Source organism: Gluconobacter sp. OJA (genome assembly GCF_039638325.1).
GTDB lineage: Bacteria > Pseudomonadota > Alphaproteobacteria > Acetobacterales > Acetobacteraceae > Gluconobacter > Gluconobacter cerinus.
The window spans coordinates 398,351-456,021 of sequence record NZ_JBDIWI010000002.1 but is presented as its reverse complement, the minus strand read 5'-3'; the positions used below and the strand labels follow the sequence as shown (position 1 = coordinate 456,021).

Here is a 57,671-nt window from a genome sequence, read left to right as displayed (position 1 = left end):
TGCTGGCCGCTGGAGAGGTTGTGTTTTCCAGTTCCGCCCGGCGTGACGGTGCACCGGGTGTGCCCGCCCGCTGGATGGTGCGAATGGAAGCATTCCTGGGCGGGCGAGGGCAGAAGCTGCCTGTGCATCCCGCGCTTGAATGGCAAAAGGCTATGGATCAGCCGCTGGATGGTGCGGAAACCGTAGCCCCCCCTGAGCCAAGGCCACCTGTGGCACTCCGTCCGCGTCGTCTGAGCATCACGGAGATCGAAACATGGATGCAGGACCCGTATGCCATTTACGCCAAGCATGTTCTGAAGCTGAAGGCGTTCAAGCCGCTTGAAGAAGGCGCTGAACATGCTGATTTCGGCATGATCGTGCATGAGGCCATGGATCGCGTTCTCAAGGACTATCCGGATCGTTGGCCGCAGAACGTAGCCTCATCCCTGAAGCGCGCGTTTGCAGAAGAGCTGGCCAAGGCCAATATGCGACCTGCGCTGGTCAGTTGGTGGAGCCCAAGGCTGGAGCGCATCGCGGACTGGGTGGCCGTACAGGAGCGGACCCGTCGAGAACAGGAACACGCCGTCGCGCGGCATATGGAAGTGTCTGCGTCGTTCAAGATCGAAGCTGCACGTGCACCGTTCGAACTGCGCGGTAGGGCGGACCGCATTGATGTTGATGAAGACGGCAAGGCGACGATCTTCGATTACAAGACCGGCTCTCCGCCCACCGGCAAAGCCGTGGAAGGTGGATGGTCCGTTCAGCTTGTTCTGGAAGGGGCATTGCTGGCCAAGGGCGCTTTCGAAGGCGTTCCGGCTGCCGAAACGAAACAGCTTCTGTACTGGCATCTGACCGGCGGCGATGATCCGGGGAAAGAGAGCGAAGTCCCGAGCCGGAAATCCAGCCTTGATGCGGCTGCCCTGATTGGTGAGGCCATGGAAAAATTACGCGGCCTCATTGATGAGTATGACCAGCCTGATCAACCCTATCGCTCCCAGCCCTGGGCCGGGCATGTGCCACGCTACACGGATTACGCGCAGTTGGCACGGGTGGATGAATGGCGCGCGGCCTATGCTGAAGGAGACGATTCATGAGCGAGACGCGCAACCGCGCTGACGTCATTGCGGAAGCTGATCGCACCCAGCTTGCCGCGTCTGATCCGATGGCGTCCGTCTTCGTGTCCGCGTCTGCCGGATCGGGCAAGACCAAGCTGCTGATTGACCGCCTTCTTCGTCTGATGCTGCCCCTTGAAGTAGAAGCAGATGATGGGTCGATTGTGTTGGTCGAAGGGGCAAATCCGTCCCGCATCCTGTGCTTGACCTACACCAAAGCCGCCGCCGCCGAGATGGCCAATCGTCTCCAGTCCCGGCTTGGTGAATGGGTGTCGCTCCCGGATGAGCGTCTGGGCCGGGAACTTGAGAAATTACGTGTTCCCAACACGGACGAGACGCGTCGTGCGGCCCGGGCGCTGTTCCTGAAGGTTCTGGACCTGCCGGGCGGTCTGCGGATCGAGACGATCCATGCGTTCTGTCAGTCTCTTCTGCGTCGTTTCCCGCTTGAAGCCTCCGTCGATCCGCATTTCACCCTGATGGAAGACACAGATACGACGCTGGCGTTGCGTGAGGCCATGGAAGATGAACTCGCCAAGGCTCCGAAAATCGTGGCTGAAGTGGCGGGGACCATCGGGATTGATCGGTTCTTCCAGCGGATCCGCGCTCTGAACATGCAAGAAAGTCGCGTCCGTCCCCTGCTGGATCGTTGGCAGATGCTGCCGGATGCTGTGCTGAGCGCCTATCGGGGAGCCCTGAAAGCCGGGCAGGAGGCTGCGTCTGATCTGGAAGGGTTGATCTGTAAGCCTCGCAAGGAAGCGGAATTGCGGGCCGGACTTCAGGCGGCGCTCGGCGTTGTCACGGCCGCTGCGAAGCCCACTGTGGAGCAGATGCTTCTGTGGCTTGGGACTCAGTTGGAAGACCGTTCGGCCCCCGTCTGGAGCAAATGTCTGCTGACGGACAAGGGCACCGTGCGGCAGATGAACCGCATCGTCAGCAAGAAAGCACAGGACGCCGTTCCTGAGATCGTGCCGCTCTTGGAAGAGGAAGGCCAGCGCCTGCTGGACCTGACCGAGAGCATTAAGCGTGCCGTGCTTCTTTCCCTGAACCGTGCGCTTCTGTCCCTTGCCGCGCCGATGCTGTCCAGCTTCCGAGAGGGCAAGGCCGCGCGTGGACTGGTGGATTACAACGACCTTATTCAGGAAACGCGGAACCTGCTGGAAGATCCAGGTGCGGCCTGGGTGCTCTACAAGCTGGATGGCGGTATCGACCATCTGCTGCTGGATGAGGTGCAGGACAATTCCGGGCTTCAGTGGGAAATCGCCGGGGCTCTGACATCCGAGTTCTTTTCCGGTGAGGGTGCATGGGAACAGGGGCCGAGACCCCGCACCGTGTTCGCGGTCGGCGACTACAAACAGTCCATTTATGGTTTTCAGGGCGCTGACCCTGAACAGTTTCATAGCTGGAGAGCCGAGTTTGCACGCCGCGTTCAGAATGCGGGTCTGCCGTGGCGTGATCCGGATCTGAACGTCTCGTTCCGCTCCGTCACGCCCGTTCTGTCTTTTGTGGACGCGGTCTTTTCTCAGCTGAATGCCGCACATGGCCTGCTGGAGCAGGGGCAGGAGACGCTTCTTCCCCATGTATCCGCACGTCCGGGGCAGGGTGGGCGCGTTGAACTCTGGCCGCTCGTCCCTGTGCTGGAAGGCGAGGATGATGATGAAGGTCTGACGCCCTGGCAGGCTCCGAAAGCCAATACCGGCCAGCGCAGTGCGCCGCAGCGTCTGGCGGAGGCGCTTGCCGGGTGGATTGATCAACAGATTGGTCGTTCGCCGCAACCGGGACAGGCGCCTTTGAAAGCGGGCGATGTTCTGATTCTCGTGCCGCGCCGTTCGTCCTTCCTGCGGTCTTTGATCCGGGCACTAAAATCGCGAAATGTGCCGGTGGCGACACTGGTCCGTGTTGGTCTGACGCAGCAGGTGGCCGTTCGCGATCTCATGACGCTCTGTGCTGCACTGCTTCTGCCACAGGACGACCTGACGCTGGCGGCAGTGCTGACCTCCCCACTCGGTGGGCTGAGTGATGACTCCCTGATGGCGCTGGCGACAAAAGACGGTCGCGCTCACGCCCTTGGCCCGAAAGGCCAGCCGCTCTGGACTGTCTTGAGGGAACGTCATCGGGAGCGTGCGGAGTGGCAGGCGGCATGGACGATGCTGTCCGCGCTTTATGCACGGGTGGATTATGCCACGCCGTACCGCCTGCTGGCCGAAGCCCTTGGCCCACATGGTGGGCGCACAAGACTGCTGCGTCGTCTCGGGCCTGAAGCGGCTGAACCGGTGGACGAACTGCTGACCGCTGCCCTGCGCTACGAAGGACTGCACCCCCCTTCACTTCAGGGGTTTCTGCATTGGCTGGAAGCCAGCGAGATCACCAGTAAGCGCGAAGCGGAAAGCGAGACCGGGGCTGTCCGCGTCATGACTGTGCATGGATCGAAGGGATTGCAGGCCCGTTTGGTCGTGATGCCGGATACGTTGTCCCGTGCGCCAGCCAGTGGAGACTTCCTATGGGAAGAAGCCGCCGGGCTGGACCTTCCGATCTGGGTGCCAAAGAAAGATGCCGGAACGGATGTCACGACCGCCTTGTCTGCCCGGGATGCAGAGAAGGCGCGGGCGGAAAACAACCGTCTGCTCTACGTAGCTCTGACGCGCGCCAGTGACTGGCTGGTGATCTGCGGAGCCTCCACGAAACGTCAGCCGGAAGACACGAGCTGGTATCGTCAGTGTCAGGCCGGGTTCGAAACGCTCGCCAATGCGCGATCCGAACCGCTGGGACTGGGGTGGGACGGAGACCGTCTGGTTCTGGAAGAAGAGCGGAGCGTGGCTCCTGCGCCCGATGCCGCGCCGCAAATCATCGCGCCCATGCTGGACTTGCCGGTCTGGCTAGGTCGTGCGCCCGACTGGCGCGCGGATGTTGCACCGATGGAAGACGCCTTGACCCGGCCTCTGGCGCCGAGCCGGCCGGATGGCGCGGAGTTTGGCGAAGTGCCCGCAGCCCGCTCCCCACTGGAACTTCTGGCGGGGAGGCCAAAGCCCGTCCGGGAACAGGCCATGCGGCGCGGCACGATGATCCATCGCCTGCTTCAGCTTTTGCCGGAAGCGCCTTCCGAAGACCGGCTTGCGCTCGCAACCCGCTGGCTCTCCAGACCTGCGCTCGGGCTGACAGAGAACGAGGTCGAGCGTCTGACGGATCAGGTCATGGGCGTCCTGCATCATCCGAATCTCGCACCTCTGTTTCAGGCAGGTAGCAGGGCAGAGCAGCCAATATCGGGCATCAGTGAGGCGCGCGTGGTTCTGGGGCAGGTGGATCGTCTGTGGATCGGCGACGGAGAAATCTGGATCTGCGATTACAAAACGAACCGTACTCCCCCGATTCGCGTTGAGCGCACACCCGTGGCCTATGTGCGACAGATGGCGGCCTATCGGGCTGTTCTCCAGCAACTGCACCCCGATTTTGCCATTCACTGCTCGCTGGTCTGGACGGAGGGGCCCTCTGTGATGGTCCTTCCAGATGAGCTTCTGGATCGTGTACTGGAGGGGTCTTGATTTAATGGGCAGGCTCTTGCAGTCCTGACCAGAGAAGCCGATATCGGTTTACAGAAACACGTTTCATCACAAGGAACACGTCCATGAGCGCAAATACGGTTGCCGTTACGGATAGCAGCTTTGAAACAGACGTCCTGAAGTCTGACGGCCCTGTTCTGGTCGATTTCTGGGCAGAATGGTGCGGTCCGTGCAAGATGATTGCCCCAGCGCTCGAGGAAATTGGCGCTGAGTATCAGGGCCGCCTGAAGGTCGCTAAGGTCAACATCGACTCCAACCCGGAAGCCCCGACGCAATACGGCGTCCGCAGCATCCCGACGCTGATCGTCTTCAAGGACGGCAAGCCGGTTGCACAGCAGATGGGTGCGATGCCAAAGAGCCAGCTCAAGGCCTGGATCGAGAAGTCCATCTGACCTGACAGCGATGCGCTGTTTATTGTCCCTCATTCAGGGACAGTGGGGGCGTGGTCAGAGGCGATTCCTTTGTGTAGGATCGGGCCATGCGTCCGAAAGCCTCTGATTTCCCACCCCCCGTCATCGTAACCTCCAGTGAGGAGGTTGCACGGCTCTGCAACAAGCTGAAGCAGGAGCCGTTCGTTACCATCGATACGGAATTCGTTCGGGAAAAGACCTACTGGCCCGAGCTCTGCCTCGTGCAGCTTGCTGGTGCCGAAGACGTCGCCGTTATCGATACGTTGGCACCGGGTATTGACCTGGCTCCGCTAGGCGAACTCCTGGATGAGCCCGGATGCATCAAGGTTTTCCATGCCGCACGGCAGGACCTTGAAATCTTCCTTCATATTTTCGATCGGCTCCCGCAGTCCCTGTTCGATACACAGGTTGCAGCGATGGTGGCCGGGTTTGGCGATCAGGTCGGCTATGACAGCCTCGTAGGGGCCATCACCGGCAATGCGATCGACAAGGCGCATCGTTTCAGTGACTGGTCAGCCCGTCCTCTGACGAAGGCCCAGATTGCTTACGCTGCAGCAGATGTGACGCATCTTCGCACGGTCTATCTTGCGCTTCGCAAGCAGCTTGAAGATGAAGGTCGCCTGCGCTGGGCTGATGCTGAACAGGCTGTTCTCACGTCCGAAGAGACATTCCGCCCTGATCCGCGCCGTCTTTGGGAAAAGCTGAAAGCCCGCACGAATAATCGCAGAATGCTTGGTATCCTGCGCGAGATAGCAGCATGGCGTGAAAAAGAGGCGCAGAACGCCGATATTCCCCGGCAGCGGGTTATTCGGGATGAAAGTCTGCTCGAAATTGCTGCGATCAAGCCGGAAAACGTTGAGACGCTAGCGCGTGTCCGGGGTGTAACGCGCGGCTTTGCTGAAGGACGTATGGGGCAGGGGCTTCTGGAAGTCGTTCGTGTCGGTGAAAACCTTCCGGAGTCCGAACTGCCCAAGCCACCGTCCAAGTCTGATCGTGGACGGCCATCAGCGGCACTGGTTGCGCTTCTTCGGGTGCTTCAGACAGCCAAGTGTGAAATGCACAAGGTCGCGCCGCGTCTGGTGGCGTCTTCCGAAGATCTGGACCGGATTGCGCTTGGTGAGACAGATGTCGGTGCTCTCAAGGGCTGGCGTCGTGAAGTTTTTGGGCTGGATGCGCTGGCGCTCGTACGTGGCGAGATCGCACTGGCTGTCGTAAAGGGATGTGTTGAGCTTCAGCGGGTTGCACCAGACGGTGAACTTGCGGACGCGTGACAAGCACCTTCGACGCGGGCATGACTTTCTGGTAAGGAACGTCACCCAAAAGATTCCGGTCCTGTAAAAAGGGTCGGCGGGTAACAGGATAGTGGGCCAAGACAGGCCCGGATGCGCGACAGAGGAACGATATATGGACTGGACGGACGAGACGATCGCCAGACTTCGCGAGTTGTGGAGTCAGGGACTTTCGACCGCCGAAATCGGCCGCCAGCTTTCCATCACGAAGAATGCTGTTGTTGGCAAGGCGCATCGCCTTGGCCTGCCGCCCCGCCCGTCACCCATCCGGAACCGCAAGGTCAAGGATGGCGAAACGCCGTCAACGGAAGTGCCACGGCGCAAGCCCCCCACCCGGAAGGCTGCGGCACCTGCCGAAGCAACTGCTGACCTTTTGGGGGACAAGGTAGATGCCAAGGCCACCCCAGCCAAGGTGGATGCGCCCAAGGCTGCTCCTGCAAAGGCAGCAGAAACTGTGGCGGCCCGTCCTGTGGTTGCTCCAGTTGCACGCGCAGCTGCGGTTCCACCCCTGAAGGCTGAAGCGCCCGCCAAGCCGCCTGCTCCGGAACCTCGTGTGGCTCCGCCGGTCCGTCCGGCTCCGCCGCCGCGTTTTACGGCCAGCATTGATCGTCCGACGCGTCGTGGGCCGTCCTGCTGTTGGCCGATCGGTGATCCGGGCACCCCGGGGTTCCATTTCTGTGGCGCAACCCCTCTGCCGGGTAAGCCCTACTGTGCGGAACATGCGGCCATCGCCTACGTCAAAATCCGCGATCGTCGCGATTAAAAAAAGCCGTCCAAATGGACGGCTTTTTTATTGGCTATTTCTGGCCATCCGTCTGTTCAGGGATGGTTCGCCAGATCTCCCATTGGCAGGGAGGGAAGTTGCCTGTCATGGCCGAGGCCGGGCGTCGAAGGTGCGGTGCCCGTGAGGTTCTCGAACTGCTCCGGATGCTGTGATGCCGTGACATCCCCAACAGCCTTCGGGTGATGCAGATTATCATACTGGAGCGGCGCGATAGACAGCGTCTGGTCCATGGTTGGCAGGGCCTTCACGGACCACCCGCCACCCAGACTGCGGATCAGGTCCACATCTGCCGTATAAAGGCGCGTGGCGACCTCCACCTGATGGATGCGGCTTTCCAGTGTGTTTTCCTGACTGAAAATCGCTTCCAGGTATGTGCCAACCCCACCTTGATAAAGGGTCATGGTCATATTCTGGGTGTCGAGATTGGCTTTGACGGCCTGCTCCAGGGCAGTGTTTTCTTTGGAGAGGCGTTCAGTCCGGGATAAGCCATCTTCGACTTCGCGGAAGGCATCAAGAACCTTCATGCGGTATTCGTCGCGCGTTTCCCGGTATGCTGACCACGTTCTCTGGAGTTCCGCCCGACGCAGGCCACCATCAAAGAGCGGCATGTCGAGGCTGGCGCCATACGTCCAGAGTGAATTGGCCAGGTTGGCCAGATCGAAGCCATTGGATGCGAAGCCGCCGCCGAGCTTCAAAGCGATATGTGGGTAGAATGCCGCACGGGCAATGCCGATTTCCCGGTTGGCCTGCGCCATTTCGCGTTCAGCTGACGCAATGTCGGGCCGACGTTGCAGCAGTTCGGAAGGCACGGTGGTTGGGATGCTCGGCTGGATGAAGCTGAACGTCTGAACCTGCGGAATATGGAACGCCGATGGAGACGAGTTGGTCAGAACGGCAATGGCATGCTCCGTGACCTGACGGGCAGCCTGAATATCCAGCTGAGCAGCCTGCGTGGTGTAGAGCTGTGCCTGAGCACGGGCGAGATCCAGACGTGGGGCTGCCTGGTTCTGAACCTGATTTTCCGTGATGGTGACAGCCCGCTTATAGAAGGCGATGGACTGTGAGTAGATCGCATCCTGTGCGTCATAGCCGCGCAATTCGATATAATCGCGTGCCAGTTCAGCCTGGGTGCTCAGGCGTGCCATGGCGAAGTCTGCCGCGCGTTGCTGGGCAAACTGCTTCTGGGACCGAACGCGGTTCCGGATGGACGACCAGAAATCCGGCTCCCAGGACACGAGCCCGCCGTAATCCTCTTCTGTTTGCGTGAGGGTGGCACCATTGCGGAACAGACGGTCAGCAGACTGTTTATTGTCTGACGCACCGGCTTCCAGGCTGGCATGGGGGAGCAGTTCGGACCGCGCCGCGGCTACGAGGGACCGTGCCTGAATGAAGCGTTCTGCGGCTGCCTGAATGTCCCCGTTGTCTGCGGTTGCGCGCTCTTCCAGCTCGTTCAGGAGTGGATCATGCAGCATGATCCACCAGTTTTCCGGAAGGAGCGTATCAGCAGGCGTGGCGACAGCGAACGGTGCCTGACCCTGCCAACTCGCCGGGACAACGAAGCTGGGGGCCTTGTAGGTCGGGGCGAGATCGCAGGCTGACAGCCCCAGAAGAGAGAGGGCTGAACCGCAGGCGAGTGAAAAACGGCGAAGGATGGGGCTGATCATTGGTCTTTCCCATAGCCTGACTGGTTATAGCCGCGCTGACCTTCCACGACATTGACCTTGTCGCCTTCCAGCACATCGGCTGGCGGGTTGGAGATGATGCGGTCTGTCGGGGAAATGCCATTCTGGATTTCGGTCGACGTATCGGCCATGCGACCAACGGTGACGTTCCGATAATGGACGCGGCTGTTTTCATCGACGACGGCGACCTGCATGCCTTTTTCCTCGAAGACGAGAGCACTGGTCGGGATTTCGTAGAGATGTGCGTCTTCGTTGTGGGATTTCAGGGCTGCAGAGGCGAAGGTGCCCGGCCACAGGACTTCATCCTTGTTCTCAAGCGTAAACTCGGCCACGGCCGTACGGGTCGTCGGATCGAAGCCGCGTGATGTCGTCAGGTAATGAGCTTCAAACGTGCGGCCACGATACTGGGGCACACTGATGGTTGCGGTCAGATCCGGCTGCAGAACATAGGAGAATGTTTCTGGCACGGACACGAACAGACGCAGCTTTTGTACATCGGCAACCGTGAAGAGTTCGGATGCGCCACCCGTTGAGTTCAGGCCGCCGCCGCCATTGTTGACGTAATCACCGACGTTGATGTTACGGGCCGTCACGACGCCATCAAACGGTGCAACGATGGTCTTGAACTTCTCAAGAGCTTCGAAGTGATCGACGTTCCGTTGTGCTGCATCCACTTCTGCATGGGCAGACTGTTCGTTTGCGTTGGACACCGAGACGGACTGCCCTGAAACGGACTGAGACCGCCCCATGGCGCGCCAGCGCTCGGCCGTCACGGTGGCGAGGTGGTACTTCGCCATCACAGAGTCCAGATCTGCCTTGGCCTGCGCATACTGTGCATCAAGAGCAGGGGCATTGATCTCGGCCAGAGCGTCGCCGGCCTTCACGTGTGCACCGTAGTCCTTGTACCACATCTTCACGTAGCCAGAGACCTGCGGGTAGATCGGCGCCTGATACCAGGCATCAATCGTGCCGGGGAGCGTCAGGGCGACCTTTTCAGGTGACTGTTTGGGCGTGACGACCGCAACGTTCTGGATCGCGCCAGCTTCAGTGTCAGCCTTCAGTTCTGTTGCCGCATGGGTTTTTTCGACAATGATGAAGCCCACGTAAAGCGCGAGAACGCAGCTTCCCGCAATGGCGAAGATTTTCGGAGAGCTGGCCATTAGACAGTTTCCTTCTGACGCGAAGAACGATTGTGGAGGATGGCGTAAACGCAGGGGACAAAGAGCAGCGTAGAAATCGTTGCGACCAGCAGACCGCCGATGACGGCCTTGCCCAATGGCGCGTTCGTGGAGTTCGAAATGGCCATCGGGATCATGCCGACAATCATGGCGAGTGCCGTCATGAGAACCGGGCGGATACGGCCGAAGCCGGCTTCCAGTGCTGCTTTGAGGGCATCACCATGGATTTCCAGGCGTTCACGGGCAAACGAAACCACGAGGATGGAGTTGGCCGTGGCCGTTCCCATGCACATGATAGCGCCCGTGAGAGCCGGAACGGACAGACGCGTATTTGTCAGGAACAGAGCCCAGGCAATACCGCCCAGAGCACCCGGCAGAGCCGTGATGATAATGAACGGGTCAAGCCAGGACTGGAAGTTCACAACGATCAGCAGATAGATCAGCACCACGGAAACGCAGAGCCCGAAGACAAGCTGTGAGTAGGCCCCATGCATGGTGGTGGCTTGTCCGTGGACGTCGATTTCAGCCGAGCGCGGGACGTTATGTGCGTCGGCCGCCAGTACCTTTTTCACGCCGTCCAGAACGGAACCCATGTCCGTGCCCTCGACGTTTACGTAAATGTCCATCTCGGACATCGAGTTGTAGTGAGACACTTCGCCCGGTGTTCCGGCTGCGATCACGTTGGCAACGGCACCCAGAAGCTGCGGGTCGATGTTCTCTGTGTTGCCTTCCCCCTTGTCCACCGGAATGGTCAGCAGATCGCTCAGATGCGTCATCTGATCCTGTGAGGTGTAAAGGTTCAGCGGGAAGGTGACGTTGTCTTCCGGGTCAAGCCAGAACTGCGGGTCCACAACGGCTGAGCCCGACAGCGTGTACAGTTCGTTCTGGGCAATATCGGCTTCCGTCACGCCTGTTGCCTGACCAAAGGTCCGATCACCGTTAACCATCAGCGTCGGCGTGGACATGGTCTGCTGGATCGTGACGTCTGCAGCACCTGGAACCTGACGGATCTTGCCGATGATGTGACGGGCATAATCGTAGTTCAGCAGGGCATCCGGACCGGAAATCTGAACGTCAATCGGAGCAGAAGACCCGAAGTTCAGGATTTTCTGGGTCAGATCAGCAGGCTGGAATGTGAAGACCGTGCCGGGGAAACGCTGTGACAGATCCTTGCGGAGCAGCTTGCGATAGTCCCAGACAGGGGAGGCGTCATTTTTCAGGGCAATCGTCAGGTCGCAGTCCTGCGTTCCGACGCTTGGTGTGGGCATGAATGCCTGATTGTGAGGGCCTTCTGGCAGGCCGCAATCAGAAATGATGCTTTCAACCTTGCCTGCCAGATCCTGATGAATGCGATCATCCACGAGGGCAGCGATACGGCCAGCAACCTCGATACGCGTTCCCAAAGGTGCGCGCATATGCATCTGGAGAGTGCCGGACTTCACTTCAGGGAAGAAGTCTCGCCCTGCGAAGGCATAGAGTCCGGTTGAGGCGATGGAGATCAGCATGAAGATGCCGACGAAAGCGCCACGGCGGCTGATGCAGCGCTCCAGCAGGCTGCCATAGCCATCACGGAACCGATTGAAGCGGGTTTCGAATCCGGCCTGGAACCGGCCAAAGAAGCCTTTGGGTCCAGGGTGGCTATGATCGGTTTCACCATGCGCGCCATGATGAACCTGTCCTGCCAGAAGATACTTGGCCATGGTGGGCACGAGTGTCCGGGACAGGATAAAGGACGCGATCATGGCGAAGATGATGGCTTCTGCCATCGGCATGAAGAGGTAACCTGATACGCCATCCAGTTCGAAGAGTGGCAGCCAGACAATGCAAATGCAGGTGGTGGAAACGAAGGTCGGGATGACGATCTGGTTCGCGGCATCAATGATGGCGAGTTCCAGATCCTTGCCCATTTCAAGGTGGGTATCGATGTTCTCGATCATGACGGTGGCGTCATCGACGAGAATACCGACAGCCAGTGCAAGGCCGCCCAGTGTCATCACGTTGATGGACTGACCCGCCCAGCCCAGCCCGATGAGCGCACACAGAATGGCCAGCGGAATGGATGTGGCGATGATGACTGTGGAGCGCCAGGAGCCAAGGAACAGCAGAACCACGATACCTGTCAGGAACGCGGCTGTGATCATTTCCTGAACGACGTCCTTGATCTGGTCTTTCACCATCACGGAGGCGTCTTCAAGGATCGAGACATGCACATCAGGTGGCAGAATTCGACGCAGACGCGGAAGAAGCGCCTTGGTCGCAGCCACAACATCCAGAGTGGAGGCGGTACCGCCCTTCTGGGTAATGACTTCTACAGCCTGACGTCCCTTCACCAGCACCAGGTTTGTCTGAGGATGGCCACCGCGATAGACGTCCGCGACGTCCCTCACATAGATGACCGCATTGCCAACCCGTTTGACGGGGATATTGGCGATGTCTTCCATGCTCTGCGGGGCTGCGTTGGTCTGCACCATCCAGTCGGTCGCATCGATCTTCTGATCACCGGCCGGCAGAACAATGTTCTGCTTGCGCAGGGCAGCCTGTACGTCCGCCGCAGCAAGATGATGGGCCCGAAGCTCTGCTTGGTTCATGGAAACCATGACAAAGCTGTCCATGCCGCCATTCGGGTGAGCCACGACGGCACCCGGAACGGTTGCGAGCAGCGGACGAACTGTAATTACGCCGAGTTTGAATAGATCGGACGGTGTTTGTTTGTCAGATGTGATCTGCAGGGCAATGACGGGAACCTGAGACGGGTTCAGGGCCATGATCATTGGTGCAGGCACCATGGGCGGAAGGCCCAGGAGCACTGTCTGCGAAATTGCCGTCACTTCTGCTTCGGCTTCCCCGATGGGCGTGCCGGGCTGGAAGTAAATATCTACAATCGACCGGCCATAGTAGGAGTTGGACTCCATATGCTCGATGTTCTGAACTGTTGTCGTAACAGCCAGTTCGAAGTTGTAGGTAATACGGCCAGCAAATTCCTGTGGCAGAAGACCTGGATAGGTCCAGACCGCTGCGACGACCGGAATCTTGATATTGGGGAATACGTCCGTTGGCGTCCTGAGGATCGAGAGGATGCCAAGCATCACAATCAGAATCGACAGGACGACGAACGTTAAGGGTCGTCTTAGCGCGGTGACAACAATGGCATTCATTGGTTGGCGCGTCCTGATGCGGTTTAGGTAGATGCGCCGATATACACATTATGTTGTAAAGTTAGATTTAAACTCCCATTTAATACAGAGATTTAATTAAATGCAGATTTAATCTGTTGTTTGATGCCGTAAATTCTATACGGCGTGTAATGAATATATATTTATTAAAAGCAAATTTATTATAGGAAAAATGGATTTGTATCGGAAGTTTTCTTTTCTGGTCATTATGTATACGAAAAAGCCCGCTCCCCAGTCATGGGAAGCGGGCTTTTCAATATATTCAGAGAAAGATGGAGGCTGGATCAGCCTTCAGCTTTTTCCTCAGCAGCTTCCGGAGCAGCCTTCGCAGGTTCCACGATCGGGGAACGTGGGGCGACGCCATCCGTGATCATTTCGAGCTGACCGGTGATCTGGCCACCATCTTCAACCTGCAGACGACGGCACTTTGCCTTGCCGATCAGACGACCGCTGCCGCGGATCGTAAGGCTGCCGTTGACAGTCAGGGTGCCGTCAATCGTGCCGGCAACTTCTGCATCTTCAACTTCGATCGCACCGCGGAAGACACCGCCCTGTGCAACAACGACTTCCGCCGCCTGAATCATGCTGGACTCGACAGTCCCTTCAACGACCAGACGCTCGGCATCCTGAACCGAACCCTGAACGCTGATACCACGGCCGACGACCAGCGTGCGACGCTCCGGACCCGTCTGGCGCGGTGCTCCCGGTACGCCTGCTGCACCCGGACGGGGCGCAGTTGCCGGCGTTGCGCCCGGCAGGTTGTTCGGGGATGGCGGCGCCGGGAAAGGGGTACGACCCATAGATGCGGGGTCCTTCTGCTGGTTGGGCTGAGGGCTGGCTGTTCCGGATCCGGACGCAGGAGTGGTCTGGCTGGAAGCATCCGGCCGGTTGGGAAAGATGGGCTGCCCGGCGAGCTTGCTTGTCTCGGCAGGCTTTGCGTCTTCTTCCGGTTTGCGTCTTCTGAACAAGGAAACCCCGCTACGGATCTGGAAAGAACAAGGACTATGTCTCGGCCGCTCGACACCGGACCTGCTGGTGCAGGGTTCGTCAGGAACGGCCTCTGACAAGGCTTACACGGTCACGCCCCGAACGGACAACCCGCGCTTGCGTGCAAATGTCATAATCTGACATGCGCAGAACAGGAGAGTGCATTCGTCCCGGGTGTTGGCGTGTTCCCAGAGGGCACCTATGATCGTGTTGATTTAATGGCGCAGATGGCGTCTTGAACGATTTTTTGCCTTTTTGTGAACTCTGGAGCCTTAATGTCAGCCCCCAAACACGATCTCCTCTGCATCGGCAACGCGATTGTCGATGTTCTTGCCTCTGTTGACCCCGCTGTCATTGCCGATCTTGGTGCAACTCCAGGCAGCATGACGCTCATTGACGCGGCAACCGCGCAGGACATTGAAAACCGTATTGCTGTTGAACGTGTTGCCGGTGGCGGTTCTGGTGCCAATACGGCGGTGGTTGCGGCTCGTATGGGCGCAAAAGTCTCTTATCTCGGCAAGGTCGCTGAAGACCAGGCCGGGACGCACTTTACACAGGATATCCGCGATCAGGGCCTGACTTTCCCGTCCCAGCCACTCGCTGCGTCTGAAAAAATTCCGACCGCGCGCTGCATCGTGCTCGTGACGCCCGATGGACAACGCACCATGTTCACCTATCTCGGAGCCTGTACGGAATTTACACCGGCAGACGTTCATGAAGAGACTGTTACGGATGCTGCCATCACGTACATGGAAGGCTATCTTTACGATAAGCCCCATGCTCAGGCGGCTTTCGAACATGCTGCTACGCTGGCCCGCAAGGCTGGCCGTCAGGTTGCTCTGACGCTGTCAGACACGTTCTGCGTTGGCCGTCATCACGCGGCATTCCGTGGGCTCGTTGCCGGTCACGTCGATATTCTCTTTGCCAACGAAGCCGAGCTTCTGGCGCTGTACGAAACGACTGATTTCGAAGACGCTCTGCGTCAGGTTGCTGCAGAAACTCAGCTGGCTATCGTCACGCGGAGTGAAAAGGGCGCTGTCGTTATCAGCAAGGGCGAGCGTCACGATGTTCCGACTACGCCAGTCAAGGTTGTGGATACGACCGGCGCTGGTGATGCATTTGCGGCCGGATTCCTTGCTGGCCTGAGCAAGCAGCATGACCTTGTGACGTGCGCGAAGCTCGGCAATCAGGCTGCGGGTGCCATCATCACGCGCTTTGGTGCGCGGCCGCAGGAAGATTTTACTCTGCGCGCCTGACGGCAATACGTGATCCGGGGAAGTTATTTCCCGGATCATCCCATAGCCCTACGCTTCAAAGATGTTTCTGGGCCAATCCTGACTGGCCGACTTCCTGAAGATAGGTCCAGAGTGCATCCAGATCGCTTTCCGAGATGGCACTTTCCGGAAAAGACTCCATGTGTTCGCTTGGCCACTTCCTGACCTGCTTCGGGTTGCGGATGATGGCCCGGAAGCCTTTTGGGGTTATGTACTCTGTTACCGGGATGGGCCGCCCGAGATCCGGTCCCATGCTTCCCTCGCCAACGCCCATGAGCTGATGGCAGGGCAAACAGTTTTCCGCAAAAATGACCTGTCCTTTTGCGGCGGGTTCACTCGTGCCAGACGGCAGCTCATTACTTGAGGATGGGGTTATGGCAGCGAGCTGGTCGACCCATTGTTCCTGCTTGATGATGCCAACTTCCTCCCCGGTCCACACAAGGGCAAATGGTCCAAGGTCATGGCCGTGAGGACGGCGTTTAGGCCATTCCTTGTCTTCAATGGCGATCCACGCAGTGACGTGATGTTTGCGTGCCTGTTCAAAGACACTCCTGGGAATTTCCGCCGTAAAAAGATCTGTGGCCTGAAAAGCCAGCGCATCATCCTGATGGATCAGCGCTGAAAGCGGGATCGCGGGAACGTCTGGTCCTAGAGGCTGCTTGATATGGGACAGATCGAGCCTCTGGGTTTCCGGGCGGTGCAGAAGCTCTTCAACGCTGAATTTATGAACGGTATCGCCGTCTTTGACGCTCAGAACTGTGGATGGATTAGCCCAGGCTGGTGAGGCTACAAGCCCGACGAGAAAAAACAGTCGTTTGAAAACATGCCGTCCGTTCATTCTTGCGTTTACCCCTCTAAATCCTTGTTAATTCAAAAGTCTTACAGTTCCCTGATATCATAATGATCTCGGAACGGAGTGAGTAAACAGCAAAAAAACGAGCGGTCCGACGCCTTAAAGATCCGACCAGCCAATCTGCCTCACGTTTTCACGTGTGAAAGCATCTCGCACACCGGGATCGAGAAGCGCCGCGAGTTCGCCCTCCTGATCGTAGGTGGGCATGAAGCGATGCATCATGGCGTTTTGAGCCGTGGCAGGGTGGAAATAAATTTCACTGACGCCTTGGGGAAGCTTCGGAATGAGGGCTTGAATGCGGTCAGGGGTCATATGGCCAGACCAGCGCAGCCCGAAGCACCAGTCATTGGTCTTGAGGCCCGCTTTGTGGATCTGATGGCGAAGGACTCCAATCCAGCGACGCAAGGCGCGATCACCGATGCTATCTTTTGCGTCCACAGGCTCAGGTGGCTCAAACGGAGAGCGCACAGCTTTCAGGCCATGCTCCAGCCCCGATTCAATCAGGAAGCGCCCGACAGTGGGGTGGAGATGCATATGCTTGTGGGCATTCGCGTGATCCAGCGGAAGGCCTGTACGGGCAAAGACGCGGTACTGCGCTTCAATTTCACGACGGATGGCGCTTCGGGCATGGGGACTGAAGAAATATTCGACACCCAGCCGAAGCTGGTTGCGGCCAAACCAGCCCTGTTCATCCGTAATGGCCGGAAGGTCGAGTACGGATTTCCCTTCGATCGCGACGACGTGCAAGCCGACTTTTAGGTCAGGCATGGTTTTCGCTCGACGGACAGCGTCCGCTGCGGCATCTCCGGCGACCATCAGGCTTGCCGTTGAAAGGACGCCCTTGCGATGGGCAGTCTCAATAGCTTCGTTGACTTCCAAGCTCATGCCGAAATCATCGGCGGAAACAATGGCGCGACGGGTCATGATGAAGCTCCGGAACAGGGGGCGAAGGTCATGAAAAAAGGGGCATGGCCGTCAAGCCATGCCCCTTTTCGAGAAAACGAGGCCGTCAGGGACGGTCTCAGGCCGCGTGACGGTCCTTGAGGAACTGGAAGAATTCCACACCTTCGCGCAGACGACGCTTCATCATCTGTGGGCTGCGGATCATCTCGTTCAGGATGGAAGCAATCTTGGAACCGCGGAAATAGAACTTCCGATAGAATTCCTCGACGCTCTCGAAAATTTCCGTATGCGACAGGTGCGGGTAATGCAGGGGAGCAATCTGCACACCGTTCTCGTCAATCAGCTCGGCCGCATCGACGTTCAGCCAGCCATTCTCGGTTGCCTGCTTGTGGAGTGCCGTACCCGGATAAGGAGCGGCCAGGGAAACCTGCAACGTGTGCGGGTTGATTTCCTTGGCGAAAGCGATGGTCTCCTGAATGGTTTCCTTCGTCTCGCCCGGCAGGCCGACAATGAACGTGCCGTGGATCTTGATGCCCAGCTTGTGGCAGTTCTTCGTGAATTCCTTGGCGACTTCGACGCGCATACCCTTCTTGATGTTGTGAAGGATCTGCTGGTTGCCGCTCTCATAGCCCACGAGAAGCAGACGCAGGCCGTTCTCCTTCATGATCTTCAGCGTGTCGTAAGGAACGTTCGCCTTGGCATTGCAGGACCACGTAACGCCCAGCTTGCCCATTTCACGGGCAATCGCTTCGGCGCGCGGCAGATCGTCCGTGAAGGTGTCATCATCGAACATGAATTCCTGTACTTCCGGGAAGTACTGCTTGGCAAGACGGATCTCGGCAGCAACATGCTCCGGGCTACGCGTGCGGTAGCGATGGCCGCCCACCGTCTGCGGCCACAGGCAGAACGTGCAGCGGGATTTGCAGCCACGGCCCGTGTAGATGGAAATGTATGGGTGCTTCAGGTAGCCGATGAAGTAGTCATTGATGTTGAGATCACGCTTGTAGACTTCTGTCACGAACGGAAGGCTGTCCATGTCCTCGATCATCGCGCGTTCTTTGTTCGCGATGATCTCGCCGTCAGCGTTACGCCAGGTGATGCCGTCCACTTCTGCCAGTGGCTTGCCCTCGGCGATTTCCTTGATCGTGAAATCGAACTCGTTGCGCGCCACGAAGTCGATCGGGCCACCCTGTCTCATGCTCTCGTCAGGCTGCACGGCAACCTTGGCGCCGACCATGCCGATCATGATCTTCGGGTTGGCGTCCTTGATCATCTGCGCCACGCGGACGTCCGAGGCGAAGGATGGCGTGGAGGTGTGCATGACGACGAGGTCGCGATTCTTCACGTCCTCAAGGATCGGATCCATGCCCATCTTCGCCGGTGGGGCGTCAATCAGGCGGGAGCCGGGCACCAGAGCTGCAGGCTGGGCCAGCCATGTTGGAAACCAGAAAGACTTGATTTCACGCTTGGCCTGATAACGGGAACCAGCACCACCATCGAAGCCGTCGAAGGAAGGAGGCTGGAGAAAAAGGGTTCTCATCATGATCGGACACTCCTGTGGGTGGTGGCGCCAGACTGGAACGCTGTGGCGCGCGCCGAAGATTTACGTTTTCTTCGGGCGATATGGACCGTTCTGCCGCGCCATGCAACGCGTGACCCTCTTGCACTGCCCACCATGATGGCTGCGGAGAGCCAGTCACGGATGACCAGAAGAGGGATTGCAGCAGGCAAAGGACACTCCGTTGCACGGTCTATAATGCGGCTTCCAAGGCCACGAATGGCCCAGGTCAGCCCCAGCAGAAGCCAGGTCCACCATGTATTGGGACGAAAAAGAACGGCTGTGACGGCCCAGAACAGCGGAAGCTGAATGGAAGACAGGCCATAGCCGACGGGTTCAACATTCTTGACGGTTCTGCCCCAGCGTAACTCGTGGGAGAGCAACTCGCTGAGGGTGTGTTCGCCAACAGTGGTATGGGTGAGGGACGGCGCAATGGCGATGCCCTGACCACGCTGACGGACAAGCTGACCAAGTTCAGCATCGTCCGCCACGTGATCGACAAGAGCTTCCAGTCCGCCAATTTCAGTCAGTGTCTGTCGTGTGAGAGCCATGGTGGCGCCTAGACAGTCCTGACGACCCAGCAGGCGTGACATCATCACGCCTGGCAGGAAATTGTGGTTGATCTGACAGGCACCAAGTTGCTGGACCAGCGTTCCACCAGCCGTGCGCCCGGCATAAAGAGTCGTTACAAGTCCGACACCTGGAGCTTCGAGGCTGGAAACGACGTGCTTCAGGTAAGTCGGAGCGCAGTGAATGTCAGAGTCTGAAATGACCAGAACATCGTGGCGCCCCTCATCGAACATGTTGATGAGGTTGCTGACTTTCCGGTTCGGACCGTGTTCGGCGGCATTGATCACAATGCTGACTGGGATCTGAGGGTATTTCTGACGAAGATCCTGCACAACAGACAGAGCCGTATCGGCTTCGTCGTGAACGCCAAAAACAATCTGGAAGTCGGGATAGTCCTGCGCGAAGACACTCTCAAGTGCTTCCCGGAGCAGGGGCTCATTGCCGTGAAGAGGCTTGAGTACTGTAACAGCTGGCCAACGCCTGCCCGACATGCGGACGGCCTCGTCCTCTCGACGTTCCCGCGTGCGGAAACGTGCAAGAAGGGTAGCCCCCGTAAGGGCCTGAATATTTCCAGCTACAGATACGAGTGTACAGAAGCCAGCTGCAATGGAGAGAGGTGAAGGCACGGCGGTCTTTTATCTCCCCTTCACATCAGGAAGGAAGAGCTTCGTAGCCGCGCGGGACTCAATCATGCAGGAATTTGGTCGTTTTCCGGTCCAGCAGATCTGCAAGACCGCTTGCACCGCCCTGAGACAGAGCACCGCCGAAATCGGCACGTTGTGCGGCAACCTGGCTGATATGAGCATCCAGAAGAATGTCTGTGATGCGCCAGCCTGAGGGGCCACTCGTCATGATGTAATCGATTGGCGTGCCACTATCAGAGCCGCCGCCAATGGTCGTATCCACAATCTGGCCACCCGTTGGGTTTGGGCGGGTCTGCGGCAGGATAGTGAAGACGGCGTTGCTTCCCGGTTTGAAAGAAGATGCATATCGCGCGATTGTGAACTGACGGAACGATCCAAGCAGACGGGTACGATCAGCTGCGCTCAGATTATTATAACGTACCCCAACAGAGCGACGCAGAATGGCCTCAAGATCAAACGCATGGTCAACGGCCGGCGCAATCATTGTGGCGCGTTGCTGTGCGGTCTTGCCCGTCGTCTGCGCAGTTTTCAGAGCATCATACAAACCCTGAATTGGCGCGGCTGGCGCGGATGCAGAGCTTTCGCTGGCTGCTGGGGCGGTCTGGGCTTGCGCTGCTGCCACCGGGACGCCTGCGAAGAGGCTGGTCACAAGAAGGGACAGAGTCGCGTTCTGGGCAAATCGGGAATTCATGGTCATGCTTTCGTCCTCTGAGACGTTTTATGCAAGAGGTCATGCTCTTGCTGCACGGTATCAACCGCCGGATGCGGAAATCGTTCTGTGGTCGAATGGCCACATCACTACATAGAATTGCAACCAACGACATTGAGGCCCACATGGCAATGAGGCTATAGCCAGTCAATCAAGAGTCCGATGCGCCTTCTCGGTGCCGGTTAACACAAACCGACATTGCCTAGGCCATACGGGCCTCATTCAGATGTTTAGGGCCCCGGCGCGCTGTCACGGCGCACACTGTCGGTGGCTAGAACCAGAGGATTATAATGGCCGTTCCTTTGATGCAGGCTGTCCGAGTCGGACGGTACGTTGTCAAGCAGCACCTCACGGGCCGCAAGCGATATCCGCTGGTCCTGATGCTCGAACCGCTGTTCCGCTGCAATCTGGCGTGTGCCGGTTGTGGTAAGATCGACTACCCGGCACAGATCCTGAACCAGCGCATGAGCTTGCAGGAATGTCTGGATGCCGACACGGAAGCAGACGCCCCCGTCATTGCCGTTGCAGGTGGTGAACCCCTTCTGCACAAGGAAATGCCTCAGATCATCAAGGGTCTGATTGCGCGCAAGAAGTACGTTTACCTTTGCACAAACGGTCTTCTCCTTGAGAAGAAGCTCGACGATTACGAGCCATCCCACTTCTTCTCCTGGGACGTGCATCTGGACGGCGACAAGCTGATGCATGACTCGTCGGTCTGTCAGGACGGCGTGTTCGAGAAGGCGACGGCAGCAATCCGGGCCGCCAAGGCTCGTGGCTTCCGCGTTTCCATCAACTGCACGGTCTTTGATGGTGCGGTTCCTGAGCGTCTGGCTGCGTTTTTCGATGAAGTCATGGCTCTGGGCGTTGATGGCATCATGACGGCTCCGGGTTACGCCTATGAGCGCGCTCCGGATCAGGCTCACTTCCTGAACCGCCAGAAGACCAAGCAGCTTTTCCGCGATGTCTTCCGTCTGGGTAAGGGCAAGAAGTGGCGCTTCACACAGTCGCCGCTGTTCCTGAACTTCCTGGCTGGCAACGAGAACTACCACTGCACGCCATGGGGCAAGCCGCTCCGTACCGTGTTTGGCTGGCAGCGTCCCTGCTATCTGCTGGGTGAAGGCTATGCCAAAACCTTCAAAGAGCTCATGGACGACACCGAGTGGGAGAAGTATGGCACAGGCGCATATGAGAAATGCGCTGACTGCATGGTTCACTCAGGCTACGAATCCACAGCTGTGATGGATGCCGTTCGTCGTCCCTGGCACATCGCCAAGGTCGCACTGTTCGGGCCGGAAACTGAAAAGCCGATGGTCCCGGAAATCTCGCTCGCCAACCAGCGTCCTGCCGAATACGGCTACGAAGCGCAGGTTGAGCAGCAGATGGAAAAGATCACGACAGGTGGCAAGCCGGCGCGTGGTCCGCGTGTCCGTGTAAATGGCCGCCCGGCAGCCAATACTGTGACTGCGGCAGCTGACGCCGCTGACTGACACAGTCTTTTTTGGACTGGATGATGCAGAAAGACCGGCCTTCAAGGCCGGTTTTTTTGTATTCTGTCATACAGAACTACGAGTGTGGCATGAATGTCATGGTGTCGAACGGCAGTCCTGACTATCATCAGGGTCTCATTACTCCGGCCGGACCATGTTGACCCCGATCTTTGTTATTTGCCTGCTTATTCTTTTGAACGCTGTTTTTGCCATGGGAGAGCTGGCACTTATTTCAGCCAAGCGCCCCCGGCTGGAAGTCCTTGCAAAGCAGGGTTTCCGCGGCGCGCCCGCAGCACTCCGTCTTGCGGAAGACCCGCATGCATTTCTTCCTACCGTCCAGATCGGCATGACGCTGGTTTCAATTCTGGAAGGTACGTTTGGTGGAAGCCAGATTGAAGCCAACATCCGGGACTGGATAGCAACCGTTCCCGCTCTGCACCCCTTTGCGGGTGAGCTCTCGATTGTTCTGGTCGTGGCGATCATAACTTTTGCGATGCTGGTATTTGGTGAACTGGTTCCCAAACAGATTGCCTTGCAGCAGCCTGAGATCATAGCGTCTCGCCTGTCCTGGCTCCTGGTGGTCGTTGCCCGCGTCGCTCAGCCTGTCGTGTGGCTTCTGAGCGGCACTTCATCGCTTGTACTGCGCCTGCTTCGTGTCGGGCCTCTGACCCGTGCCGCTGTGACGGAGGAAGAGCTCCGAGCGGTTCTGGCTGAAGGCGCACGCGCGGGCGTTCTGGAAACGGACGAACAGGCCATGATCGAACGCCTGCTCCGGCTGGCTGACCGTCCCGTCCGAGCCATCATGACACCTCGTAATGAGCTGTTCTGGGTGGATCGGCACGCTGATCAGGAAACGCTCGTGCGCAAGCTCAGGCAGTCATCCTATGCGCGTATCGTGGTGTGTGAGGGGGACGTCGATCATCCGGTAGGTGTCATTCTTGCCAAAGACATCATGGATCGTCTGTTGCTGGGAATGCCGGTGTCTATTGAGGCAGCATTGCGCGAGCCACCTGTCATTCCTGACAGTCTGAGCGCTCAGGACATGATTGAACGCCTGCGCGGCGTGAATATCGGCATAACTTTCGTTCTGGACGAATACGGCTCTTTCGAAGGCATCGTGACGCCGTCTGATGTTTTCGAGGCCATTGTCGGTGAAGAGAAGACCGAAGCCAATTCCTTCGAGCTTCAGGCCGCTGAGGGGGGAGATGAATACCTGTTTGAGGGTTTCATGCCGGCCGATGAACTGCGCTCGCGCCTTGATCTACCCGAGCTCCCAGGAGGCGGCAGCTATCATACCTTGGGTGGGGTGATACTGGCCTTGTTGCGCCGTGTTCCGGCCAGAGGCGATAAGGTAGCTTTCGAGGGATGGCTTTTCGAAGTGCTCGAAATGGATCGTCGTCGTGTTGCCAAGGTCAAGGTTAGTCGGCAGGTCCTGGCGGAAGACTGATTCCAGTCTCGATCAGGCACGGCTCACAAACAGTGCCTGACGTTTTGCCTCTTCATGGGCGTAAGCCCCCTTATGGCCGTAACTCTGCACCATTTCTGACGATGGAAAAGTCGTCAGCAGTTCTATGACGCGTTTCTGCGAGGCAATTGCGTGCTGGAGCAACTCGCCATTACGCTTGCCCAGCGTAATCATTTTTTTCAGAAGACTACTGTGCTCGGGGAGGAGAGGTGTGCCAGTAAAGGCGCAGGCATCCTTTTCAGAGGCGGTTGCGACTGCCGTCTCCAGTTTTGTCGCGGCAGCCTGTTTCTGAGGGATAAGCTTCAAAGCGTCAGGAAGTCGTGCTTCTGACAGAGCATTGTTTTCAAGTGCCAGAATCGCAATGAGCTCTTCCATTGCCGTAATGATGGACGTGGTCATCATTTCTGTTCCTGCATAGCCAGCATTTGCCGATTGATAGCGTCCGTCATGCCCAGGCCCCCGTTATTTTCCATCTGCTTCGCAATCTGCTCGACCAGCATGGGACGGAATTGCTGCTCTCCTGCTCCCCCACTGAACATATTCTGACTGTCATCGCTGGATTGGAACATGGGTTGAAGCATCTGGTTGATGGTCATGGATTCAAAATCCCTCGCGGCCTTGAGGGTCTTGGCAGCATCCGGGGCATTATCGTGAAGGGCATAGCCCTGTGATAACGACGGTAGATCTGAGACAGTCATCAGCGCATCTCCAGCTCTGCCTGCAGGGCTCCATCTGCTTTGATAGCCTGCAAAATACTGATCATGTCACGAGGGCCAACGCCGAGTGCATTCAGGCCCGACACCAGTTCCCGTAAAGTCGTTCCACCCGGAAGAACGGCTAAATGGTTATTCTTGCCCGTATCAACTTTGACATTGGTACGAGGGACAACAGCGGTCTGACCGTTTGAAAACGGCCCAGGCTGAGAAACCTGTGGAGTTTCCGTGATCTGAACGGTTAGATTGCCCTGCGCAACCGCCACTGTGCTGATACGGACATCAGCGCCCATGATGATTGTTCCGCTGGCTTCGTCCACGATGACCTTGGCTGGGTTGTCGGGTGTCACCAGCAGGTCTCCAATGCGAGACAGCGTGGGGACCGGGTCACGGGTACTGAGGTCCAGCAGGACTGTTCGAGGATCCTCGACAACAGCGATGGGACCTATTGTGCGGTTGATAACGGCTGCCATTCGGCTTGCTGTCGTCAGATCAGGGTTCCGTAGGCTGAGATGCAGATTCTTGCGGTGACTGAGATCGAACGGAACCTCACGCTCTACAACTGCACCATTTGCGATATGGCCACTGGTCGGAACGTTGCGGGTCACGGAAGCAGCAGCACCGCGGGCACTAAAGGCATTTGTCGCCAGGCTACCCTGCGCGACGGCGTAAACTTCGCCATCTGCTGCCATGAGGGGGGTAACGAGGAGTGTTCCCCCTGTCAGGGAGGAGGAATCCCCGGCTGCTGAGACCGTGACGTCAATCCGATTTCCGCCATGGGCAAACGCCGGTAGGTCCGCCGTGACCATGACTGCTGCGACGTCATGAGTCTGTAACTGTGTCTCCTGATCCCGAATGTTGACACCGAGCCGGTTGAGCATGGAAATCAGAGTCTCTCGGGTAAAAATGGAATTTGTCAGCCGGTCCCCTGTGCCGTTGAGGCCGACCACGAGGCCATAGCCAATCAACTGGTTGGTTCTGACGCCTTCCATGTCTGTGATGTCCTTGATGCGGACAGTGGCAGCCAGCGTCAGAGACGGGGCGCCCAGGATAAAAGCGCAGAAAATAGCGGTTAGGCGCCGAAAAATTGGATGAGAGCTGAAGAGGACAGACATGAAAGTTCAGTGAAATCCTGACGGGTTAAACTGTAACAAAGACCCTTTGACACTCAGGATGACGCGGTATCGTAAAGAAACACCTAACACGGGCGCGGAATTCTGCGGTTGAAGGAGAGATGGAATAAAGATCTACGGGGTTGGCGAAATGATCTGTGATGGCTATAAGCCGCGCGTTATCGCCCGCGGCTATCGATCGGACGTTGGCGGATTAGCTGGGATTGGATGCGCATGATTACGCTACCGCCGGATTATACCCCTTCCGACGAAGAAGAATTCATGAACCCCCTCCAGGTGGAGTACTTCAGGCAGAAGCTTCTGCGCTGGCGTGCGGACCTGCTGAAAGAGGCTGACGGCACACTTGCCAGTCTCTCAGAAGGCGGGATTCATGAATCTGACATTACAGACCGTGCAAGCGTCGAAACGGATCGTGCTTTCGAACTGAGAACCCGTGACCGTGCGCGTAAGCTTATTGCCAAGATCAATATGGCTCTGCTCCGGATCGAAGACGGAAGCTACGGTTTCTGTGAGGAAACCGGCGAGCCAATTGGTCTGAAGCGCCTGGAAGCACGTCCGATTGCTACGCTTTCCATCGACGCTCAGGAACGTCACGAGCGCATGGAAAAGGTACATCGCGACGATTAAGGGGGTTGCACTTGGCGCGCTGAAGAGATACGAAGCGCGCCAAGGCACCGGTACTGCTGCTGTAGCTCAGTGGTAGAGCACTCCCTTGGTAAGGGAGAGGTCGACAGTTCAATCCTGTCCAGCAGCACCAGTCTTTTCTTCTTGAAATATGATGCTTAATTAAAATTCTTAGGCTTAACTGGCCCAGAAAACGCGTTTTCTCGCTCAGTGAATTTTGGGGCTAAGGCTCACAGAGAAACAATTCTCAAAATCGTCTCGATGTTAAAGCGAATGCGCTCTGCCTGAGCAGCCTCAGACATCAGTTCCCGTTCGAAAATGATCGATCCTGTATACTGGTTGGTGAAGTAGTAGTAGCTGACGGCTGCTATAGTGATATTGAGCTGGACCGGGTCAACGCCCTCTCGGAAAAGTCCTTGCGCTACACCGCGCTTTAAAATCGTGTCAACGAGTCCGACGAAGCGTCTGCTGACAATCTTGACGGTTTCTGAAGACTTTAAATGCCGGGCCTGTGCTAGATTCTCGCTATTCACCAGTGAAATGAATTCAGGGTTCCGGATGTAATAGTTCCAGGTAAAACGGACGAGTCGTTCAAGGGCTTCTCTGGGATCTAAGCTATCCAGATCCAGCTTTTTCTCAGATTCGCGAATATCGAAATAGGCATTTTCCAGAACTGTCTGGAAGAGTTTCTCTTTACTTTCAAAGTAGTGATAAATCATGCGCTTATTGGCATTGGCTTCCAGCGCGATTGCGTCGACGCGGGCCCCTTCAAGGCCGTTTTTTGCAAACTCTTTTTTTGCGGCCTCTAGAATCCGGCTTTTTGTAGCTTCTGCGTCGCGGATTCGAGGGCGGGGCGACTGTGTGTCTGGGGACTGTGCACTCAACGGGAAATCTCGCTTTTTGCTGGAGCCGGGCCTGAAGTTCCCGCTTTATGGCCGGAAACGCGCAGACGTCAAAACATCACATAAAAAATAACATATAAAAGAGATTTACTTATCACTATAACGTGATTTATGAGATTTTCCATTCTGCGCTACCAAAGTAACCAGATGGTGCGAAAGGCGCTTTGATCTCTCCATTGTGGAGGGGCGAAACCAAGGGACAGGATTGAGAAAAATATTCCGCGGTGGCGGTTTTTTCGGAAACATTTTCGAAGGGGCGGCTTTCTTGTGGAGAGTAATATTTTCAAACCAATGCCTGGGTAAGAGTGAAATCCCTTTCCAGCGCACCGCTTACGGCAGGCGGTTCGACAGTATCTTTACCGTTAAACAATCCTGGTGCGCTGACCGTCTGCTCACGGGACAATCTGAAACGACGATGCGTCATTGAGTGCTCGTCAAAAAAGACAGGGAGAAGCCGTCAATGAACAAGATGGCACAGAAACTGGCTCCATCCGGAGTGGCTCGTGACTTTGGGTTTTTCATCGATGGTGAGTGGCGCCACGGACGTGAGATGTTCGAGCGCAAGTCTCCCAGTCATGATGTTATTGTCACGCGAATTGCACGTTGCACGGAAGAGGATCTGAATGATGCCGTAGTCGCCGCGCGTCGTGCGTTTGAGAACGGCACATGGGCTGGTCTGGCAAGCTCAGAACGCAGTGCGATCCTGCTTAAAACGGCTGAGCTTCTGAAGCAGCGTCGCGATGACATTGCTTTCTGGGAAGTGTTGGAGAACGGCAAGCCGATTTCTCAGGCCAAGGCTGAGATCGACAACTGTATTTCCTGTTTCGAGATGGCTGCTGGTGCCGCACGTCTTCTGCACGGCGACAGCTTCAACAATCTGGGCGAAAGCCTGTTCGGAATGGTTCTGCGTGAGCCGGTGGGTGTCGTTGGCCTCATCACGCCTTGGAACTTCCCGTTCATGATCCTGTGTGAGCGCGTGCCGTTCATTCTGGCATCGGGCTGCACGGTCGTCGTGAAGCCCGCGGAAGTCACCAGCGCAACCACGCTGATGCTGGCCGATATTCTGACGGAAGCCGGCCTGCCAAAGGGCGTCTATAACGTCGTGACGGGCACCGGAAAGAGTGTTGGTCAGGCTCTGACGCAGCATCCGGATGTGGATATGCTGTCCTTCACTGGTTCCACGGGTGTTGGCCGGTCCTGTATCCATGCGTCCGCAGACAGCAACCTCAAGAAGCTTGGCCTGGAGCTTGGTGGCAAGAACCCGATTGTCGTCTTTGCGGACAGCGATCTGGAAGATGCGGCCGATGCGGTGGCCTTTGGGATCAGCTTCAACACCGGGCAATGCTGCGTTTCGTCCAGCCGTCTGATCGTTGAAGAGTCTGTGGCTGATAAGTTTGAAAAGCTTGTTGTCGCCAAGATGGAAAAGATCCGCGTGGGCGACCCGTTTGACCCGGAAACGCAGATTGGCGCCATTACGACGGATGCTCAGAACAAAACCATTCTCGACTATATCGAGAAGGGGAAGGCCGAAGGCGCGCGCGTTCTGTGTGGCGGTAACAAGGTCGATCTGGGTCGTGGGCAGTACATTGCGCCAACACTCTTCACGAATGTGAAGCCAGATATGTCCATTGCGACTGACGAGATCTTTGGCCCTGTGCTGTCCGTCTTCCGGTTCAGCACGCTTGAGGAAGCGATCTCCCTGGCCAATGACACGGTTTATGGTCTGGCCGCGTCTGTCTGGACGAAGGATATCAGCAAGGCCCTGAAGGTGACGCGCAAGGTTCAGGCCGGGCGCTTCTGGGTCAACACGATCATGGCTGGCGGCCCTGAAATGCCGCTGGGTGGTTTCAAGCAGTCTGGCTGGGGCCGTGAAGCGGGTATGTATGGGGTGGAAGAATACACCCAGATCAAATCCGTTCACGTAGATCTCGGCAAACGGACGCACTGGATCGCATAATGATGACTGGTTTCGATTACGTTATCGTTGGTGGCGGCTCGGCAGGATGTGTTCTTGCCGCCCGTCTCTCCCGAAACCCGGCGGTGCGCGTCTGCCTGATCGAAGCAGGCAAGCGTGACACCAATCCGCTCATTCACATGCCGGTTGGCTTTGCGAAAATGACGACGGGTCCCCTGACATGGGGGCTTGTCACCACACCGCAGAAGCACGCCAATAACCGCCAGATTCCTTATGTGCAGGCGCGTGTTCTCGGTGGTGGTTCATCCATCAATGCCGAAGTTTTCACACGTGGCCATCCGTCTGATTTCGATCGGTGGGAGCAGGAGGGAGCTGACGGCTGGGGCTTCAAAAACATCCAGAAGTACTTCATCCGCTCTGAGGGAAATTCCATTCTTGCCGGATCATGGCACGGAACGGATGGTCCACTCGGCGTGTCGAACCTGGATTGCCCCAATCCCGTCAGCCGCGCCTTCGTACAGAGCTGCCAGGAAATCGGAATTCCGTATAACCCTGACTTTAACGGTCCAGTTCAGCAGGGTGCTGGTATTTACCAGCTGACGGTGCGCAATAACCGGCGCTGCTCTACGGCCGTTGGATATCTGCGTCCCGCTCTGAAACGGAAGAACCTGACGGTTATTACTGGTGCGATGGTTCTGAAGGTTGTCTTCGAGGGGAAGCGCGCAGTCGGCGTGCAGTACATTGCGGACAAACAGATGCACACTGCGCGTGCTGAGCAGGAAGTGCTGGTCACGTCCGGTGCAATCGGTACGCCGAAGCTGATGATGCTGTCTGGCGTTGGTCCGGCTGCGCATCTCAAAGAGCACGGTATTCCCGTTGTTCATGATTTGCCGGGTGTGGGTCAGAATCTTCAGGATCACTTTGGTGTCGATATTGTTGCGGAACTGAAAGGCCATGACAGTTTCGACAAGTACAACCAGTACAAGTGGATGATGTGGGCTGGCCTGCAATATTCGCTGTTCAGAAGTGGTCCAGTAGCGTCGAACGTCGTGGAAGGCGGAGCCTTCTGGTACGGCGATCCGGCTGCAAGCTGCCCGGATCTTCAGTTCCACTTCCTGGCGGGCGCTGGCGCGGAAGCGGGTGTGGCGTCTGTTCCGAAAGGGACGTCTGGCATCACGCTCAACAGCTATACGCTCCGTCCAAAAGCGCGCGGGTCTGTCACGTTGCGTTCGTCTGACCCTCGGGAAGCACCGATTGTGGATCCGAATTTTCTGGGTCACCCGGACGATCTGCGGACAACGGCCGAGGGCGTTCGCCTGAGCTACGAAATGTTCGGTAGCCACTCGCTGCAAAAATACATCAGCAAGGTTTGCCTGCCAGAAGGCGGCGGCCATACGCTCAAGGCATATGAGGATTATGCTCGTCAGCAGGGGCGTACATCCTACCATCCGACCTGCACGTGCAAGATGGGCAGGGACGAGATGGCCGTTGTTGATCCACGCCTGCATGTGCATGGCCTGGAGGGCATCCGGATTTGTGATAGCTCGGTCATGCCATCATTGCTTGGGTCTAACACCAATGCCGCAACGGTCATGATTGGTGAGCGAGCGGCGGACTTTATTCTGGGGAATGCTTGAGAACGATAACCTTCTCAAGCGGCGCCTCATGCGTCGCGATTTTTACAAGATCATAAGTAACTAACAAGATAGTTATAGTGGATCAAAGGCAATGACCAAGACCAGAACCGCAGCGGAAGCCGTCAGTCTTATCAAGGATGGTTCCACCATTGCGATCAACGCATCGTCCGGGCTTCTGTGCCCCGACGACGTTCTGAAGGCACTCGGGGAACGTTTTGAAAAGGAAGCGGCCCCGAAGAACCTGACGACGATCCATCCGATCGCGACGGGTGACATGTTTGGGACCAAGGGTGTGGATCATATCGCCCAGCCTGGCATGATCAAAAAGATCATCGGCGGGTCTTACCCGTCCGGTCCCAGCAATGCTGAGCCACCGCTTATCTGGCAGCGCATTCTGGCCGAGGACGTCGCCGCTTATAACCTTCCATCTGGCGTTATCTTCGACATGCTGCGCGAAGGTGCGGCCCTGCGTCCCGGCGTGTTGACGAAGGTTGGTCTCGATACCTTCGTGGACTCGAAACGGGAAGGCGGTGCGATGAATGAGACCGCACGCTCCAATCCCATCGTGCGTCACATGGACTTCGAGGGCGAAGACTGGCTGTATTTCCCGGCGCTGAAGCCGGACGTTGCGATCATTCGCGCCTCGACAGCGGACGAAAATGGCAATCTGACGTTCGAGCAGGAAGGCGCCACCCTTGGTGCCATGGAAATGGCTCTGGCTGCTCATAACAATGGTGGTTTGGTCATCGCGCAGGTCCGCCGCGTGGCAGAACAGGGTACGTTGAAGCCGCATGACGTCAAAGTGCCGGGTATTCTGGTGGACGTTGTTGTGGAAGCCCCGGATCAGTTGCAGACCACAGCCACACCTTATGATCCGGCGATTTCCGGCGAGATTTTTCGGCCTCTGTCGTCCTTCGCTATTCCGGATTTCAATCCGGGCAAGGTGATTGCGCGACGTGTGGCGCAGGAGTTGAAGGATGGCTGGGCGGTCAACATTGGCTTCGGGATTTCCGCCAATGTGCCACGCATCCTGCTGGAAGAAGGCCTGCATGGCAGCGTGACATGGGTCATCGAACAGGGGCCGGTTGGCGGCGTTCCGCTGCTGGATTTCAAGTTCGGTTGCGCCAGTAATGCTGAGGCGTTCGTCGCTTCTCCCCATCAGTTCAGCTACTTCCAGGCGGGCGGTTTTGACTGCTCCCTGCTGTCCTTCCTTGAGATCGGGGCTGATGGGTCTGTTAACGTCAGCCGCCTTGCTGCCACGCCGCATCGGACGGCAGGGGCGGGCGGTTTCGTAGACATTACGGCACGGGCCAAGCGCATCATCTTCTCAGGCAATTTCAATGCCGGAGCCAAGATGCACATCGAGGACGGCCGTCTCGTGATTGATCGGGAAGGCAAGATTTCCAAGATCGTGCCAGAGGTGGATCAGGTCAGCTTCTCAGGGCGCAGAGCCACCGAAACAGGGCAGGACGTCACCTACGTGACGGAACGCTGTGTTCTCAAGCTCCTGAACGGTGAGCTGACGGTCACGGAAATCGCGCCGGGCATCGACTTGCAGAAAGACGTGCTCGATCAGGCATCCACGCCTCTGAAGGTTTCGCCTGAACTGAAGGAAATGGATGCCGTTCTGTTCAGAGATGCCGTGATGGGGCTCACGCTCTGAACACCCCAGGCCGTCTTTTCCGTGAGTGGAGTCTGAAAGAAGCCATGACAGTCGACGATCACAGTTTCCTGACAGGTCTGTTCAATGCCGCCATTACCGCGGCTGATGCAGACCTCGTGCTGGCTGCCAACCTGCCGGAACGCCCGAAAGGCAAGACGGTCGTGGTTGGGGCCGGGAAGGGGGCAGCCCAGCTTGCCGCAGCCTTTGAGCGCGTGTGGGATGGTCCGCTGGAAGGCGTTGTCGTCACCCGTTATGGCTATGGCTACCCTACAGAACAGATCCGCGTTCTGGAGGCTTCCCATCCGGTTCCGGATCAAGCCGGTCTGGCTGCAACGGCGGCTTTGTTTGAGGCGGTGCGCGGATTAGGTCCGGATGATCTGGTCGTTGCTCTGATCTGCGGGGGCGGCTCGGCCTTGCTGCCATGCCCGCCAGAAGGGTTCACGCTGGAAGATGAGGCAGAGCTCAGCCGGGTTCTCCTGTCTTCTGGCGCGCCGATTTCTGTCATGAACAGCATCCGCAAGCAGTTTTCGGGGATTAAGGGCGGTCGTCTGGCCGCTGCCGCTTCCCCGGCGAGAGTCGTTTCACTCATAGTTTCGGATGTACCGTTCGATGATCCGGCACAGGTGGCCTCTGGACCAACCGTGCCTGATACAAAAACACGCGAAGACGCGCGGCATATGGCCAAGGCCTGGAAGCTCGCCCTGCCGCCTAAAGTGCAGGCATGGCTCGACGGAGAACTGGGGCAGGCGCCGCGTCCGGAAGATCCGGCATTCGCCGGGAACGAAGTTCGTATCGTGGCGTCGGCTCATCTGTCTCTTGAAGCAGCAGCCGCAGCGTCCCGGAATCTTGGAATTCCAGCTGTCATCCTGTCCGACGCGATTGAAGGGGAAGCCCGGGACGTCGGGAAGGTCCATGCAGCGATCGCGCGTGAAGTGATTATTCGTAATCAGCCATTCCAGAAGCCGGTTGTCATCCTCTCGGGGGGAGAAACAACGGTGACATTGCGTGGACGTGGACGGGGTGGTCGCAACACGGAGTTTCTCCTGTCGTTTGCGCTCGCGGCTGAAGGTCTTCCGGTTTCCGCACTCGCTGCGGATACAGATGGAATTGACGGGTCTGAGGACAATGCCGGCGCCTTTGCGGATGGCGAAAGTATGGGACGACTGCGCGCGCGTGGGATTAATCCGTCCGTCCTGCTGGCGGAAAACGACGCCTATACTGCCTTTGAGGCATTGGATGACCTGTTTGTGCCAGGTCCTACCGGGACAAACGTCAATGATTTTCGCGCTATTCTGCTGAGGTAGAAAAAGATGGCGAAGTAAAAACTGTTCCATAGAGAGAACGAATTCATTCTGGGTATTATGAACATCAAGTTCTTTTGATTTCAAAGCGCAGAATGGCCTTGAAAACAGATCAGTCATTATACTAACTAACTGGTTAGTTACTAATTAAGGGAATCGGGTTATGTTTCTCAATGAAATGCAGGAGCAGGTTCGCGAGACCACACGGTCCTTCGTGGATGAAGTCATCCGCCCTGCTGCTGAGGCCCTCGACCGTGAAGAACGCTTTCCGGCCGAAATCTACGAAGAAATGGGCCGTCTTGGTCTGTTCGGCATTGCAGTTCCGGAAGAGCTCGGAGGGCCTGGCTTCGATACCCTGACCTATGCCGTCGTGATGGAAGAACTGTCCCGCGGCTATGCCAGCATCGCCGATCAGTGTGGCCTGGTGGAACTGATTTCCACGCTCCTGGTGCGTCACGGCACGGATGAGCAGAAGAAACTGCTGCCAGAAATTCTCTCCATGAAGCGCAAGGTTGCTTACTGCATCACCGAGCCGGAAGCCGGCACGGACGTGTCCGGCATTCGCACCACAGTTGAACGTGATGGCGATGGTTGGATTCTGAACGGCGGCAAAATCTGGATCCATAACGCCCCGGTGGCGGATCTCGGGTTCGTTCTGGCGCGGACGGACAAGGAAGCCGGAAACCGTGGCATGTCCATTTTCATTGTGGACCTGCATGCCAAAGGCGTTGAGCGCGGCCCGAAAGAGCACAAGATGGGTCAGCGGGCCAGCCAGGTTGGTGCGCTTGATTTCTCCGATGTGCGCCTCGGCCCGGATGCTCTTCTGGGCGAGATGAACCGTGGCTTCCACATGATGATGAGCGTGCTGGACAAGGGACGTGTTGGCATCGCGGCGCTCGCTGTTGGCATCGCACAGGCTGGTCTTGAAGCCGCTGTCGATTATGCCGGAACGCGCAAGCAGTTCGGCAAACACATCTCCGAATTCCAGGGTGTTCAGTGGCTTCTGGCCGATATGGCCAAGGACATCGAAGCGGCCCGTCTGCTGGTTCATTCCGCTGCGGTGAAGATCGATAACGGTCAGGACGCCACGCGCTCCTGCTCCATGGCAAAATGCTTTGCTGGTGACGTGGCTGTGGCCCGTACGGCGGATGCTGTGCAGGTCTTTGGTGGCTCCGGCTACATCCGTGGCTTTGAAGTTGAGCGTCTGTATCGCGATGCCAAGATCACACAGATCTATGAAGGTACGAACCAGATCCAGCGCATGATCATCGCGCGTGAACTGCTCAAGAAGGGCGCCCGTACATGAGACAGGTCGCTCTCGTCACCGGCTCTTCACGCGGGATCGGCCTGGCCGCCGCAGAAGCGCTCGCTAAAGAAGGCTTTTCTTTAGCGGTAAACGGACCGCTTGATGATGCAGAACTGCGTGCAGCCGTGGCCCGTCTGGAAGGGCTGGGCGCCAAGGTTGTGGCCGCCCCGTTTGATGTGTCCGACATCCGCGCCCATGAGGGTGTTCTGGCGCGGATCGAAGACGAACTCGGCCCGCTGACAACGCTGGTCAACAATGCGGGCGTCGGCGTCCTCCAGCGGGGTGACCTGCTGGACGTGTCCGAAGCAAGCTGGGACCGGTGCCTGACGATCAATGCGAAGGCGGTGTTTTTTCTCTCACAGGCTTTCGCAAAGCGCCTTCTGAGCCGGGAGCGGTCAGCGGATGCGTTCCATTCGATCGTCAATGTCACATCGTCGAACGCGACGGCTGTGGCGGTGCAGCGGTCTGAATACTGCGCGTCAAAGGCTGCGGCGGCCATGGTGTCCAAGGCTCTGGCCGTGCGTCTCGGGATCGAGAATATCGCGGTCTATGACGTTCAGCCTGGCCTGATCGCTACAGAAATGACGGCTGCCGTGATCCAGCACTACCGCCAGCGCGCGGAAGAGGGGCTGACCCTGCTTCCCCGTGTTGGAGAGCCCTCGGACATGGGGCGCATCATTGCGGCTCTTGCTACCGGGAAACTGCCTTACACCACAGGCCAGGTCATTTCGGCGGATGCCGGAATGCTTGTGCCGCGCTTCTGAGAAACGGTTATGAAGATCATCCTGCCCGACGAAACCGGCCGGAAGATGGATTACCATCTGATCGGTACTCCTGTTCCTCGCAGTGTCCTTCCGGCCAATCCGGCCCGGATCGTCTATTCGGCGGCCCATGTCGTCGCTGATCCGTTTACGGATAATGCACCGTCCGGCCGTGCTACGATCGACTGGAAGAAGACGCTTGAGTTCCGTCGCTATCTCGTTGGCATGGGCCTCGGAATTGCTGAAGCCATGGATACGGCCCAGCGCGGCATGGGTCTGGACTGGCCCGGTGCGCTGGATCTGATCCGTCGCACCAAGGCCGAACTGCCCGATGCGATGGTCGTGAACGGAGCGGGGACAGACCATCTGGACCCGAAGGATGCACGCTCTGTCGATCATGTACTGGCGGCGTACCTGGAACAGGTCGAGGCGATCCAGAAGGTTGGCGCACGCGTCATTCTGATGGCCAGCCGAGCCCTCGTCCGCGTGGCGTCCAGTGCCGAGGACTATAAGCGGGTATACCGCGAGGTGCTCTCTGCCTGTGATGAGCCTGTCGTTCTGCACTGGCTGGGCAAAGATTTCGATCCGGCTCTGGCTGGCTACTGGGGCACGGATGATTTCAATGAGGCGCTGGAAACAGTCCTGAGCATCATTGAAGAAAACGTCTCGAAGGTGGACGGCATCAAGATTTCCCTTCTCGACAAGGAGAAGGAAATCATCATGCGCCGCCGCCTGCCAAAGGGCGTGCGGATGTATACGGGTGATGACTTCAATTACCCGGAACTGATTGCTGGTGACGAGCAGGGCTACAGCCACGCACTTCTCGGCATTTTCGATCCGATCGCGCCGCTTGCGGCTCGTGGTGTGAAACTGCTCGGCGAAGGGGACGTAAAAGGCTTTCACGACGCACTCGACCCGACTGTTCCACTTGCTCGTGTGATCTTTCAGGCCCCGACGCAGTACTACAAGACGGGTGTGGTGTTTCTGGCCTGGCTGAATGGCTTTCAGGATCACTTCGTCATGCTGAATGGTGCGCAGTCCATGCGGTCCTTCCAGCATTTCACGGAGATCTTCCGTCTCGCTGATGGCTGCGGCCTGTTGCGGAACCCGGATCTGGCTGTGCACCGCATGAAGTCCCTTCTGTCGGTGTACGGGGCCTGATCATGCGGGACTTTCGCCACGATCATTCGGCTCTCGCCCTCAATACCGCAACGCTTGGCCATAATGTGCCGGGTGTCGGGGCAGGGTGGTCACCGGAACAGACGATCGACGCCTGTGCTGAACGTAGCATCGGCGGGATCGTGTTCTGGCGGCGGGAGATCGAAGGCCGGGCTGCGGAAATTGGAGACCGGGCGCGTCAGGCTGGGGTGAAGGTTGTCGGCCTGTGCCGGACGCCCTTTCTGGTCGGTCCGCTGGGGCTTCAGAGCGAAGAGGCAATCCTGTCGGATTTCCGTCAGTCCATCGATCAGACAGCCGCGCTCGGAACCGATGTTCTGACCATCGTTGTCGGTGGTGTGGAAACCGGCACGAAGGGCGTGGCTCACAGCCTGGACATCGTGGCGGACCGGATGGCGAAGGCCATTCCCTACGCTGAAGCCTGTGGCGTGAAACTCGCATTAGAGCCGCTGCATCCGGCCTACGCCGGAGACCGCTCCTGCCTCACGACCACCCGTGACGCCCTGGATCTGTGCGACCTTCTAGCGTCGGATAGCGTGGGCGTTGCGATCGATATCTACCATGTGTGGTGGGACACGGACCTGCCACGCCAGCTCGCTCGTGCGGGAAACCGCATTCTGGGCTTTCACCTCTGTGACTGGCTCGTTCCCACAACGGACATCCTGCTTGACCGCGGGATGATGGGGGATGGCGTTGCGGACCTGCGGGGGATCCGCAGGGAGGTGGAAGCCGCCGGGTATTCCGGTTTCTGCGAGGTGGAAATCTTTTCCGCGAACAACTGGTGGAAGCGCCATCCGGCTGACGTGCTGGACACGATGGTCGAACGCTTCCGCACTGTCTGCTGACCCATCGGAGGGCATCATGAAGATCCTCGTCCCTGTCAAACGTGTCGTCGATTACAACGTCCGCATCCGCGTAAAGGGTGACGGATCTGGGGTCGAGCTTGCGAACGTCAAGATGTCGGTCAATCCGTTTGACGAAATCGCTATCGAAGAAGCCGTCCGCCTCAAGGAAAAAGGCATCGCCACGGAAGTGGTCGCTGTCTCCATCGGTGTGCCGCAGGCGAAAGAAACACTGCGCACCGTGCTCGCCATGGGCGCGGACCGCGCCATTTTCGTCGAAGCCACGACGGATGTGAATGTGGATATCGAGCCTCTCGCCGTCGCCAAACTGCTGGCGAAAGTGATTGAGGATGAGAAACCAAACCTCGTCATCGCGGGCAAGCAGGCCATCGATAACGACATGAACGCGACTGGCCAGATGCTCGCCGCCCTGCTGGGTTGGGGGCAGGCCACGTTCGCATCATCCGTCGAGATTGAGGGCGACAGTGCAACCGTCAGCCGTGAGGTTGATGGTGGCCTTCAGACCATCCGCGTGAAGCTGCCCGCCATCATCACGTCCGATCTGCGCCTGAACGAGCCGCGCTATGTCGCGCTGCCCAACATCATGAAGGCCAAGAAGAAGCCGCTCGAAGAACGCAAGGCGTCTGACCTCGGCGTGGACATTGCGCCGCGTCTGAAGGTCATCCGCACGGCTGAACCGCCTCAGCGTCAGGCTGGTGTGAAGGTCAGTTCCGTTGATGAGCTGGTTTCGAAACTCAAAAATGAAGCAGGAGTGATCTGATGTCTGTTCTGCTGCTCGCTGAAGTGGCCAATGGCCACCTCGTAACCGATACCGTTGCCAAGGCCCTGTCTGCCGTCAAAGCGCTGGGTGATGTGACGGTTCTCGTTGCCACCCAGAACGGCGCGGAAGCTGCCGCCGAAGCTGCAAAGCTTGAGGGTGTCTCCAAGGTCCTACTGGCGGATGATGCGTCTCTGGCTCATGAACTGGCTGAACCTGTCGCGGCCCTCATCGTGTCTCTGGCCTCGGGCTATAGTCATATCGCTGCGGGCTCGACGGCATTCTCCAAGAACGTTCTGCCACGCGTCGCGGCTCTGCTGGATGTCATGATCCTGTCTGATGTGACGGCCGTGAAAGATGCCGAGACGTTCGATCGCCCGGTCTATGCCGGTAATGCGATCCAGACGGTGCAGTCCTCCGATCCGGTGAAGGTTTTCACCATTCGCACGGCGGCCTTCTCGGCTGTTGGTGAAGGTGGCTCAGCCAGTGTGGACAATGTCTCCGTGCCTGCTGATCCGGGTCTCTCGTCCTGGGTGGAAGACAAGGCGGTTGAATCCGAACGTCCGGAGCTAACGGCTGCCAAGAATATCGTCTCAGGTGGTCGTGGCGTCGGATCGAAAGAGAATTTCGACACCATCGCCAAGCTTGCGGACAAGCTGAATGCCGCCATCGGCGCCAGCCGTGCTGCTGTTGATGCCGGATACGCGCCGAATGACTGGCAGGTCGGGCAGACGGGCAAGATCGTGGCGCCTGATCTGTACATCGCGGTCGGCATTTCCGGGGCGATCCAGCATCTGGCGGGCATGAAGGATTCCCGGGTGATCGTCGCCATCAACAAGGACGAAGATGCCCCGATTTTCCAGGTCGCGGATTACGGGCTGGTGGGAGACCTCTTCACCATCCTTCCCGAACTGACGGCAAAACTCTGACAGGCCCTGGCAGTCTGCAGGGAGGAGAAAAACCATGACTACGATCGAACGGGAAAGCATGGACTATGACGTTGTCATCGTCGGCGCTGGCCCTGCCGGTCTCTCCGCGGCGATCCGGCTCAAACAGAATGAGCCGGACCTCTCCGTGGTCGTACTGGATAAAGGGTCTGAAGTCGGGGCGCATATCCTGTCAGGCGCGGTCATTGATCCGTGCGCGCTGGATGTGCTGCTTCCCGAATGGCGGACCATGGATGCGCCCATCACCGTGCCGGTAAGGGAAGACAATTTCTTCCTGCTGACGGAAAAGAGCCAGATCCGCCTGCCGAATGTTCTGGTGCCAAAGCTCATGGACAACCACGGGAATTACATTGTCTCGCTGGGGAATGTCTGCCGCTGGCTTGCACAGGTTGCAGAGGGTCTGGAAGTGGAAATCTTCCCCGGTATGGCGGCAAGCGAAGTCGTTTATGACGATCAGGGGCGCGTTACGGGTGTGGTGGCTGGCGAGTTCGGTAAAAACCCGGATGGAACGCCGGGAGATGCCTACGAGCCTGGTATGGAACTGCGCGGGAAATACGTGTTCTTCGCCGAAGGTGCGCGGGGATCACTGGCTCGTCAGTTGATGGATCGTTTCTCGCTTTCCGAGGGCAAGGATCCGCAGAAATTCGGGCTGGGACTCAAGGAAATCTGGGAGATCGATCCCGCCAAGCATCATGAAGGCACGGTCACACACACCATGGGCTGGCCGCTGAACAGCAAGGCAGGTGGCGGGTCCTTCATCTACCATCTCGACAACAATCAGGTCTGCGTCGGGTTCGTCGTCCATCTGGGCTATGAAAACCCGTATCTGGACCCTTACCGTGAGTTTCAGGAGTTCAAGCACCATCCGATGGTGGCCGAACTGCTGAAGGGCGGAAAACGCGTGGCTTATGGCGCGCGTGCGCTATCCGAAGGTGGTTGGCAGTCCATTCCGAAAGTGACTTTCCCTGGCGGCGTTCTGCTTGGGTGTTCCGCCGGGCTTGTGAATGTTCCGCGCATCAAGGGCAGTCATAACGCCATTTTCTCCGGCATTGCCGCTGCCGATGCGGCCCGCGCAGCGCTGGCGGCTAGGCGCGCTCAGGATGAACTGACGGATTATGAGGAAGAACTGCGAAACGGCCCTGTCGGGACAGACTTAAAGGCCGTCCGTAACGTCAAACCTCTGTGGGAGCGGTTTGGCCTCCTGGGCGGTGTTGCGCTCGGTGGTCTGGATATGTGGATGACAACTCTGACCGGGCACTCTCCCTTCAGAACGCTCGGACATGGAAAGTCCGATGCCGCGGCAACAGGGTTGGCTGCCAGTTTCAAGCCGATTGAATATCGCAAGCCGGACGGGCAACTCAGCTTTGATCGCACAACCAATGTGGCGTTTGCCTTCACCAACCACGAAGAACGCCAACCCTGCCATCTGACACTCCGTGATCCATCCATCCCAATCCAGGTGAACCTGCCGCTCTACGCTGAGCCTGCCCAGCGTTACTGCCCGGCGGGCGTGTATGAGGTTCTGCGTCCAGAGAATGAACAGCCACGGTTCCAGATTAACTTCCAGAACTGTGTGCATTGCAAAACCTGCGACATCAAAGATCCAAGCCAGAATATCGTTTGGACAACGCCGCAGGGAGGCGATGGACCGAACTATCCAAACATGTAAATTCAAATAAAAAGAAATATACTCGGTCTCTTTTATTTGATTTTACTTGAATAAACAACCTGAGAACATGCTGCGTTGAAAGACTATTCCCATAATGGGAATCTGAAGTAAGGAATAAGGCAATGAGTGGCATCGACCTTTCGGCACCACCGCCGCCAGTGTCTCTGAATGGTAAAAGTGTCCTGACGGCAATTCTGGCTGCTGTTGCGGGTCTGATGTTTGGTCTCGACCTGGGTGTGATTTCAGGGGCTCTGAAATTCATCGGTCTGGAATTCAACGTCACGGACTTCGGCAAGGAGTGCATCGTCTCATCGATGATGGTTGGTGCGGCGGTAGGTGCCGTCTGCGGTGGGCGCCTGTCCTATCTTTTCGGCCGGAAGCGCCTACTGCTGTCTTCAGCTGTCCTGTTTGTTCTCGGGTCGCTGCTGTGCGCGCTGGCAACATCCGTCACGCTGCTGATTGTGGGGCGTATGGTGCTTGGCGTGTCTGTTGGCATCGCAAGCTTTACCGCTCCACTTTACATCTCCGAGATTGCGCATCAGCACTACCGTGGGTCTCTGATCTCGGTTTACCAGCTCATGATTACGGTCGGGATTTTTGTAGCGTTCATCTCTGACGCGCTGCTGGCTTATTCCGGCTCATGGCGCTGGATGCTCGGCATTGTCGCTATTCCAGGCGTCGTGTTTCTGCTTGGCGTGCTTCTGCTGCCTGACAGCCCCCGTTGGCTCGTATTGCGGGGCCGTAAGGACGAAGCTTTTACGGTTCTGCATCAGCTGCGTGGCCATGAAGGCGACGCACGCGCCGAGATCTCGGACATTGAAGAGCAGCTTGCTCAGATTGAAGGTGGCTACGGCCTGTTCAAGGCCAACGCCAATTTCCGCCGCTCTGTTTTTCTGGGCATTCTGCTCCAGACCATGCAGCAGTTCACGGGCATCATCGTGGTGATGTACTACGCGCCCCGCATCTTCGAAGTCGCAGGTTTTGGCGATAACGCAGCCATGTGGGGCACGGCCATTGTCGGTCTGGTGAATGTGCTTTCGACGTTCATTGCCATTGGCTTCGTGGACAAATGGGGCCGTCGCCCGATGCTGATTGCCGGCTTCATTATCATGACGATCGGCATGGCTTCAGTCGGGACGCTGCTCTACTTCGGAACCGGCAATAGCGAACTTGCGCGATATGGCGCCGTGATCATGCTCTTGGCCTTCATCGTCGGATTTGCGTTCTCTGCCGGTCCGCTGGTGTGGATCCTGTGCTCGGAAGTTCAGCCCATCAAAGGGCGTGATTTCGGCATTGGTTGCTCCACCTTCACGAACTGGGTCACGAACATGATCGTCGGCCTGACGTTCCTGACGCTCCTGAACACCATCGGGAATGCCCAGACCTTCTGGATGTACGCGGCGTTCAATGCGTTCTTCATCTACCTCACCCTGAAATTTGTGCCTGAAACCCGCGGTGTTTCCCTTGAGCAGATTGAGCGGAACCTGATGGCGGGCAAGCCACTCAACCGGATCGGTCTGTGATCCTGCCCCTCGGCACGACTGTCCCGGCGCTTTCACACCTGCCGGGACAAACCGCCTTTGCGGCGGTTTTCCCTGACGGAGACCAAAGACAATGACAGTAAAGATCGCCATTAACGGTTTTGGCCGTATTGGCAGACTGGCCCTTCGCAGCATTCTTGAAAGCGGCCGGGATGACGTTGTGCCCGTCGCCATCAATGGCCCTGGGTCCGTTGAAGACAAGATTCACATGCTGACATATGACAGCGTGCATGGCCGCCTCCCAGGGGAAGTCCACGTCGAAGGCGATATGCTGACCCTGACCCATAACGGGCGGTCTTACGGTCCCATTCGTATTTCATCCGAGCGTGACCCGTCGAAGGTGCCATTTGACGGTGTTGATGTAGCCCTTGAATGTTCCGGCCTGTTCACCACCAAGGAAAAAGCCTCCACGCTCCTTCAGGCCGGTGCCCGGAAAGTCCTGATTTCAGCGCCTGGCACGGATGTGGACGCAACCATCGTCTACGGCGTGAACAATGACATGCTGAAGCCGGACATGACGGTCATTTCCAATGCCTCCTGCACAACGAATTGTCTGGCGCCGCTCGTGAAAGTGCTCGACGACAATTACGGTATCGAGTGCGGATACATGGTGACGATCCACTCTTTCACCGGAGATCAGCAGATCGTTGACCGGCGGCACAAAGACCTTCGCCGTGCCAGAGCCGCCTCGCTCAACATGGTGCCTACGTCCACGGGAGCGGCCAAGGCAATTGGTCTGGTTCTGCCGCATTTGAAGGGTCGGCTGGATGGCACGTCCATCCGTGTGCCAACGCCCAATGTTTCGCTGGTATCGTTCGACTTCCTGTCCCGCCGTCCACCGGAAACGGCCAAGGACGTCAATCGCGTCATGCAGGAAGCGGCTTCGGGGGCCTTGAAAGGTGTTCTGGCCTACAGTAGCGCCCCGTTGGTTAGTAGCGACTTCAACCATTCGCCTGCATCCTCGAATTTTGACGCCACGCAGACAGCCATAATGGAATGTGGTCGAATGGTTCGCGTCTGCTCATGGTATGACAATGAATGGGGTTTCTCGAACCGCATGATCGATACGGCTGTTCTGTTCGGTTCCCTGTAAACGGGCGACAGCATTTGTTTCAGGATGTGTTTCGGCGCATAAAAGCACTTTCCTGACTGGAGAGTGCTTTTGATGATGTCCCGTCTGAGACTTCTGGCTGCGATGGCGTGTTTTGGTGCGCCACTTCCCGCTCTGGCACAGGCGATAGCGCCGATGCCGGCAAGCTGTGACAATGCAAAATTCCTGAGTGACCAGCAGACCTTCGAGCAACTTGGCGCCACCCGGACGGATCTTCCCGAGCATATTTGCGGGCGCGTCATCGCCATTGCACCCCATGCGAAGCGGACCCGCAGCGGATGGCATGGTTATTTCTACCTTGATGTAGGGCAGGGCGTGTCCATCCGGATTGTCTCCGGGCTGGATGAAATGACTGCCCCACAATGGCCCTGGGTGCAGAAGGGCGACACCGTCGAGGTTCAGGGACGATACTACTACGACAGCCTGCGCAAGCAGGGGGTCGACTGGACGCATCACGGCAGCAGCCGCAAATGGCCGTGGCCCGGATATGTGACCGTCAACGGACACCGCTACGAATAAAAAAAAGCCCGTAGGAAGGTCCTACGGGCTTTTTCGTGACGGGCGGCCTAGTTGGTCGCTTCGTCTTTCTTCTCGGCGCTACTGTCGCCTTTGACGCCCGTCCCTTCGATGATCTCGAAGTCCAGCACGTCGTTCTTGAGGCCAATCTTGACGGCCCCGCCTTTGGCCAGTCGACCGAAGAGCAGTTCCTCGGCCAGTGGCTTCTTGATGTGCTCCTGAATGACGCGTCCCAGAGGACGTGCGCCATACAGGCGATCATAACCCTTCTCGGCCAGCCATTCCTTGGCAGCAGAGGAGATTTCGATCGTAACGTGACGGTCAGCCAACTGGGCTTCGAGCTGGAGAACGAACTTCTCCACTACGCGGCCCACGGTTTCCGGCGTCAGGTTAGCGAACGGAATGATCGCATCCAGACGATTGCGGAACTCAGGCGTGAAGGTGCGTTTGATTGCCTCTTCATCCTCACCCGCACGGCTGGTCCGGCCGAAACCGATCGCTTCCTTGGAGAGGTCAGCCGCGCCCGCATTCGTGGTCATGATCAGGATCACGTTGCGGAAATCGACTGTCTTGCCGTTGTGGTCTGTCAGGCGGCCATGATCCATGACCTGAAGCAGGACGTTGTAAAGGTCCGGATGGGCCTTTTCGATTTCGTCCAGCAGCAGGACGGCATGGGGATGCTGGTCAATCGCATCCGTCAGCAGTCCACCCTGATCAAACCCGACATACCCTGGAGGCGCGCCGATCAGACGGGAGATCGAATGACGCTCCATGTACTCGGACATGTCAAAGCGGATCAACTCGATGCCCAGAGACGACGCCAACTGACGCGCAACTTCCGTCTTGCCGACGCCCGTAGGGCCGGAGAACAGGTAGTTGCCAATCGGCTTCTCCGCATCACGCAGGCCCGCACGGGACAGCTTGATCGCCGCAGCCAGTGCATCAATCGCCTTGTCCTGCCCGAACACCATGTTCCGCAGATCCCGCTCCAGATGGCGCAGGGTCTCCCGATCATCCGCCGTGACACTCTTGGGTGGGATGCGGGCAATCTTGGCGATTGCATCTTCCACATCCCGTAGCGTCACGGTCTTGCGGCGCTTGTTCTCAGGCACCAGCATCCGCGCCGCACCGACTTCGTCAATAACGTCGATGGCTTTATCGGGCAGTTTGCGGTCATGCACATACCGGGCGGCCAGTTCGACGGCGCCACGCAGGGCTTCGTCGGTATAGCGAACCTTGTGGTGCTTCTCGTAGCTGCCCTTAAGGCCGCGCAGGATCTTGATCGTGTCCTCGACTGACGGCTCAGGGACGTCAATCTTCTGGAAGCGCCGCACCAGTGCACGGTCTTTCTCGAAGTGCTGACGGAACTCCTTATACGTCGTGGAGCCAATGCAGCGCAGCGTGCCTGCAGCCAGAGCTGGCTTGAGCAGGTTCGATGCATCCATCGCACCACCAGACGTCGCGCCCGCACCGATGACCGTGTGGATTTCATCAATGAACAGGATCGCACCGGGCGTCTGGTCCATTTCCGTCACGACAGCCTTGAGGCGTTCTTCGAAATCACCGCGGTAACGTGTGCCAGCTAGCAGGGAGCCCATGTCGAGAGAGTAGATCGTGCAGTCCTGCAGGACTTCAGGCACGTCTTTCTCAACAATACGCTTTGCCAGGCCTTCAGCGATCGCAGTCTTGCCGACGCCCGGGTCACCCACATACAGCGGGTTGTTTTTGGTGCGGCGGCACAGGATCTGGATCGTGCGTTCGATCTCCTGATCGCGACCAATCAGTGGATCGATCCGCCCTTCACGGGCACGATCGTTCAGATTGACGCAATAGGTCGCGAGTGCGCCGTCCTTGGCTGTTTCCTTACGCTCTTCACGCTCGGAATTATCCTTGGATGCAGCGGCAGCCTTACGACCAGCGCCACGGTCTGGCGCTTTGGCGATTCCATGCGAAATGAAGTTCACGGCATCGAGTCGCGTCATGTCCTGCAATTGCAGGAAGTACACGGCGTGGCTTTCACGTTCCGCAAAGAGCGCAACGAGAACGTTGGCACCCGTAACTTCATCGCGGCCTGTGCTTTGCACATGAATGGCTGCGCGTTGAATTACGCGCTGGAAAGCCGCTGTTGGTTTTGGTTCTGTCGGACGGTCGGATGCAAGACCGGCAAGGTCCTTGTCCAGAAAGTCCGTCAGGTCCGAGCGCAGTTTGTCGAGGTCAATTCCGCAGGCGCGGAAAACCGTCAGTGCGTCGGCGTCTTCTGTCAGAGCCAGCAGCAGATGTTCGAGGGTGGCATACTCATGACGCCGATCACCTGCGAATGTCAGGGCGCGGTGGAGCGTCTGTTCGAGCGTACGGGACAGCATAGGGTGGCGCTCCTCTCGACCTCTCGTGGAAGAGGTATCTTGTCGTGGTGCAACACGTAACGCCAGTCAGAAACGTAAGGCTGAACAAGAAATTGTCCGATGCCTGTATGACTATGGCGGGAAATCAGTCTTTTTCGATTGTACACTGAAGCGGATGCTGGTTCTGGCGGGCCAGATCCATAACCTGAGCGACCTTGCTCTCCGCAACTTCGTAGGTGAAAACGCCGCAGACCCCTACGCCCCGCTGATGCACATGCAGCATGATGGTGGTGGCTTCTTCCCTGTTCTTGGAAAAAAACCGCTCCAGCACGTGCACGACAAACTCCATCGGTGTGTAGTCATCGTTGAGCATAAGAACCTTGTACATCGACGGCTTGCGCGTTCGTGTACGAGGGCGAACGACAACGCTGATCTCAAGATCTTCGTCATCGGGCAGGCGTGGATTTGTCGGACCTTTTGGGTCCGATGATCCCGGCCCCATCCTGACTGGTCCGAAAATGGACTCGGCTTCAGAATGGGAGGTGGCTGGTGAAGGGAGATCGTAAGAAGACATGACTGGTATGATATGGGACGCTTCCCCCGACTTGAGAAGGGGGTAAGGATGAGTACATTTCGTGAATATCGCCATCTTCCTGACATGTTCTGGTCGGGTTTGGGTCATGCTTACGAAAAATTAAGCAAACTGCCCCAAACCTTGTGGACGGGCGCTTTTTGTTGCGCCTAGAGTAACGGGATTAAGGGCTGCGTTAAACAGTCCGATGTTTCCAGCGTTCAATGTTTTGTTCAGAGGCTGCCACATAATGCGTTTCCCTGTCCGCAAGGCCCTTCTGTTATGCGCTCTGACTGCAGTTGGTGCGGGCTCTGCCAAGGCACAATACGCAGGCCACACGTCCAGTTTCGTGATGGATGCACATTCAGGCGCCGTTCTGTCCCAGTCGGACGCCGATCTTCAGCGGTATCCTGCATCCCTGACAAAACTCATGACGCTGTATCTGACCTTCCGTGCGCTGGAAGCACATCAGATTACGCTGGATCAGGAAGTTCCGGTTTCCATTCATGCTTCCATGCAGGCTCCGTCCAAGCTTGGGCTGGTTCCGGGCACCCGGCTGACCGTTGAGCAGGGTATTCTGGCGCTTGTCACCAAGTCAGCGAATGATGCTGCGTGCGCTCTGGGTGAGTTCCTGGGTGGCGGCGACGAAGTCCGTTTTGCTCAGCTCATGACGCAGCAGGCGCGTGCGCTGGGCATGGCCAACACGACGTTCCGCAACGCCTCCGGTTTGCCTGACCCTGATCAGGTTACGACAGCGCATGATCTAGGGCTTCTTGCACAGCACCTGATCAACGATTTCCCGCAGTATTATCACTATTTCGGTGTGCCTTCCTTCTATTTCCATCGTCATCTGGTTCCCAACCATGATCCGATGCTGAAAATCTATTCGGGCGCTGACGGCATGAAGACGGGTTATACCGATGCTGCAGGGCGGAATCTTGTCACGTCTGCCATCCGTGGAAACGTTCGTCTGATTGGTGTGGTGCTCGGGTCTTCCTCGAATGCGCGCCGTTCGATGGAAATGGCGTCCATTCTGGATGATGGTTTTGCTTCAGAAGGCGTCGCGCCACAGCCTCTCCTTCATCCGGTCGCTCCGCGCACTGTCATGATCGCGTCTGCGCGTCGTGGTGGTCGTTTCGCTCATCATGGGACGATGGTTGCATCAAGCCGCCCTGTTGAAGTGGCGGATGCGCCAACGTCACCACGTCGTTATGGCCGTGTTGCGCATCATGCTGTCTCGGTTCGCATGGTCAGTGCGCACCATGTTGCTGCCCATCACAAGGCAGGTCGTCACCCGCGCGGGTGAAAAACTCGCCTCCGTGCCTTGCGATCCGCTCGTGACGGTCGCATTTTGTCCCGACCAGTTTTGAGATTGAAGATCGGGCGGTAGACATGGATGATAGTTCGCGTGGGATTGTTCTTTATGACAGTGAAGATTTCAAACATCTAAGAACGGTCGGTCATCTTGCAGCGGCAACGCTGGATATGATCACCGAGCATGTGCAGCCGGGCGTTACGACGGAAGAACTCAACACCCTTATTCATGAGTTCACTCTGGCTCACGGCGCCACGCCGGCTCCCCTGAATTATCATGGCTTCCCGAAATCCTGCTGCATTTCGATCAACCATGTTGTGTGTCACGGCATCCCCGGTGAGAAGAAGCTGGCCAACGGCGATATCGTCAATATTGACGTTACGTCCATTCTGGATGGCTGGTACGGGGATAATTCCCGGATGTACATCGTCGGCAAGGCCCCCAAGAAAGCTGAAAAACTGGTTGAGGTGACGTATGAGTCCCTCATGCTTGGTATTGAGCAGGTCAAGCCAGGCAAGACGCTGGGCGATGTCGGCCATGCCATTCAGGCCCATGCGGAAAAGAACCGCTTCTCCATCGTGCGCGATTTTTGTGGACATGGCATCGGCCGGGACTTCCATGCCGCTCCGAATGTTTTGCATTATGGAAAGCCAGGGCAGGGCGTAAAGCTCGTACCGGGAATGGTTTTCACCATTGAGCCGATGCTGAATATCGGCAAACCTGAAGTGAAAATTCTTGATGATGGCTGGACAGCTGTCACGCGTGACCGGACGCTATCTGCACAATTCGAGCATATGATTGGCGTGACGGACGACGGATGTGAAATCTTCACGCTGTCTCCGAAAGGTTACAACAAGCCCCCATATGGAGCTGGCGCATGAAAAAACTCTTTGCCCTGATTGTCGCGGGCCTGACGGGGGGCACGGCGCTGGCTGCTCCCACGGCAGCCCCTTTGAGCTCTGCCCATGATCCACTGGCATTTGGCCCGGATCATACCTCTCCGGGCGTTCTGGTCTCTGGCAAGCATGGCATGGTGGTTTCTGCCCAGCATCTCGCTTCTGATGCTGGTGCCAAAATCCTGGCCGAAGGTGGCAATGCCATCGACGCTGCGGTGGCCGTTGGCTATGCGCTGGCTGTCGTTTATCCCGCTGCAGGGAACATCGGCGGTGGCGGCTTCATGACGATCCGCCTGAAATCCGGGCAGACAGTGTTTGTGGATTTCCGGGAGCACGCCCCGGGTGCTGCGACAGCCACCATGTATCAGGATGCGTCTGGCAAAGTCATTCCGGGGCTTTCAACGGAAGGCTGGAAAGCAGTGGCCGTTCCGGGGACGGTCGCAGGCTTGGACACAATCCTTCAGAAGTGGGGGCGTTTGCCACGGGCAAAAGTCATGGCTCCAGCCATAGCGCTCGCCCGTGACGGGTTTGTACTCAATGAAGGCGACGTGCAGCTTCTCGACACGTCCACGAAGTATTTCCGTCAGGACCCATACGCACGGTCTATTTTTCTGCGTCCGGACGGATCGTCCTTTCAGCCTGGAGACCGGCTGGTTCAGAAAAATCTGGCCAATTCTCTTGAGCTGGTCGCCAAGAATGGTCCGAAGGCGTTCTACGAAGGTCCGATCTCTGCTGAAATCGTGCGGGCCAGTGAAGAAGGTGGTGGCCTTCTGAAGCCGTCAGATTTCACGAACTATCATATCCGGTTTCTTGAGCCGATCCGCTGCACCTATCGTGGGTACACGATCGACACGGCCCCCCCTCCGAGTGGTGGTGGCATCGCGCTATGCGAAATTCTGAACATTCTTTCCGGCTACGATATGCACGCCCTTGGTCTGCACACTGCGGCGTCTGCGCAGCGTGAAATTGAAGCCATGCGACATGCGTACTCGGATCGACGCGATCTCGGGGATCCGGCATTCGTCAAGAATCCGATCGAGCACCTGAATGATCCGGCATATGCCGCACAGGTCAGGGCAGGGATCCCGCTTGATCACGCCCTGCCGTCTAGCACTCTCCGCGCAGGTGAAGCGCTGCCGGTTCAAGCTGCCCAGGCTGTTCCTGACACGCAGGAAAAGCACGAGACGACCCAGTTCTCGGTATTGGACAAGAGCGGCATGGCCGTTTCCGCGACATATACCCTGAACGGGTGGTTCGGCTCAGGTGTCATGGGTGGCAACACCGGCATCTGGCTCAATGACGAGATGGATGATTTCTCGGCCAAGCCAGGCGCATCCAATATGTTTGGGATCGTCGGTTCAGAAGCCAACGCCATTGCGCCGGGCAAGACACCGTTGTCATCCATGTCACCGTCGATTGTCTCCAAGGATGGCAAGGTGATTATGGTGATCGGCAGCCCCGGTGGTTCCCGCATTCCGACGATCACACTCTCGGCCATTCTGGGTGTGCTCGATTACGGGCTGGACATCCGTCAGGCCGTGGATCTGCCGCGAATCCACGAGCAGTGGGAGCCATCTGCTGTGGAACTGGAACCGGGTGCCTTGACGGACGACGTCATGGATAAGCTGAAATCTGAGGGATATGCGCTGTCTCTGCACCGCCCCTGGGGTGTAGCGGAAGGTATTCTTGCGGACCGTCCAAGCCTCTCCGCACACAAAACCGGGCTCATTTATGGGGCTGCTGATCCGCGTCATGCAGGGGGTGAAGCCGCGGGTGAATGATAGGGGGTTGTCAGACACCCCTATCTCCGTGTTAGGAGAGCGCCGGGAGGTCGGCTTTGGACGGATACCTTGCCAACCCGGTCAGGTCCGGAAGGAAGCAGCCGCAGTGAGTTTTATCCGGGTTAAATGTCCGGCCTCCTACCTAGTGCAGCCTGTGGGCGCGGCAGTTTTACTGCCAGGCGCCCCGGTGCAAGACCGACAGAGTGCGGTCTCATTCCCCGCTCTGACGGCTTTCCAGTTTCATGACTGACGATATCGACAATCTTCCCCTGCCGCCTGAGAGCGGTGGTGGCTTCTTTGGTGAAGCCCCGGCCGAGCAGGTTCCAGTTCCTGTTCAGGCAGAAAAAAGCACGCCTTATCGTGTCCTTGCCCGAAAATATCGCCCCCAGACACTCGATGACCTGATTGGTCAGGACTCGCTGGTACGAATCCTGCGTCGTGCGTTCGAGCTGAAGCGTGTGGCGCATGCCTTCATGCTGACGGGTGTGCGCGGTGTGGGGAAAACCACGACTGCCCGAATTATCGCCCGCGCCTTGAACTGCATTGGGCCAGACGGGAAGGGTGGACCGACCGCGGAGCCGTGTGGCGTCTGTGCAAACTGCACTGCCATCCTCGCTGACCGGCATCCGGACGTTCTGGAAATGGATGCAGCGTCTCGCACGGGCGTTGATGATGTGCGTGAAATCATTGAGGCGACCCGTTTTCGTCCGATGCAGGCGCGCATGAAAGTCTTCATCATCGATGAAGTGCACATGCTGTCGCGCAATGCGTTCAATGCTCTGCTGAAAACGCTGGAAGAGCCTCCGTCACAGGTCACGTTCATTTTTGCCACGACGGAGTTGCGGAAAGTGCCGGTGACGGTGCTGTCCCGCTGTCAGCGGTTTGACCTGCGGCGCGTGCCTCAGGCGCTGCTGACCGAACATTTTGGGCGTATTGCCGAAAAGGAAGGAGCCACTCTTTCCGAAGACGCTTTGGCGCTCATTGCCCGTGCAGCTGATGGCTCGGTCCGTGACGGATTATCTTTGCTGGATCAGGCGATTGCACAGGGTGCGAGCGACGCCGATGCCGTGTCAGACATGCTGGGTCTGGCAGATCGTGGACTGGTCTTTGATCTGCTTGATGCCCTTATGGCCGGCAAGGCAGCAGAGGCCTTGGATCTTACCGATCAGGCCTATGCGCGTGGTGCTGATCTCGGCGTTCTCCTGACGGATCTTCTGGATCTTCTGCATCTTGTTTCCCGTCTCAAGGCGATGCCGGGTCTTCGTGAAAGCCGGGACCTTCCAGAAGCCGAAAGACTGCGTGGTGGCGTGTTGGCAGACAGGCTCTCAACCAGCAGTTTGGGACGAGCCTGGCAGATTCTTCTGAAGGGTGTGAACGAAGTCGAATCCGCGCCGGATCGTCGTCAGGCGGCTGAAATGGTCCTGATTCGACTGTGCCACGCCAGCCTTCTCCCGACGCCTGACCGTCTGATCCGTCAGTTGACTGAAGGCGGGGTCGATTTCTCCTTGCCATCAGGCCCTTCGGGTGGAGCAACTCCGTCCGGAGAGATGTCGTCTGGATCGCAGACTGCGCCTGTGCTGTCGACGTCCGTATCGTCCACTGACACAGGTGGCCCCCGTGCGCATGTCCGTCTGGTGGCCAATGGCGGCGAAATTATTGAGCCGGGTTATGCGGAGGCTGCTCCTGAGCTGGCGCCGGAACCCGAACTTCCTCCGCCCCCGCCACGAACATGGCGCGAGATGGTCGCTCTGGTGTGGGACAAGCAGCCGCAGTTGCATGGGGTTCTGCGCTCGTCGGTGCATCTGGTACGTTTTTCACCCCCCGATGTGCAGGTTCGCCTGGAAGACCAGCACACCAAGGCGGACCGTCTCCTTCAGAGCTTTCTTGAAGAGATGTTTCCCGGCCAGTGGCGCATCAGTCTTTCCAAAGCCGAAGGTGAGCCAACCCTGGACGAACAGGGTGCGGAAGTGGTGGCCATCAACCGTGCAATGGTTGAGGCACACCCGTTGGTCCAAGCCATTCTTGATGCTTTCCCCGGTGCGAAAATCGGCGATGTGCAAGACCACTCCCTTGATGAATACGGTCTTCCACCCGAAATAACCGCACCATTGACGGAGGACTCTCCTCCGGATCTGGAATTCGCGCCTCTGGACGCTGATTTCCTTGATGAAGATGATCTGAACTGAAAGACCAGGAGACGTTATGAAGAACCTTGCAGGACTGATGAAGCAGGCCAGCCAGATGCAGTCCAAAATGGAAGAGGCCCAGAAAAATCTGGCAAATCTGACGGTAGATGGTTCGGCTGGCGCTGGTCTCGTAACGCTTCAGCTTACGGGTAAAGGCGAAATGCGGGGTCTGAAAATTGATCCGAAGCTGGCCGATCCGAATGAAATGGAAATGCTGCAGGACCTGATCGTGGCAGCCTATACGGATGCCAAGAACAAGGCTGAAGCGGCCAGCTCTGAAGCCATGCGCGACGTTACGGGCGGTCTGGATCTGCCGCCGGGTCTGAAGCTTCCGTTCTGATCTGAACAGTCTTTCTGCGGGCGTCACATCATGATGATCAGCAATGACATCGAGCAGCTGATTTCCATGCTGTCTCGCCTGCCGGGGCTCGGCCCTAGGTCGGCCCGTCGCGCTGCGCTCAGTTTGCTGCGGCAGCCGGAGGCACGGATGTTGCCTTTGGCGCATCTTATGGAACGGGCTGCTACAAGCGTCCGCACATGCTCCCTTTGTGGCAATCTTGACACCATTGATCCCTGCCACATCTGTACGGATTCAACTCGTGACGGCGGCTTGGTGTGCGTGGTCGAAACTGTGGGGGATCTGTGGGCCCTTGAACGTGCTGGCGTACATCGCGGGGTCTATCAGGTTCTGGGTGGGACGTTATCGGCGCTTGCCGGTCTTGGCCCTGAAGATCTGAATGTCTCGTCCCTGCTGGACCGTATTGCCGAAGGTGGCGTGAGAGAGGTCATCCTCGCTCTTGGCGCGACAGTCGAGGGGGCGACCACAGCGCACTGGCTTCAGGAAAAACTGGCATCAACGGGCGTGGTCGTCAGTCGTGTCGGACATGGCGTTCCTATGGGGGGCGCTCTGGATGTGCTCGATGATGGCACGTTGGCCGCCGCCCTGATTGCACGACGCGCATTATGATTTCCGCTCTGGTCCCACGTACGGCGATTGTGACCGGTGGCGCGCGTCGGATTGGTCGGGCGCTGGTTGAAATGCTGGCCGGGCAGGGTTTTTCTGTTGCCATTCATTATCGCGACAGCGAAACAGAAGCGCTGGATCTGCTCGATCACATTGGCGGCCGCGGATGTGTGATTGGCGCAGATCTGTCGTGTGAAGCGGATGTGAACAGGCTGGCTGCTGAAGCAGTTCAGCAGCTTGGGCCGATCGGTGTGCTCATCAACAACGCTTCAGCATTCATTCGTGATGAAGTCGGGACTGTAACTCGTGAAAGCTGGGACCAGCATCTTGAGCCGAATCTGAGGGCTCCGTTCCTCCTGTCTCAGGCGGTGGCAGCAGCCCTGCCGGCAGAGGCTGAAGGGCTGATTTTGAATATGCTGGATCAGCGCGTGTGGAATCTGACGCCACATTTTATCAGCTATACCGTGTCCCGAGCAGGCTTGTGGACACTGACACAAACGCTTGCGCTGGCACTGGCGCCGCGTATTCGCGTTAATGCCATTGGCCCAGGGCCTGTTCTGCCAACAGTAGGCCGACAGTCTCAGGAGCATTTTGACAGGATGTGTGCGCAAACGCCTCTGAAGCGTGGGTCGTCTCCCGAAGAAATCGCTGAAGCCGCGCTCGCGCTGTTTTCTCTCCCGTCCGTCACGGGGCAGATGCTGGCCATGGATGGCGGGCAACACCTGAACTGGTCGCCCGCACGATAAATCAGGGCTGCGGTTTCAGCGCACCAGGAAGATAATCTTCTACAACCAAAGAAATTGGTGCGTTGTCTGAAGCGCGTCTGAGGACCGCACGGTTTTCGAGCACGATTCCTGTGGTGTTATCTGGAAAACGTGTTTCGAGTCGTTGGCGATAAAAATTCGTCTTCGAGACAGCTTTGCCAAAAGGCGTATCCGTCGTTTCCAGCAGATGGTTCATGTCATCTGTCAGACGTTCCGGCACATACCAGTTCCAGGCATCAGAGAGCGGGACATCCCCACACAGAAGCTGAACGTGACGTGTGCGAACCTGCCGAGGGTCTGAGACTTCCAGAAGACGCAGGGTTTCCTGTGAAGGCTGTTCTCCAACGGGGAGGCGCACAACGCGAATGGGAACGGAGCAGTGCTCCTGAAGAACTGCTGTTGCGCTGGGATGACGCTCCAGGCGGTCCTTTAATGCACGAACGGCTGCGCCATCCGGGGACAAAGCGTCTCCCGGACCGGCACAGCCGCTCAATACTGCTGCAAAGGAAAGAGCACGGACGACCTTAGTGGTCGTCGCGGTCGTCCTTGTCAGTCGAAACTTCGATGTCGTTCGAGAGATCATCGTCATCATCCAGATCGTCGTCTGCTGCGATGACATCGTCATCTGCATCATCGTCCGTGTCCAGATCGACGTCTACATCATCCTCGTTCTCGTCCTTCGGAGCGTTCGGATCTTTCTCCTCAGGCAGCGGTCCTTCGCTACGCTTGAGACGGCCGATATCGTTCGGCTGGGTGGTGCCACATTTCGGGCACACCGTAGGGACGCGGTTCAGGTCATAGAAGCGGGCGCCGCACTCAACGCACGTCCGTTTTAGACCGAGTTCGGGTTTTGCCATGTTGCGCAAGCCTGCCAATGCCTCGGATAAGGAACGCGGCCATGCCAGCTTGTTTCCGCCATGTCAAACTCGAAGTGTCCCGAAATCTGCATGAGGGGACGTATTTCAGGGTGATTGACACACAGGAATGACCCTCGCATGAAAGTGCACATGCAAGCGCGACCTCTGACAGTTTCCGCGTCCCCGAAGGGACTTTCCGGCCGTACCCTCGTACCGGGTGACAAATCCATCAGCCATCGTTCGCTGATGTTGGCCTCCCTCGCACATGGCCGTACGAAGGTTTACGGCCTTCTGGAGGGTGAAGACGTTCTGCGCACCGCAGACGCCATGCGCGCGCTGGGTGCGACGATCACGCGTGACGGCGCCGTCTGGACCATTGACGGCCGTGGCGTCGGTGAGCTGACCGAGCCGGCAGACGTGCTGGATATGGGGAATTCCGGGACAGCAGCGCGGCTCCTGTCCGGTATTCTTTCTTCCCACCCAATGAACAGCGTCATGACCGGGGATGCTTCCCTGCGCTCCCGTCCAATGCGTCGTGTGATGGACCCGCTTTCGAAGAATGGTTCCGAGTTTTTGTCCCGTGAGGGCGGCCGTTTGCCGATGGCCGTGCGTGGCAATGGTCAGGCGACACCGCTTGAATACCGTCTGCCAGTTGCTTCTGCGCAGGTGAAATCAGCAGTTCTTCTGGCCGGGCTGAATGCGGTTGGCCGTACGGTTGTGGAAGAGCCTGTCGCCACCCGCGATCATACGGAAAATATGCTCCGTCATTTTGGCGTGGATGTTGATGTCTCCGTTCTGGATGCTGGTGGACGCCGAATCGAGCTAACCGGACCGGTGAAGCTGACTGCACGGGACGTGACAGTTCCGGGTGACCCGTCGTCTTCTGCATTCCCGCTTGTGGCTGCGCTGCTGGTTCCTGGTTCCGATCTGCTGATTGAGAACGTCGGTTTGAATCCGCTTCGGACGGGTCTGTTCACCACTCTGCTCGAAATGGGTGCGGATCTGACTATCGAAAACGAGCGTGTTGAGGGCGGCGAGCCTGTAGGCGACCTTCGCGCACGACACAGCAAGCTCAAGGGTGTGGATGTGCCGCCAGAGCGCGCACCGTCTATGATTGACGAATATCCCGTTCTGGCCGTTGCCTGTGCTTTTGCGGAAGGTTCCTCCCGTCTTCGCGGTCTGGAAGAACTTCGGGTGAAGGAAAGTGACCGTCTGGCTGCTACGGTTTCCCTGCTCAATGTGAATGGTGCTGAAACCGAAGTGGTTGGCGATGACCTGATTGTCCGTGGTTTTCAGGGCCCCCTAGGTGGCGGAAGCGTGACGACGCACATGGATCATCGCTTGGCCATGAGTGGGATCGTGTTTGGTCTGGCGGCGCAGAAGCCGGTTCATATTGATGATACGGCCTTCATTGAAACCAGCTTCCCCGGTTTCGTTGACCTCATGAATGGTCTGGGTGCGGATATCCGGGCATGAGCCGTCCGCTCGTCATTGCTGTTGATGGGCCAGCAGCTGCCGGAAAGGGGACGCTGGCCAAGGCGCTCGCCTCCCGGCTGTCCTTGCCCTATCTGGATACGGGCCTCCTGTATCGTGCGGTTGCAAGGCGCATGATTGATGCCGGTCTTGACCCTGCGGGCGATGCTTTTGCACAGGCGGAAGCGCTAGAGCAGGAGGATCTGCGGAGAACAGATCTGCGTGTTCCGGAAATTGACCGGGGTGCCTCACTGGTAGCTAGCCAGCCTGCTGTGCGTGAAGCTCTTCTGGAGCGTCAACGTGTGTTCGCCGCCCAGACAGGGGCCGTTGTTGACGGGCGGGATATCGGCACAGTTGTTTTCCCGGATGCGGACGT

At 57.7% G+C, this 57,671-nt stretch carries 50 protein-coding genes, 1 tRNA gene and 1 other RNA gene (2 of these 52 running past the window's edge); 35 read left to right on the top strand and 17 right to left on the bottom strand.

Translation table 11 applies throughout. The annotated features are described in order from the left end of the window. The 5 genes from addB to ABDK75_RS12495 all read left to right on the top strand — a co-directional run. On the top strand, positions 1-1,073 hold the end of the coding sequence (addB, locus tag ABDK75_RS12515; RefSeq protein ID WP_346006036.1) for a double-strand break repair protein AddB. It extends 1,963 nt beyond the left edge of the window; the window shows 1,073 of its 3,036 coding nt (coding positions 1,964-3,036); the start codon falls outside the window, past its left edge; it ends in the stop codon at positions 1,071-1,073. Next, positions 1,070-4,627 carry a double-strand break repair helicase AddA gene (addA, locus tag ABDK75_RS12510; protein ID WP_346006035.1) on the top strand — a complete coding sequence of 1,186 codons (3,558 nt, stop codon included), beginning with the start codon at positions 1,070-1,072 and terminating at the stop codon, positions 4,625-4,627. The genes addB and addA overlap by 4 nt, the downstream gene beginning before the upstream one ends. Before the next feature lie 83 nt (positions 4,628-4,710). Beyond that, positions 4,711-5,037: a thioredoxin TrxA gene (gene trxA / locus ABDK75_RS12505; RefSeq protein WP_007283421.1), complete on the top strand. Its 327-nt coding sequence runs from the start codon at positions 4,711-4,713 to the stop codon at positions 5,035-5,037. Between the two features lie 86 nt (positions 5,038-5,123). Beyond that, positions 5,124-6,326, top strand: coding sequence for a ribonuclease D (gene rnd / locus ABDK75_RS12500; RefSeq protein WP_346006034.1), 1,203 nt, complete (start codon positions 5,124-5,126; stop codon positions 6,324-6,326). A 133-nt stretch (positions 6,327-6,459) separates the two neighbouring features. Continuing rightward, positions 6,460-7,107 (top strand): GcrA family cell cycle regulator, encoded by a 648-nt coding sequence (locus ABDK75_RS12495; protein WP_211495828.1) that lies wholly within the window; start codon positions 6,460-6,462, stop codon positions 7,105-7,107. A gap of 56 nt (positions 7,108-7,163) precedes the next feature. On the opposite strand, the gene ABDK75_RS12490 is transcribed toward ABDK75_RS12495, so the two are convergent. The 4 genes from ABDK75_RS12490 to ABDK75_RS12475 all read right to left on the bottom strand — a co-directional run bounded on the left by ABDK75_RS12490 (position 7,164) and on the right by ABDK75_RS12475 (position 14,129). After that, on the bottom strand, positions 7,164-8,792 hold the full coding sequence (locus ABDK75_RS12490) for an efflux transporter outer membrane subunit (protein ID WP_099210985.1): 1,629 nt from the start codon (positions 8,790-8,792) through the stop codon (positions 7,164-7,166). After that, positions 8,789-9,970, bottom strand: coding sequence for an efflux RND transporter periplasmic adaptor subunit (locus tag ABDK75_RS12485; RefSeq protein ID WP_346006033.1), 1,182 nt, complete (start codon positions 9,968-9,970; stop codon positions 8,789-8,791). The genes ABDK75_RS12490 and ABDK75_RS12485 overlap by 4 nt, the downstream gene beginning before the upstream one ends. Next, positions 9,970-13,143, bottom strand: coding sequence for an efflux RND transporter permease subunit (locus ABDK75_RS12480; protein ID WP_346006032.1), 3,174 nt, complete (start codon positions 13,141-13,143; stop codon positions 9,970-9,972). The genes ABDK75_RS12485 and ABDK75_RS12480 overlap by 1 nt, the downstream gene beginning before the upstream one ends. Positions 13,144-13,445: 302 nt before the next feature. Then, positions 13,446-14,129 carry a polymer-forming cytoskeletal protein gene (locus tag ABDK75_RS12475; RefSeq protein WP_249211332.1) on the bottom strand — a complete coding sequence of 228 codons (684 nt, stop codon included), beginning with the start codon at positions 14,127-14,129 and terminating at the stop codon, positions 13,446-13,448. Here ABDK75_RS12475 and ABDK75_RS12470 point away from each other — a divergent pair. Further along, on the top strand, positions 14,023-14,289 hold the full coding sequence (locus ABDK75_RS12470) for a hypothetical protein (RefSeq protein ID WP_167386095.1): 267 nt from the start codon (positions 14,023-14,025) through the stop codon (positions 14,287-14,289). The genes ABDK75_RS12475 and ABDK75_RS12470 overlap by 107 nt on opposite strands. A gap of 134 nt (positions 14,290-14,423) precedes the next feature. Then, entirely contained in the window at positions 14,424-15,404 is a 981-nt protein-coding gene (locus ABDK75_RS12465; protein WP_064273562.1) for an adenosine kinase, read from the top strand. Between the two features lie 55 nt (positions 15,405-15,459). On the opposite strand, the gene ABDK75_RS12460 is transcribed toward ABDK75_RS12465, so the two are convergent. The 5 genes from ABDK75_RS12460 to ABDK75_RS12440 all read right to left on the bottom strand — a co-directional run bounded on the left by ABDK75_RS12460 (position 15,460) and on the right by ABDK75_RS12440 (position 20,647). Further along, the gene (locus ABDK75_RS12460; RefSeq protein ID WP_237389806.1) at positions 15,460-16,260 is read right to left on the bottom strand and encodes a cytochrome c; all 801 of its coding nucleotides are present in this window, start codon (positions 16,258-16,260) and stop codon (positions 15,460-15,462) included. A gap of 114 nt (positions 16,261-16,374) precedes the next feature. After that, positions 16,375-17,199 carry a hopanoid biosynthesis-associated protein HpnK gene (gene hpnK, locus ABDK75_RS12455; protein ID WP_346006031.1) on the bottom strand — a complete coding sequence of 275 codons (825 nt, stop codon included), beginning with the start codon at positions 17,197-17,199 and terminating at the stop codon, positions 16,375-16,377. Positions 17,200-17,296: 97 nt separating this feature from the next. Continuing rightward, entirely contained in the window at positions 17,297-18,721 is a 1,425-nt protein-coding gene (gene hpnJ, locus ABDK75_RS12450; RefSeq protein ID WP_211499836.1) for a hopanoid biosynthesis associated radical SAM protein HpnJ, read from the bottom strand. Further along, entirely contained in the window at positions 18,718-19,932 is a 1,215-nt protein-coding gene (gene hpnI, locus ABDK75_RS12445; protein ID WP_346006030.1) for a bacteriohopanetetrol glucosamine biosynthesis glycosyltransferase HpnI, read from the bottom strand. The genes hpnJ and hpnI overlap by 4 nt, the downstream gene beginning before the upstream one ends. Positions 19,933-19,990: 58 nt before the next feature. Beyond that, positions 19,991-20,647, bottom strand: coding sequence for an ABC transporter substrate-binding protein (locus ABDK75_RS12440; protein WP_339405965.1), 657 nt, complete (start codon positions 20,645-20,647; stop codon positions 19,991-19,993). 302 nt (positions 20,648-20,949) lie between these two features. Here ABDK75_RS12440 and hpnH point away from each other — a divergent pair, with 302 nt between their 5' ends. Next, a complete protein-coding gene (gene hpnH, locus ABDK75_RS12435; protein ID WP_099210969.1) occupies positions 20,950-22,146 on the top strand; it encodes an adenosyl-hopene transferase HpnH in 1,197 nt (398 codons plus the stop codon). Between the two features lie 154 nt (positions 22,147-22,300). Beyond that, positions 22,301-23,593 carry a hemolysin family protein gene (locus ABDK75_RS12430; RefSeq protein ID WP_064273570.1) on the top strand — a complete coding sequence of 431 codons (1,293 nt, stop codon included), beginning with the start codon at positions 22,301-22,303 and terminating at the stop codon, positions 23,591-23,593. 12 nt (positions 23,594-23,605) lie between these two features. Here the strand turns inward: ABDK75_RS12430 and ABDK75_RS12425 are convergent, their stop codons facing one another. The 3 genes from ABDK75_RS12425 to ABDK75_RS12415 are packed head-to-tail and all read right to left on the bottom strand — an operon-like array spanning position 23,606 to position 25,439. After that, on the bottom strand, positions 23,606-24,013 hold the full coding sequence (locus ABDK75_RS12425) for a flagellar protein FlgN (RefSeq protein ID WP_244591065.1): 408 nt from the start codon (positions 24,011-24,013) through the stop codon (positions 23,606-23,608). Then, positions 24,010-24,309 carry a rod-binding protein gene (locus ABDK75_RS12420; RefSeq protein ID WP_086634242.1) on the bottom strand — a complete coding sequence of 100 codons (300 nt, stop codon included), beginning with the start codon at positions 24,307-24,309 and terminating at the stop codon, positions 24,010-24,012. Before ABDK75_RS12420 ends, ABDK75_RS12425 begins: the two co-directional genes overlap by 4 nt. After that, the gene (locus tag ABDK75_RS12415) at positions 24,309-25,439 is read right to left on the bottom strand and encodes a flagellar basal body P-ring protein FlgI (protein WP_099210967.1); all 1,131 of its coding nucleotides are present in this window, start codon (positions 25,437-25,439) and stop codon (positions 24,309-24,311) included. The genes ABDK75_RS12420 and ABDK75_RS12415 overlap by 1 nt, the downstream gene beginning before the upstream one ends. Before the next feature lie 231 nt (positions 25,440-25,670). Here ABDK75_RS12415 and dksA point away from each other — a divergent pair, with 231 nt between their 5' ends. Both dksA and ABDK75_RS12405 read left to right on the top strand, forming a co-directional pair. Beyond that, on the top strand, positions 25,671-26,084 hold the full coding sequence (dksA, locus tag ABDK75_RS12410) for an RNA polymerase-binding protein DksA (protein WP_046900902.1): 414 nt from the start codon (positions 25,671-25,673) through the stop codon (positions 26,082-26,084). A 55-nt stretch (positions 26,085-26,139) separates the two neighbouring features. Next, positions 26,140-26,214 (top strand) — tRNA-Thr (locus ABDK75_RS12405). Between the two features lie 97 nt (positions 26,215-26,311). Here ABDK75_RS12405 and ABDK75_RS12400 read toward each other — a convergent pair. Then, entirely contained in the window at positions 26,312-26,965 is a 654-nt protein-coding gene (locus tag ABDK75_RS12400; protein ID WP_211498774.1) for a TetR/AcrR family transcriptional regulator, read from the bottom strand. A 478-nt stretch (positions 26,966-27,443) separates the two neighbouring features. Here ABDK75_RS12400 and ABDK75_RS12395 point away from each other — a divergent pair, with 478 nt between their 5' ends. The 14 genes from ABDK75_RS12395 (at position 27,444) to ABDK75_RS12330 (ending at position 44,149) form a co-directional block, all read left to right on the top strand. Then, entirely contained in the window at positions 27,444-28,940 is a 1,497-nt protein-coding gene (locus ABDK75_RS12395; protein WP_346006029.1) for an aldehyde dehydrogenase family protein, read from the top strand. 2 nt (positions 28,941-28,942) lie between these two features. Continuing rightward, on the top strand, positions 28,943-30,535 hold the full coding sequence (locus tag ABDK75_RS12390) for a GMC family oxidoreductase N-terminal domain-containing protein (RefSeq protein WP_346006184.1): 1,593 nt from the start codon (positions 28,943-28,945) through the stop codon (positions 30,533-30,535). Between the two features lie 91 nt (positions 30,536-30,626). Further along, positions 30,627-32,198, top strand: a complete 1,572-nt coding sequence (locus tag ABDK75_RS12385; RefSeq protein ID WP_346006028.1) for an acyl CoA:acetate/3-ketoacid CoA transferase — start codon at positions 30,627-30,629, stop codon at positions 32,196-32,198. Positions 32,199-32,242: 44 nt separating this feature from the next. Then, on the top strand, positions 32,243-33,502 hold the full coding sequence (locus ABDK75_RS12380) for a glycerate kinase (RefSeq protein ID WP_046900155.1): 1,260 nt from the start codon (positions 32,243-32,245) through the stop codon (positions 33,500-33,502). Between the two features lie 160 nt (positions 33,503-33,662). Beyond that, positions 33,663-34,805 (top strand): acyl-CoA dehydrogenase family protein, encoded by a 1,143-nt coding sequence (locus tag ABDK75_RS12375; RefSeq protein ID WP_346006027.1) that lies wholly within the window; start codon positions 33,663-33,665, stop codon positions 34,803-34,805. Then, positions 34,802-35,569 carry a 3-ketoacyl-ACP reductase gene (locus ABDK75_RS12370; protein ID WP_346006026.1) on the top strand — a complete coding sequence of 256 codons (768 nt, stop codon included), beginning with the start codon at positions 34,802-34,804 and terminating at the stop codon, positions 35,567-35,569. The genes ABDK75_RS12375 and ABDK75_RS12370 overlap by 4 nt, the downstream gene beginning before the upstream one ends. A 9-nt stretch (positions 35,570-35,578) precedes the next feature. Continuing rightward, positions 35,579-36,727 carry a dihydrodipicolinate synthase family protein gene (locus ABDK75_RS12365; RefSeq protein ID WP_346006025.1) on the top strand — a complete coding sequence of 383 codons (1,149 nt, stop codon included), beginning with the start codon at positions 35,579-35,581 and terminating at the stop codon, positions 36,725-36,727. A gap of 2 nt (positions 36,728-36,729) precedes the next feature. Continuing rightward, the gene (locus ABDK75_RS12360; protein ID WP_346006024.1) at positions 36,730-37,587 is read left to right on the top strand and encodes a sugar phosphate isomerase/epimerase family protein; all 858 of its coding nucleotides are present in this window, start codon (positions 36,730-36,732) and stop codon (positions 37,585-37,587) included. 16 nt (positions 37,588-37,603) lie between these two features. Further along, on the top strand, positions 37,604-38,365 hold the full coding sequence (locus ABDK75_RS12355) for an electron transfer flavoprotein subunit beta/FixA family protein (protein WP_203548268.1): 762 nt from the start codon (positions 37,604-37,606) through the stop codon (positions 38,363-38,365). Continuing rightward, positions 38,365-39,291 carry an electron transfer flavoprotein subunit alpha/FixB family protein gene (locus tag ABDK75_RS12350; protein ID WP_211498779.1) on the top strand — a complete coding sequence of 309 codons (927 nt, stop codon included), beginning with the start codon at positions 38,365-38,367 and terminating at the stop codon, positions 39,289-39,291. The genes ABDK75_RS12355 and ABDK75_RS12350 overlap by 1 nt, the downstream gene beginning before the upstream one ends. A gap of 34 nt (positions 39,292-39,325) precedes the next feature. Beyond that, positions 39,326-40,978, top strand: coding sequence for an electron transfer flavoprotein-ubiquinone oxidoreductase (locus ABDK75_RS12345; RefSeq protein WP_346006023.1), 1,653 nt, complete (start codon positions 39,326-39,328; stop codon positions 40,976-40,978). Positions 40,979-41,100: 122 nt separating this feature from the next. Beyond that, on the top strand, positions 41,101-42,501 hold the full coding sequence (locus tag ABDK75_RS12340; RefSeq protein WP_099210947.1) for a sugar porter family MFS transporter: 1,401 nt from the start codon (positions 41,101-41,103) through the stop codon (positions 42,499-42,501). 91 nt (positions 42,502-42,592) lie between these two features. Beyond that, a complete protein-coding gene (gene gap, locus ABDK75_RS12335; protein WP_211498780.1) occupies positions 42,593-43,612 on the top strand; it encodes a type I glyceraldehyde-3-phosphate dehydrogenase in 1,020 nt (339 codons plus the stop codon). A 72-nt stretch (positions 43,613-43,684) separates the two neighbouring features. Beyond that, positions 43,685-44,149 (top strand): DUF3465 domain-containing protein, encoded by a 465-nt coding sequence (locus tag ABDK75_RS12330; protein ID WP_339405937.1) that lies wholly within the window; start codon positions 43,685-43,687, stop codon positions 44,147-44,149. 47 nt (positions 44,150-44,196) lie between these two features. Here the strand turns inward: ABDK75_RS12330 and clpA are convergent, their stop codons facing one another. After that, a complete protein-coding gene (gene clpA / locus ABDK75_RS12325; protein WP_099210941.1) occupies positions 44,197-46,509 on the bottom strand; it encodes an ATP-dependent Clp protease ATP-binding subunit ClpA in 2,313 nt (770 codons plus the stop codon). Between the two features lie 124 nt (positions 46,510-46,633). Then, positions 46,634-47,062 (bottom strand): ATP-dependent Clp protease adapter ClpS, encoded by a 429-nt coding sequence (gene clpS / locus ABDK75_RS12320; RefSeq protein WP_232309080.1) that lies wholly within the window; start codon positions 47,060-47,062, stop codon positions 46,634-46,636. Positions 47,063-47,309: 247 nt separating this feature from the next. Here clpS and ABDK75_RS12315 point away from each other — a divergent pair, with 247 nt between their 5' ends. From ABDK75_RS12315 to ABDK75_RS12280, 8 genes are all read left to right on the top strand, one after another. Continuing rightward, a complete protein-coding gene (locus ABDK75_RS12315; protein WP_046900142.1) occupies positions 47,310-48,365 on the top strand; it encodes a D-alanyl-D-alanine carboxypeptidase family protein in 1,056 nt (351 codons plus the stop codon). 86 nt (positions 48,366-48,451) lie between these two features. Beyond that, positions 48,452-49,255, top strand: a complete 804-nt coding sequence (gene map / locus ABDK75_RS12310; protein ID WP_046900141.1) for a type I methionyl aminopeptidase — start codon at positions 48,452-48,454, stop codon at positions 49,253-49,255. Next, complete coding sequence (ggt, locus tag ABDK75_RS12305) at positions 49,252-51,051, top strand: gamma-glutamyltransferase (RefSeq protein ID WP_346006022.1); 1,800 nt, start codon at positions 49,252-49,254, stop codon at positions 51,049-51,051. The genes map and ggt overlap by 4 nt, the downstream gene beginning before the upstream one ends. 46 nt (positions 51,052-51,097) lie before the next feature. Continuing rightward, positions 51,098-51,192, top strand: an RNA gene (gene ffs, locus ABDK75_RS12300) — signal recognition particle sRNA small type. Positions 51,193-51,293: 101 nt separating this feature from the next. Then, positions 51,294-53,237 (top strand): DNA polymerase III subunit gamma/tau, encoded by a 1,944-nt coding sequence (locus tag ABDK75_RS12295; protein WP_346006021.1) that lies wholly within the window; start codon positions 51,294-51,296, stop codon positions 53,235-53,237. 16 nt (positions 53,238-53,253) lie between these two features. Next, positions 53,254-53,577, top strand: coding sequence for a YbaB/EbfC family nucleoid-associated protein (locus tag ABDK75_RS12290; RefSeq protein ID WP_046900138.1), 324 nt, complete (start codon positions 53,254-53,256; stop codon positions 53,575-53,577). A 33-nt stretch (positions 53,578-53,610) separates the two neighbouring features. After that, positions 53,611-54,204: a recombination mediator RecR gene (gene recR, locus ABDK75_RS12285; RefSeq protein WP_167386111.1), complete on the top strand. Its 594-nt coding sequence runs from the start codon at positions 53,611-53,613 to the stop codon at positions 54,202-54,204. Next, positions 54,201-54,947, top strand: coding sequence for an SDR family oxidoreductase (locus ABDK75_RS12280; protein WP_346006020.1), 747 nt, complete (start codon positions 54,201-54,203; stop codon positions 54,945-54,947). The genes recR and ABDK75_RS12280 overlap by 4 nt, the downstream gene beginning before the upstream one ends. A gap of 1 nt (position 54,948) precedes the next feature. Here ABDK75_RS12280 and ABDK75_RS12275 read toward each other — a convergent pair whose 3' ends face one another. Then, positions 54,949-55,428 carry a hypothetical protein gene (locus ABDK75_RS12275; RefSeq protein ID WP_346006019.1) on the bottom strand — a complete coding sequence of 160 codons (480 nt, stop codon included), beginning with the start codon at positions 55,426-55,428 and terminating at the stop codon, positions 54,949-54,951. Between the two features lie 61 nt (positions 55,429-55,489). Then, positions 55,490-55,822: a TIGR02300 family protein gene (locus ABDK75_RS12270; RefSeq protein ID WP_046900134.1), complete on the bottom strand. Its 333-nt coding sequence runs from the start codon at positions 55,820-55,822 to the stop codon at positions 55,490-55,492. A gap of 150 nt (positions 55,823-55,972) precedes the next feature. On the opposite strand from ABDK75_RS12270, the gene aroA reads away from it, so the two are divergent. Together aroA and cmk are read left to right on the top strand one after the other, a co-directional pair. After that, complete coding sequence (gene aroA, locus ABDK75_RS12265) at positions 55,973-57,298, top strand: 3-phosphoshikimate 1-carboxyvinyltransferase (protein ID WP_346006018.1); 1,326 nt, start codon at positions 55,973-55,975, stop codon at positions 57,296-57,298. Beyond that, positions 57,295-57,671 carry the 5' portion of a (d)CMP kinase gene (cmk, locus tag ABDK75_RS12260; RefSeq protein ID WP_346006017.1) on the top strand. 262 nt of this gene lie beyond the right edge of the window, so 377 of the gene's 639 nt are visible here — the first part of the coding sequence; its start codon is at positions 57,295-57,297; the stop codon falls past the right edge of the window. Before aroA ends, cmk begins: the two co-directional genes overlap by 4 nt.

Coding starts and splice junctions, on each gene's coding strand:
- ABDK75_RS12340 (WP_099210947.1), top strand. CDS start 41,101: ATGAGTGGCATCGACCTTTCGGCACCACCGCCGCCAGTGTCTCTGAAT.
- trxA (WP_007283421.1), top strand. CDS start 4,711: ATGAGCGCAAATACGGTTGCCGTTACGGATAGCAGCTTTGAAACAGAC.
- ABDK75_RS12390 (WP_346006184.1), top strand. CDS start 28,943: ATGACTGGTTTCGATTACGTTATCGTTGGTGGCGGCTCGGCAGGATGT.
- ABDK75_RS12315 (WP_046900142.1), top strand. CDS start 47,310: ATGCGTTTCCCTGTCCGCAAGGCCCTTCTGTTATGCGCTCTGACTGCA.
- ABDK75_RS12465 (WP_064273562.1), top strand. CDS start 14,424: ATGTCAGCCCCCAAACACGATCTCCTCTGCATCGGCAACGCGATTGTC.
- ABDK75_RS12490 (WP_099210985.1), bottom strand. CDS start 8,792: ATGATCAGCCCCATCCTTCGCCGTTTTTCACTCGCCTGCGGTTCAGCC.
- ABDK75_RS12425 (WP_244591065.1), bottom strand. CDS start 24,013: ATGATGACCACGTCCATCATTACGGCAATGGAAGAGCTCATTGCGATT.
- hpnK (WP_346006031.1), bottom strand. CDS start 17,199: ATGACCCGTCGCGCCATTGTTTCCGCCGATGATTTCGGCATGAGCTTG.
- ggt (WP_346006022.1), top strand. CDS start 49,252: ATGAAAAAACTCTTTGCCCTGATTGTCGCGGGCCTGACGGGGGGCACG.
- aroA (WP_346006018.1), top strand. CDS start 55,973: ATGCAAGCGCGACCTCTGACAGTTTCCGCGTCCCCGAAGGGACTTTCC.
- ABDK75_RS12330 (WP_339405937.1), top strand. CDS start 43,685: ATGATGTCCCGTCTGAGACTTCTGGCTGCGATGGCGTGTTTTGGTGCG.
- ABDK75_RS12460 (WP_237389806.1), bottom strand. CDS start 16,260: ATGAACGGACGGCATGTTTTCAAACGACTGTTTTTTCTCGTCGGGCTT.
- ABDK75_RS12295 (WP_346006021.1), top strand. CDS start 51,294: ATGACTGACGATATCGACAATCTTCCCCTGCCGCCTGAGAGCGGTGGT.
- ABDK75_RS12395 (WP_346006029.1), top strand. CDS start 27,444: ATGAACAAGATGGCACAGAAACTGGCTCCATCCGGAGTGGCTCGTGAC.
- rnd (WP_346006034.1), top strand. CDS start 5,124: ATGCGTCCGAAAGCCTCTGATTTCCCACCCCCCGTCATCGTAACCTCC.
- addA (WP_346006035.1), top strand. CDS start 1,070: ATGAGCGAGACGCGCAACCGCGCTGACGTCATTGCGGAAGCTGATCGC.
- ABDK75_RS12430 (WP_064273570.1), top strand. CDS start 22,301: ATGTTGACCCCGATCTTTGTTATTTGCCTGCTTATTCTTTTGAACGCT.
- gap (WP_211498780.1), top strand. CDS start 42,593: ATGACAGTAAAGATCGCCATTAACGGTTTTGGCCGTATTGGCAGACTG.
- ABDK75_RS12385 (WP_346006028.1), top strand. CDS start 30,627: ATGACCAAGACCAGAACCGCAGCGGAAGCCGTCAGTCTTATCAAGGAT.
- ABDK75_RS12345 (WP_346006023.1), top strand. CDS start 39,326: ATGACTACGATCGAACGGGAAAGCATGGACTATGACGTTGTCATCGTC.
- clpS (WP_232309080.1), bottom strand. CDS start 47,062: ATGTCTTCTTACGATCTCCCTTCACCAGCCACCTCCCATTCTGAAGCC.
- ABDK75_RS12440 (WP_339405965.1), bottom strand. CDS start 20,647: ATGACCATGAATTCCCGATTTGCCCAGAACGCGACTCTGTCCCTTCTT.
- ABDK75_RS12415 (WP_099210967.1), bottom strand. CDS start 25,439: ATGTCTGTCCTCTTCAGCTCTCATCCAATTTTTCGGCGCCTAACCGCT.
- clpA (WP_099210941.1), bottom strand. CDS start 46,509: ATGCTGTCCCGTACGCTCGAACAGACGCTCCACCGCGCCCTGACATTC.
- ABDK75_RS12350 (WP_211498779.1), top strand. CDS start 38,365: ATGTCTGTTCTGCTGCTCGCTGAAGTGGCCAATGGCCACCTCGTAACC.
- hpnJ (WP_211499836.1), bottom strand. CDS start 18,721: ATGATGAGAACCCTTTTTCTCCAGCCTCCTTCCTTCGACGGCTTCGAT.
- ABDK75_RS12485 (WP_346006033.1), bottom strand. CDS start 9,970: ATGGCCAGCTCTCCGAAAATCTTCGCCATTGCGGGAAGCTGCGTTCTC.
- ABDK75_RS12270 (WP_046900134.1), bottom strand. CDS start 55,822: ATGGCAAAACCCGAACTCGGTCTAAAACGGACGTGCGTTGAGTGCGGC.
- ABDK75_RS12480 (WP_346006032.1), bottom strand. CDS start 13,143: ATGAATGCCATTGTTGTCACCGCGCTAAGACGACCCTTAACGTTCGTC.
- ABDK75_RS12360 (WP_346006024.1), top strand. CDS start 36,730: ATGCGGGACTTTCGCCACGATCATTCGGCTCTCGCCCTCAATACCGCA.
- ABDK75_RS12290 (WP_046900138.1), top strand. CDS start 53,254: ATGAAGAACCTTGCAGGACTGATGAAGCAGGCCAGCCAGATGCAGTCC.
- ABDK75_RS12375 (WP_346006027.1), top strand. CDS start 33,663: ATGTTTCTCAATGAAATGCAGGAGCAGGTTCGCGAGACCACACGGTCC.
- dksA (WP_046900902.1), top strand. CDS start 25,671: ATGATTACGCTACCGCCGGATTATACCCCTTCCGACGAAGAAGAATTC.
- ABDK75_RS12420 (WP_086634242.1), bottom strand. CDS start 24,309: ATGACTGTCTCAGATCTACCGTCGTTATCACAGGGCTATGCCCTTCAC.
- recR (WP_167386111.1), top strand. CDS start 53,611: ATGATCAGCAATGACATCGAGCAGCTGATTTCCATGCTGTCTCGCCTG.
- ABDK75_RS12370 (WP_346006026.1), top strand. CDS start 34,802: ATGAGACAGGTCGCTCTCGTCACCGGCTCTTCACGCGGGATCGGCCTG.
- ABDK75_RS12280 (WP_346006020.1), top strand. CDS start 54,201: ATGATTTCCGCTCTGGTCCCACGTACGGCGATTGTGACCGGTGGCGCG.
- ABDK75_RS12495 (WP_211495828.1), top strand. CDS start 6,460: ATGGACTGGACGGACGAGACGATCGCCAGACTTCGCGAGTTGTGGAGT.
- hpnH (WP_099210969.1), top strand. CDS start 20,950: ATGGCCGTTCCTTTGATGCAGGCTGTCCGAGTCGGACGGTACGTTGTC.
- ABDK75_RS12365 (WP_346006025.1), top strand. CDS start 35,579: ATGAAGATCATCCTGCCCGACGAAACCGGCCGGAAGATGGATTACCAT.
- ABDK75_RS12380 (WP_046900155.1), top strand. CDS start 32,243: ATGACAGTCGACGATCACAGTTTCCTGACAGGTCTGTTCAATGCCGCC.
- map (WP_046900141.1), top strand. CDS start 48,452: ATGGATGATAGTTCGCGTGGGATTGTTCTTTATGACAGTGAAGATTTC.
- ABDK75_RS12355 (WP_203548268.1), top strand. CDS start 37,604: ATGAAGATCCTCGTCCCTGTCAAACGTGTCGTCGATTACAACGTCCGC.